Below are 45966 nucleotides of genomic sequence, written 5' to 3'. Positions count from 1 at the left end.
AACGCGCGGGATCCGGTCCCCGCGGCGCCCGCGGCATCGACCGGGCATCCGCCCCGATCAACGCCGTCTTTCTCGTCGCGGTGTCTGTGCGACGGCCCGGTCCTGCGACGCGCCGGCAGACGGTCTCGGACGCGGTGCTGGCACCGCCGGAACCCGCAAAGCGCTGTGGCCTTCCAGCCGTTTACCCGCCTCGTAGTGGACGGGTCCGCAGGTCACGTGGGGTCGGCCCAGAAGGGGGTCGGCGCGGGGGTCATTTCCTCCCCCCGCCGGGGTTAGCGTTGTTTCTCACGCCCCGCATCCGAGACACGCCCCGTACCGGTTCCGCCGCCCGGGGCGATGGCGGCTGAGAGCCACCGACGCGGGCACCGCCCCATCCGCGGGCCCGCCCGGTCAGCCACCGGACGGGCCCCGTAAAGGACGCCCCGGGATCACTCCCGAAGCGCCGCGGACAGGTGGCGGCTAATGAGCACAAAATAGGAACATTGTCAAGCCCTGCGGATGGGTGAACTGGTGGATCCCGTGCGGCACCAGGGCATCGTCGAAATCGGTGGCTGCACCTCATGCGAGCGAAGCGATCCCGGCGGGGAGGGGGCTGAGACCGCCCTCACCCGGATCGCCCCGTCTGCGCCCGATGGCGGAACGCTCGGCCGTGAGGCGCCTCGCAAGCCACATCGCCCGGACGGTGTCGTGGCGGCTTCGTCACCGGTCATGGCACCGTTCAAGACGAACCGTCTGAGATGCCTGCTCGGACGTGCTGGCAACATGCCGGCGACGTGCCGGGTGCCGCGTTGGCATGCCAAGCCTTCGGACCAGCCCCCTCACCCCACCCCGCGGACCGCTATAGTTCCATAATATATCTTATGCGAACGCAAAATGCCGGCTCCGGCAGGATCCGGCGGGGGGTGCTGGTGCGTCGGTGGTGCCGGTGCGTCGGTGGTGCCGGATCGGCCTTATGATCCTGGGTGGGTGGGGACATGCGGTGCCCGCGATCCTCGACCGGGCGAGGGCGGTTCAAGCCCCCTCCCCGCGCGCACGACGCGCACGCGCTGCAGCCCGATCCCGCATGCAGGTCCGCGTTCGCGCGCTCGAGATCGGGGCGGCAGGTCTGGCCTCACGGGCGTGCGGCTTCGGGCGTGCGGCTTCGGGCAGGTGGCCAACCCGCCCGGACCGCGTGGATCTCATCGTCGTCGCGCGGTTCGGCCCGCCGGGGCCGGCTGCGGCGCGGTCCACCCGCATCCCGAAGCTTCCGGACCGGATGTCGATCCAGAGTGACCGCTCCATTCCAGTATCCAGAAACTATTGATAGGGACTTATTAATTCTGAATTTTTGTCTGTTCTTAACGGGCCGCCCCCTAGATTCGCCCGCCGGCTGGTCTCGTCGTGCGGGTTCGGGCGGCGGGATCGCTCGCATCAGGAGCTTCGTCGATGCTCAGGTTCCTCATGGCTCCGGCCGCCTGTCTGATCCTGTGTGGCGCCGCCGCCGCGCAGGATATGCCCGGGCTCGCGACGCTGGCCCCACCCAATCTGGCACAGCCGGGCGACCGGGTCCCCGAGTCGAAGGTCGAGACCGGTCACGCCGAGGGCGACCCCTCCATGTCGCACGCGCTCACGATCGGCGAGAGGCCCGCCGGCGGCCCTGCCCTGCGCGGCGTGGAATCGGGCGCCAGCCAGGCCGTCGCCGATCTGAAGAGCGTGCCCTCGCCCGCCAGGCCCTGGTGTGCGCAGGAGCGCCGGGTCGGGACCGGAGCCGGCTTCTGCATGATCAACTGAGCCGGCCCGCGCGGCCATCGGTTCACGAGGCGGCGTAGAGCGAAACCTCATCGACGGTCGCGTCGGCGTCCGACGCGTAGGTGAGGGAAGCGGCGAGCAGCAGCAGCACGGCCGCCGCGACGATCGCGGTCACGAGCAGGCGCGTGAGCAGCTCCGCGTGGGCCCGGGCCGCATGGATCACCGCGCAGCCGAGCACGAAGGCACAGGCCTGTGCGGCCGGGTTTGCGAGCGCCACCGTCACCGCGTAGCGCCCGGCGCGCGCGCAAGCAGGTTTCGCACGAGCGGCCGCCGATCCTGCGACGGGACCCCGTGATCCACCGGGACCCGGGGCGGCCGACGCGTCGGCCTGCCAACGGAAATCTGCTCGGAACCGGTGGCGCTGCCATCGCGCACGGTTGCGAGTCCGCGTGTCGACCCGCGCCCTTGCGCCGAACCAGCGTCCCGTGCGGTGGGGCGTGCCCCGGGGTTCCGATTCCGGTCGCTCCCGCCCATGACACCCCTCCCCGGCCCGGAGCGCCGATCCGCCGCGCGGATCCGGCCTCACCCCGCAATCCCGCCGATCCGATCAGGTTTCCCGGCGGTCCACGACCCCGATATGAGGCAAGCGGGCCTGCGCAAGGCCGGCTCTCGCGGATTCGTGATCCGTCGGCGGTCGATCAGGCCGACACCCCATCCGTCGCCAGCGCGTAGGTGGCCTCGCCGACGCGCCGCAGGGGGCCGTCCGGGCCGGATCGCTTCCACAACCGGGTGTTGAGGGCCGCCACGGGGTCGCGGCCCGGCAGGGTGAAGCCCTGCGCCGAGAGGATGTCCAGGATCTCGGCCGCGTGCAAAGGTCGATCCGCCTGCGCCAGGGCCGCGCAGGCGGCCTCCACGACGGCCCGGCCGTAGCGCCGGGCCCCCGCGACATCCTCCGTGAAGGCGATGGCCGGTGGGATCGTCGTCCGGGTCTCGGAATATCCCGACGCGGGCAATCCGGCGGCTGCGCTTCCGCGGCCGGAGGGCCGGACGCCATCCGGCCTCGAATCCGATGGGCTCGCCTGGTTTGCGGGCGGGGGCGGGGGCGGGGGCGGGACTGTATCCTGTGCGCGGCCTCGATCGGGTGCCGGGCCGGACATGGCGCCAGCCTCCGATCCCGGGTCCGGATCGTGCCTGTCGGCCCCTGCCTTCACGGCCCCGAGGCGGCGGCCGAGTTCCTGATAGAGGACGAGATCCGCGATCTCCCGGTCGAGCGCCTCCCGCTGGCGGCGCAGAGCCGCGAGCCGCATCTCGATCTCAGCATCCGACAAGCCCATCGGCCATTCCTTCCCGCCAGAAGGAACATACCGTTTATTCCGAGTTTTGGGAACAGAATTCTGGATGGTACCGGCCTATCTCAGGGAACAGAAGGGCGTTCCCTGAGGCGCTCTCTTATTCCGTGCTTCGCAACCGCTTTCCCTTCGAGGCCGGCCGGGGCGGCACCAGCAGGGCGCTGGGGTCGGCCGGGTGCAGGGTCAGGCCGTTATCGTCGAGCACGATCGGCAGGCGCGGAAACACCTCGCACAGATGGGCGAGATCCGCCTTGAAGGCCTGCCGGAAGCTGCGGATCGAGGCGTTCTCGGCCCCGAACTGGGCGTGGAGGTTGGCCCAGGTCAGCCGCAGCGGCCGCTGGAGGGACCGCAGCCGGTAGCCGGTCCAGAACAGCAGGTCGAGCTTCCGGGCCGAGCCCGAGAAGGCCCGGGCGGCCCGGATGTCGACCGGCAGGGCGTGCCGGATCAGGGTCTCGTAGAATTCCGGATCGAAGCGCACGGTGCGTTCCGCGGTCTCGTCCCCCTCGCCGGCCCGGGGACGCCACAGCTCCAGGCTGCGGAAGGGCGGGACGTTGAGGGTGGTGGCGCTGTCGCGCCCGTCCCAGAGGCCGATCTGCATCGAGCAGGCGGCCAGCCGGTTCAGCTGTTCCTTGAACTGACGGATGGTGCCGCGCTCGCCGCCGGTCACCGCGAACCCCATCTCGCGCATGAAGCCCGACAGGGTCTCGGCGACCTTCACGGTGGCGCTGCGCTGGCGCACGGCCTCGGTGCAGAGGTGCAGCAGCATCAGCCGGGCCTTCGGCCCGTAGGGCAGGCCCTGCGGCTCGAAGGCGCCGGTCTCCGGATCCTTGATCCGCCCGGCGATCAGGCTCAGCGAGTTGCGCCCGTAGGTGCGGGAGAATTCGCGCACCGGCCCGGGGTCGCGATAGGGCAGGCCGCAGAGCGCCAGCACCGAGTGGATGTGCTGCAGGCTCGACGGCAGCGCCGGCTCGCTCTCGATCACGAGCCGCACGGCGTCGCGGCGGCGCTGGTCGCGGGAGAGGCTCGACCGGCGGCGCTCCTCCTCGCCGAGCAGGGCGGCCTGCGCGTCGCGTTCGCGCTGGCGATGCAGGACGTGCTCGACGATCTGCGCGAACAGGAAGCCGCCGCGCGCCGCCTCGACCTCGGCCCGCAGGTCCGGATCGTGGATCGCCGCGATCTTCTCCTCGATGGTCATCGCCCCTCGGCCCGAATCGCACGGGCGCACCCTCCCCTGTGGGCGGGATGGCGGCCCGATCCTGCCATGCCACGATTCGGCCGCCGGGGCCCGGCTCCGATCCGGCTTGTCCCGGTAATCCACGCTTCCCCGTGGGATTGCCCGTGGGATTGCCCGTGCGGGTCGAGCGTCGGATCACGCAGAGTCGCATACGGCCCGCGCCGGCCCGATCAGGCCACGCAGAGTTCGATACGCCCCGGCCCGGACATTCCGTCCCCGTTATCCACCGCGCCCGGCGGGATTTCGCGCCGAATCCGATACGCCGATGCGCCGAATCCGATACGGCGACCCGCAGATCCCGCGCAGACTCCGATACGTCCATGCGCAGAGTTCGATGCGCCTCCGCGCAGAGTCGGATACGCAAAGTGCCATCAAGGCCCTGACACCACACAGCAATTTCGACCCTCATATAACCTGCTGAACTGACTCTCTGAAAGACTCTCCCAGATAATCTTCCTACTGCACGCCGCACCGTTCGTTTGAGCGAACGACCCCTCAAGGGAAGGAATTTTCACAGGGATCAAAGGGAATATGCGCGGCTTGTCCACATTCCGGAGCGATCTGCCCCTCGGGGGGAAGCCTGGCGCGACGCGCTTGAGACTGACTTGACGTGACCGATCACGCCCGGTTTCTCGGGATCCCCGATGTGGGCGCCCAGAAAGGCCATGCCGATGTTCCGCTCACCCGTCCTCCCCTCATGACGGATCGCCGCAACGACGACCGCCCGGCCAAGGGCCGACCACCGGGCGGACGGCCGCCGGGTTCATGGCGACCTGGCGGGCGGCCCGGCTACCGCCCCCCGCCGACGGGCCCCCGGCGGGAGGCCGCCGACGGGGCGACCGTGCTCTATGGCTGGCATCCGGTGGTCCAGGCCCTGGGGAACGAGGCGCGCGGCCTGCACCGGCTGCTCGCCACCGAGAACGCCGCCGCGCGCCTGGAGGCGGAATTCGGGGGCGCCCTGCGGATCACCCCCGAGCTGGTCCGCCCGAGCGAGATCGGCCGGCTGCTCGGGCCCGATGCGGTCCACCAGGGCCTGTATCTCGAAGCGGAGCCCCTGCCCGCCCCCGGGCTCGACGATCTGCCGGCCGACGCCCTGCTGCTGGCGCTCGATCAGATCACCGACCCGCACAATGTCGGGGCGATCGTGCGCACCGCCGCGGCCTTCGGGGTCGCGGGGATCGTCACCACGGCCCGCCACGCGCCGGGCGCCACCGGGGTCCTGGCGAAATCCGCCTCCGGCGGGCTGGAGCACGTGCCGTTCGTGACCGTGCGCAACCTCGCCGAGGCGCTGATCGGCCTGGGGGAGCGCGGCTTCACCCGGGTCGGGCTCGATTCCGACGCGCCCGAGAGCCTCGACACCCTGACCATCGCCCGGCCCCTGGTGATCGTGCTGGGCGCCGAGGGCAAGGGCCTGCGCGAGCGGACCCGGAGCTGCTGCGACGTGCTGGCCCGGATCCCGTTCTCGGGGGCGATCCGCAGCCTCAACGTCTCGAACGCCGCCGCCATCACCCTCTACGCCCTGGGTCGGGTCAAGTCTTGAGCGGGCCGGATACACCCGGAAACGCGGTCTTGGCGCGGTGTGGTGTTGTTTCATCTAGGCGGTTACGGGAACCTGCCGTAGGATGCGCGGCGAGGGGGGCGTAGCCACGAGGCGGCGCCGGATGCTGGACGATGCGTTTACCTACGGGGGCTGGGCCATCAGCCTGGTCGCCGTCGGCGTGTGGCTGTGGCTCGCGCGGCGGGCCTTCCCGAGCTTCGACGCCTTCGTGAGGGGGTTCGAGGACGAATTGCAACTGGGCGCGAGTTCGGAGGAGCGCGCGCGCCATGCGCGCTGGCATCAGGTCCGGCAGGCCGCCGTGGCGCTGACCGCCGTGGCGGCTTTGTGCCTGTCGATCGGCTTCGCGATCCCGGACTGATGAATCGGGCGAGGCCCGAGCGTCGGGGCCCAAGCGTCGGGGCCCTGCCCCGACACCCCGCCGAAGGGCTAGCGCCCTTCGGAATCCCGTGAGGCGTCAGCGTAGACCTGTGCGGCGATCGCCCCTGCCGTGGTGAGCCAGATGCGGTCCCGGTGGGACGCGATGTGGGCGAGCGCCGCCCGCAGGGGCCGCAGCCTTTGGGGCTGCCCGACGATGTAGGGGTGGAGCGCGATCCCCATCACCAGGGGCGCCGCCGCGGATTGTTCCAGCATCTCGTCGAAGGCGTCGACGATCGCGTCGGCGAACTGGCGGCCGGTCTCCTTGCGGGCGACGATCGCCGGGATGTCGTTCAGCTCCTGGGGGTAGGGCACCGCGAGGATCTTACCCCCGCCGCGGGTCGCCATCCAGGTGGGCTGGTCGTCGTGGCACCAGTCGAGCAGGTAGCGGTAGCCGGCCTCGGCCAGGAGGTCGGGCGTGATCCGGGACTGCGAGATCCACGGGCCGAGCCAGCCCGCGGGCGCCCGCCCCTCCTCCCGGGTGAGGAGCGCGGTGGCCTCCGCGATCAGGGCGCGCTCCTCCGCCTCCGGCAGCGTGCCCTGCCGCTCGGCATTGGTGCGGCCGTGGCCGACGATCTCGTCGCCCCGCGCCCGGAAGGCCTCGATCAGGCCGGGGCAGTCCCGGTAGAGCCGGCTGTTCGCCAGGACGCTCGCCGGCAGGGCCAGGGCGTCGAAGGTGTCGCGCAGCCGCCACGCCCCAACCCGGTTGCCCCAATCCCGCCAGGCGTAGTTCAGCACGTCGGGCTGCGGCCCGCCCGGGGCCAGCTCGGCGCCGAGTCCCGCGCCGAAGTCGAAGGTCTCGAGGTTCAGCGCGACATAGACCGCGAGCCGCCGCCCGCCGGGCCAGTCGTAGACCGGGCGGTCGGGCAGGGCGCTGTAGCCGTAGCGGCCGTGTCGGGCATCATCCATCGCGGGGTCCGGGGTTCGTCAGGGTCCCCGCGAGATAGGGCGGCGCACCGGCGAACGTCACGGGATTCCAAAGGACGAGGCCTTTGGCGGGTGCAGGGCAGAGCCCTGCGGTACGGATCCCGGACCCCCTTTTCGTGGGTCCGGGATCCGTATGTCGGGGTTTCACCCCGACGCCCCACCAAAGGGCTCAGCCCTTTGGAATCCCCGATTTCAGCCGCGGCACATCGCGATCAGGCGGCGCAGGAAGCCCGCGCAGGCGTCGAGTTCGGCCCGGGTCACGTATTCGTCGGCCCGGTGGGCGCGGGCGATCGAGCCGGGGCCGATCACCAAGGCGGGCACGCCGCCGAGCCGCTCGAACAGCCCGCCCTCCGTGCCGTACGAGACCTTGGCGTGGCTGTTGCGGCCGGCGAGCCGCTTGGCCAGGGTCACGACCGGCGCCTCCGGGTCGGTGTCGAGGCCGGGATAGTCGATCAGCGGCTCGACCGCGACGCCGCAGGCCGGGTCCACGGCCCGCATCAGCGGCGCCAGCGTGTCGGTGGCGTAGGCGATCGCCGACGCCGCCAGCGCCCCGGCATCGTCCGCGCCGATCGCCCGGTACTCGAAGCTGACGCTGCAGCTGTCGGGCACGATGTTGAGCGCCGCGCCGCCCTGGATCACGCTCGACAGGCCGGTGGTGTGGGGCACGTCGTAGAGGTCGTCGCGGGCGCCGTCCCGGGCCAGCGCCTCCGCGGACAGCCGGACGTGCTCGATGAACCGGGCGGCGTATTCGACCGCGTTGACCCCCTGGGGGGCGAGCGCCGAATGGCTGGCCCGGCCCCGGAAGGTGAGGCGGGCGGCGGACTTGCCCTTGTGGCCGACCACCACCTCCATGCCCGTCGGCTCGCCCACGAAGCAGCCCAGCGGCCGGGGTACACGCTCCAGCATCCGGGCGATCAGCGGGCGCACGCCCAGGCAGCCGACCTCCTCGTCGTACGAGATCGCGAGGTGCAGCGGGGTGGCGAGATCCGCCGCGACCATCTCGGGCAGGAGCGCGAGGCAGACCGCCAGGAACCCCTTCATGTCGGAGGTGCCCCGCCCGTAGAGCCGGCCCCCCTCCTCCCGGAGGGTGAACGGGTCCGACGACCAGGGCTGGCCCTCCACCGGCACCACGTCGCTGTGGCCGGACAGCACGTAGCCGGGGCGGTCCGCGAACGGGCCGACGCTGATGAGCAGCGCCGCCTTCCGGCCGGTGGCGTCCGGCACCCGCTCCACCGCGGCGCCGTGGCGGCGGCCATAGGCCTCCACCCAGTCGATCAGCGGCAGGTTCGAGCGGTCGCTCACCGTGTCGAACCCGACGAGGGTCGCCAGCAACGCCGCGGGATCGGGCGCGTCGGCAGGGGGCGGGGCGGTGGAGGGATCGAATTCTGGCATGGGCCGCGCGACTCGTTCCGGGACAGACACCTGTGTACGGGGTTTTCGGGCCGCCGGGGATCCCGGAACCGAAGGCGCGTCCGCGGCGTAGCTTCCGGAAGGCCCCTCCCCCGCCGAGCCCGATCCATGCGCCGCCCGCCCCGCGCGATTGCCGCTTCCCTGGTCCTGTTCGTCCTGCTCCCGGCCACGGCCGAGGCCCGCCCGCACCGGCGCCCGCTGGGCCACGCGACCGACACGGACCGCACGATCGCCCGGATGGCCGCCCGCGACCGGCTCCGGGACTGGCAGAGGTGGCAAGATTCCTGGCAGCAGCCCCGGCCGCTCGCCCGGATCTTCGCCCCGGCCACGCGGGAGCGGGTGGCGGCCCCGCCCTTCACCGGCTGGGGCTACGGCGGCACGATTCCCGGGGCAGCGCCCGGCTTCTGACTTGCCTCGACCCGGCACCCTGCCATGATGGGTGAGCCGGGAGGTGCCGGAGACAACCCACAATGGTTCAAGCGTTCCGCCTCGACGATCCGACCCCGGCGGATCCGCGCCGCCGCTGGGCGTCCCTCGATCCCGACGCCCGGGACGCCTGCTACGACAACACCCGCGCGGTGGCCGACAGCGCGCAGCGGGTCGCCGCCCGGGACGCCGCCTCGGCGGCCTACCGGTCCGCGCATCCGGGGGCGCTCGACCGGCCCTACGGCCCGGGGGCCCGCAATGCGATCGATCTCTATCCGGCCCGGGACGGCGGGGCGCCCTGCCTCGTCTTCTCCACGGGGGCTACTGGCAGCGGAGCGCCCGGGAGCTGTTCGCCTGCTTCGCGCAAGGCCCGAACGCCGCCGGCTGGTCGGTGGCGATGGTCGGCTACACCCTCGCCCCGGAGGCGAGCCTCACCCGGATCGCGGCCGAGATCGGGGCGGCCCTCGACTGGCTGGCCGCGCAGGGGCCGGGGCACGGGATCCGCGGCCCCCTGGTCCTGTCGGGCTGGTCGGCGGGCGGGCTGCTCGCCGCGCTGCAACTCGGCCACCCGGCCGTGGCGGCGGGTCTCGCCATCTCGGGCGTCTACGACCTCGCGCCGATCCGCGAGACCTATCTCGACGCCAAGCTCGGTCTGACCGACGCGGAGATCGAGACCCTCTCGCCCCTGCGCCTGCCGGTCTGCCCCAAGCCCCTGTGCATCGCCTACGGCACGGCCGAGCTGCCCGCGCTGATCCACGACGCCCGCAACCTCCACGCCCTGCGGGCGGCGGCCCATGCCCCCGGCCCCCTGCTGCCCGTGGCCGGGGCGGACCATTTCTCCGTGCTCGACGCCCTGCGCCGGCCGGACGGGATCCTGGTGCGGGCGGCCCATGCCCTGCTCGGGGGCTGACGGCAGCCGTGATGGCGGCTCTGGCGGCCCCGGGACCGTCGAGTCAAATTTGCAACTGGTGATAGAGATTCTGGATCGTGGGGCGTCGATCCGGTCTTGCTGAGCGCCCGGGGCCGTGGTGAGACGGGCGTCGGAACAACAGGACGCCGAACAGGCTCGGCGGGCGCGATCTCCGGCCGCGGGGCAGGCCGGATCCGAAGAGGGATCGGATGCGGGCTCACGCGCGATCGGACGCCCCTGCCGCCGCGATGCCTCCGGCGGCTTCCCCCCCTCCCCCCGTCGCGGCCTCCTCCGGGCCGGGCGAAACCGGCGCCCGCGCCGGCCTGCGCCGCGGATGGCCGGTGCCGCGGCTGCGCGTGGTGCTGGCGCTGGGCTTCGGCACCCTCGGCCTCCTCGCCACCCTGGTGCTGGCCGCCCTGGTGAGCCGCGACGCGACCGCCCGGCTCGAGGCGGAGGTCGGCGGCCAGCTCGCCGAGATCGCCGGCCAGATGGCCCGCAGCCTCGATCTCGGCATGTTCGAGCGCTGGCGCGACATCCAGATCGCCGCCGCCTCCGACAGCCTGCGCGATCCGCGGTCCGGCACGGCGGCCAAGCGCGCCCTGATGGAGCGGCTGCAGGCGACCTACCCGGCCTACTCGATCATCGGCCTGATCGACGCGGACGGCCGCGTCGCGGTGACCAGCACCGGCGCCCTGGAGGGGGCGGACGTCTCCGGCCGCGACTATTTCCGCGCCGGCCGCGAGAAGCCCTTCGTGGGCGACGTGCATCCGGCCAAGCTCCTGCAGAGCCCGACCGCGCGGGAGCCCCTGCGCCTCCTCGACCTCGCGGCCCCGGTGCGGGGTGCGGATGGCCAGCCTGTCGGGGTGCTGGCCGCCCATCTCGACTGGACCTGGGCGCGCGACATGGCGCGCCTGCTCGAAGGCGCGTTCCGGGGCCATCGCGCCGGGGCCGAGATCCTGATCCTGGCGCGCGACGGCAGCGTGCTGCTCGGGCCCCCCGCCCTGCAGGGTTCCCCCCTCCCCGCGGATGTGCTGACCGGCGGGCGGCCCCTCGATCCGCAGGGCGCGAGCCGGGTCGGCCTGTGGCCCGATTCGACCGCGTCCTATCTCAGCGCCCGCGCCGCCACGGCCGGACACCGGGACTATCCCGGGCTCGGCTGGCAGGTGGTGGTGCGCCAGACCGCCGACCGGGCCCTGGCGCCCGCCGCCGCCCTGCGCCGCAGCATCCTGATGGCGGGCAGCGTGGTGGCCCTCGCGGCGGCCTTGCTCGCGTGGCTGCTCGCCGGCCTGATCGCCCGGCCCCTGCGGGAGCTGGCCCTGGCCGCGGGCGTCCTGGGGAGCGACCGGCCGCTGCCGCCCCTGCCCCGCTCCCTCGTGCGCGAGGGCGCGCTGATCGCCGATGCCCTGGGCCATGCGGCGGACGAGCTCGCCCGCCGCGGCGAGGCCCACCGGCTGCTAATCGACGAGCTCAATCACAGGGTGAAGAATACCCTGGCCACCGTGCAGTCGATGGCGGCGCAGAGCCTGAAGAACCTCGGCGGCGGCGCCGTGGCCGGGCGCGACGCCTTCGAGGCCCGCCTGCTCGCCCTGTCGCGCGCCCACGACATCCTGACCCGGGAGAGCTGGGCGAGCGCGGACCTGCGCGGGATGGCCGACCAGGCCGTGCGCCCCTTCCAGGGCGAGCCCGGCCCCGGCCGGGCCCCGCGCGTCACCCTGGACGGGCCGGACCTGCGGCTGCCGCCCGAGGGGGCTCTGGCGCTCACGATGATCCTGCACGAATTGTGCACCAACGCGGTCAAGCACGGCGCCCTGTCGGTCCCGGGCGGCCGCGTGGCGCTGGCCTGGACGCTGGAGAGCGCTTCGGAGGGCCGGACCCTGCGCGTGACCTGGCGCGAGCGCGGCGGTCCGCCGGTCGTGCCGCCGTCCCGGACGGGGTTCGGCACGCGCCTCCTGGAGCGGGGTTTCGCGGGGCGGGACACCGCGAGCCTGACCTACGCGGCCGAGGGTCTGGTCTACGCGGCGGCGAGCCCCCTGCCCGCGGGTTGCGCGGAGACCGGGCCGCTGCCGCGGCGCCTCCGGGCCGGGCGCGCTTAGGCGGGGCGCCTCCCGAGAGGGAGCGCGTTCGGACAGGGGGGTCTACTGACCTGCTTCCGAGCGTAGGGGCGAAGCAGAGGCTGCTCGGCCCTCCTGATGACACGGCACGAAGCGTCTGCCGTCCGGAAGTCTTCGCCGCCACGCGCGGTCGCACGACTCAATCCCATCGTGCGGCGTAATCCCGCTGCCGCGTGCGGATGTATTTCAACGTGCGCCCACGCACACAGTATTACTTGAGACAAGGATTAAATTTTTCATCGTTCGACTGTGTCCCGACGCACATCGGGCCTGGCTGATCATGCCTATGTTCACGACATCAGCGGCGACGCCCGGTCGTCCGCGGAGCCAGACCAGACCCGGAGACACGACGATGCGCGCACGCCCCCTCTCCCTCCTCCGCCCGGCCCTCGGCCTCGCCGCCCTGGCCGCCGCCCTCGCGGCACCCCTTGCGGCGCAGGCCGGCGAGGGCGGCGGCGGGAGCCGTCAGGTCGCCGGCGGCGGCCATATGAGCTCCTACGTCAGCGATCCCCACCATGACCCGCGCTCGCTCCATTCGCAGCGCCGGGGCACCGGCCAGATCCTCGGGGCGCCGATGCTCCACGAGCGGGCCGGGGCCGCGATGGTCCGCCCGGTCGAGCCCCACTGGGCCTCCGGCATCGCGCCGCGCCGTCAGGTCCTGCGCTGAGATCATCCGGCCGCCGGGCTCCGGCCCGGCCGGCCCTCCCCGCCTCCTTCCCCGCCGCCTTCCCCGCTTCCGCCCGTGTCAGGGATCCGTTCATGAACAACCTCGTCCAGGGGATCGCCGCCTTCCAGGGCACCGTCTTCCCCGGCCAGCGCGCGATGTACCAGCAGCTCGTGCGCGGCGGTCAGCACCCGAGCGCGCTGATCATCGCCTGCGCGGATTCCCGGGTCTCGCCGGAGCACATCACCCAGGCGGGGCCGGGCGACTTGTTCGTCTGCCGCAACGCCGGCAACATCGTGCCCCCGGCCTCCGACGTGATCGGCGGCGTGTCCTCGGCGATCGAGTACGCCGTGGTGGCGCTCAAGGTGCGCGACATCGTGGTCTGCGGCCATTCCGATTGCGGCGCGATGCACGGGCTGATGCACCGGGACGCGCTGGCGCGGATGCCCGCGGTCGCGGCCTGGCTGCGCCACGCGGAGGCCGCCGAGCGGATCGTCTGCGAGGCCTATCCGGAGGACATGGACGAGACAGCCCGCCACCACGCCCTCGCGTTGGAGAACGTGGTGGTGCAGCTCGCCAACCTGCGCACGCATCCGAGCGTCGCGGCCGCCCTCGCCAAGGGGACGCTGCGCCTGCATGGCTGGTTCTTCGAGATCGAGACCGGCGCCCTGCTGGCCTATGACGGCGCGGATGGCCGCTTCCGGCCGATCGCGGAGGCCGACATGCCGGTGGCCCAGGCTTCCGCCGCCGGCAGCCAGCGGCGGGCGGCCTGAGCGGAGGCCGGCAGAGGCTGGAAATAGATCGGCCCCCGCCCCGTGCGACGACGGGGCGGGGGCCGGTCAGGTTGTCTCAAGCCTTGGAATCAGGCCGCCGTCTCAGGCCGCCATCTCAGGCCGCCATGGGCGCGTAGCGCTTGTGGCCCTTCACGTCGTAGCGGTCGAGCATCATGACCTTGTCCCAGACCCGGACGAAGTCCCTGACGAACCGCGCCTCACCATCGCTGCCCGCATAGGCGTCCGCGATGTTGCGCAGCTGGGCGTTCGACCCGAACACGAGGTCGCTGCGCGTGGCCTGATACTTCGGCTGCCCACTCGCCCGGTCCTTGAGCGTGAAGGTCATGCCCTCCGCATCGGCCTTCTCCCAGACGAGGTCGGTGTCGGTCACCGCCTTGAAGAAGTCCGTGCTCAGCACGCCGACCCGGTCGGTGAGGATGCCGTGCCGTCCGCCGTCGTGGTTGGCGTTCAGCGCCCGCAGGCCGGCGGTCAGGACCGCCCATTCCGGGGCCGTCAGGGTCATCAGGTTGGCCTTGTCGAGGAAGAGTTCCTCCGGCGAGACGTTGCGGGCCACCGACCCGAACCCGTCGGCGACGTAGTTGCGGAACCCGTCCGCCACGGGCTTGAGCCACTCGAACATCTCGATGTCGGTGAGCTCCTGCGTGGTGTCGACCCGGCCCGGGGTGAACGGCACCGGGATTGCGGCGCCGGCCTCCGCGGCCGCCTTCTCGACGGCGACGCAGCCCCCGAGCACGATCAGGTCGGCGAGCGAGACCCGCTTGCCGTCGCTCCGTCCGTCGTTGAACGCGTCCATCACGCCGCGCAGGGCCTCGACCACCGGGGCGGCCCGGCGGTTGACCGCCCAGTCCTTCTGGGGCGCCAGCGCCAGCCGCCCGCCATTGGCGCCGCCGCGCTTGTCGCTGTCGCGGTAGGTCGCGGCCGCCGAGAAGGCCGTGAAGGCGAGGTCCGAGACCGACAGGCCCTTGTCCAGGATCGCCTGCTTCAGCGCGGCGATCTCGGGCTCGCCGACCGGCGCATAGGCGGCGTCGGGCAGCGGGTCCTGCCACAGGAGCCCGTCCTCGATCGTCACCTCCGGGCCGAGGTAGCGGTGCTTGGGGCCCATGTCGCGGTGGGTGAGCTTGTACCACGCCTTGGAGAAGGCCTGCGTGAAGGCGTCGAAATCGCCCAAGAACTTCTCGCAGACCTTGCGGTACTCCGGATCGACCTTGAGGGCGATGTCGGAGGTCATCATCATCAGCGGGTGCATCTGGCCTTCGACATGCGCGTCGGGGGTCTTCGGCGCATTCGGATCCTTGGGCGTCCATTGCAGGGCACCGGCCGGGCTCTTGGTCTGCTCCCAGTCGAACTTGAAGAGATTCTCCAGGTAGGCATTGTCCCACTGGGTCGGATCGGGGGTCCAGCTGCCCTCGATGCCGTTGGTCATCGTGTCCTTGCCGGAGCCCGCGCCCCGCGGGTTGTGCCAGCCCAGGCCCATCGCCTCCATGGGCGCCATCTCGGGCGGCGGGCCGATCTCCTTGGCGGGGGTCATGCCGTGGCTCTTGCCGAAGGCGTGGCCGCCCGCGATCAGCGCCACGGTCTCCTCGTTGTTCATGGCCATGCGGGTGAAGGTGACGCGGATGTCGTTCGCCGAACCCTGCGGGTCGCCGTTCGCGTAGGGGCCCTCCGGATTCACGTAGATCAGCGACTGGTGGGAGGCGGCGAGGGGGTTCTCCAAGTCGTAATCCGCGTCGCCATTCTTGCCGCGCCAGCGCTTGTCGCGGTTCACCATGTCGTCGAAGCTCGACACGCTGCCCATGTCGACCACCTCGGGGCCCCAGTAGGTGGCGTTGTCGGCCTCCCAGGCGTCGAGCCGGCCGCCGGCGAAGCCGTAGGTCGGCAGGCCCATGATCTCCAGGGCGCAATTGCCGGTGAGCACCATCAGGTCGGCCCACGACAGGGCGTTGCCGTATTTGTGCTTGATCGGCTGCAGGAGGCGGCGCGACTTGTCGGTGTTGCCGTTGTCCCACCAGCTGGAGATCGGCGCGAAGCGCTGCATGCCGGTGCCGGCGCCGCCCCGCCCGTCCGCGATCCGGTAGGTGCCGGCCGAGTGCCAGGCCATGCGGATCATCTGCGGCCCGTAATTGCCGTAGTCGGACGGCCACCACGCGACCGACGAGGTCAGGAACTGCTTGATGTCGTCCTTGAGCGCGTTGAGGTCGATCTTGGCGAACTCGGCGGCGTAGTCGAAATCCGGGCCCAGCGGATCGGCGGCCAGCCCGTTCTGGTGCAGCAGCTCGACCCGCAGGCGATGGGGATACCAGTTCTCCAGGGCAGGCCGCCCGCCGAAGGCGCCGCCGATCCGATCGCCGCCGAAGGGGCACTGGCCCTTCATCTCGAACGTCTCGGTGTTGGTCTTGTCGATCCGCATGTCGTCCATCGGGCCATCCCCTGTCTCGCGCGACCGACGCGGCCGGCCTCCGCCACAGCCCCGGAGGGCGCGGCGGGCGAGGCGCCCGACGACGGTCGGTGTCTGTCAACTTTCAGACCATTGGCGAAATCTGGCCGCGGCCCCGGAAATCAAGGGTCTCCCGTCACGCTGCGGGCTGCGCGGGTGTCGCCCGGCGTCACGTTCCGGCGACCAGGCCCATGGCCGGGCCGGCCGGCAGCGGCATTTTGCCCGGGTTCAAGGAAACCGCGGTCGCAGCCGGGCGAGGAGATCCTGCCCCGGGAACCGGGCCGGCGGCCTCGGCAGGGCGGGCTCGGGGGCATCCCCGGGGATCGGGCCCACGGCGAAGCGCGCACCGACTGACCAGAAGCCATCCCGGCGGGTTCCGACCATCCCGAGGCCGATCGGCTCGCCGGCGACCTCGGGGCGCAGCCGCCCGGAGGCCCAGACGCGCTGCCAGCACCCGCGCCGCGACAGGTCGGCGTCGCGCCAGCCGAGCCGGGCGTAGCCGGCCGCCGCGAAGACGCGTGTCCCGGAAAAATCCTCCGGGATCCAGACCCAGCTCGAGAACACGTGGATCGCGTCCCGGTCGAACCGGGCCGGATCGACCGTCCGGGTGAAGGCGCTGATCGCCGGCTCCCGGTGGCGGCCGACATGCCGGCGCAGCCGGCCCGACAGCGCCAGCGCCTCCGGGAAGGCCTCGGCGTCCAGGCGGGTCGGGCCTGCGCCGTGAACCAGCGCGTAGGCGCCGTCGACGAGGTGCATCCAGGGTTCGAGGTCGGGTTCCCAGGCCTGCTCCACCGGCGCGAACCGGCGCACCCGCCCCGCGATCAGGTGATCGCCGACGCGCCGGACGGGCTCCGGCCTCCAGGCCGGCCCGGCCTCGGTGACGTGCAGCAGCGTCGCGGGCCCGTGCGCCCGGACCGCCTCGGCGAGCCGCGCGAAGCCGGATTCCGGCTCGTCGCGGGCGAGCTTGCGCACCAGGATCTTCGAGCCGTCCGCGAGCTCGTCCAGGAACTTGCGCTTGAGATGGGCGAGCCGGCCGTATTCCCGCTCCAGCAGCGCCTCCGGGGCGATCGAGCCGGCCGGGTGCCCGGTATTGGCCCAGATGTTGTACGCGCGGCTGTGGCAGTAATAGGTGCCGCCCGTGCTCACCGACAGGCGCAGGTCGCCCGGCACCCCGAAATCCGCGAAGCCGCAGCGCAGGCCGCGGATCAGGTCCTCCAGCGGCGTGTAGGAGAAGCGCAGCAGGCCGGAGGGCTCGACGCCGCCGTAGCGCTGCACGAACCCGAACTCGCAATTGTCGCCGAGGCTCCGGAAGGCGTGGAGCCGCCGGGCGAGGATTTTGGCCGTCCCCTCCCCGCTCCCGGTCTCCGCCCCTGTCGTGTCGCGTTGCGCCATTGGGCCAGATCGCGGCGGCACGGGGTGTTTGTCCAGCCCCGCGGCTCGATCCGGAAGCCGGGCGCCACCTTTCCGGACGATCCGCGCGCCCGAGCCGGGAGCCCGGCGGGCGCGTGTCGCTCAGTGCAGGCCCCGCGTGAGGGCCGCGACCGCACCGACGATCACGAGCGCCTGAAACCCGATCGAGCCGATCACCCACTTGATGATCTCACCCTTGGTGGCCTCGATCCTGGCCTCCAGGCGCAGCTCCGCCTCGCGCAGGTCGGCCTTCGTGGAAAGTCGCAGCGCCTCGATGTCGGTCTTCGTGGAGAGCCGCAGCGCCTCGATGTCCGTCCGGACCATGGCGATGTCGGTCTTCGTCGCCAGATCGTTCTGGATCGCCTCCGAGACGGCATCGGCCAAGCCCTCCGCCTGCTCCGGCGACATCTTCGCCTTCTCGCGGAGCGTGCGGACGAAGCGGAGCGTATCGAAGGCGACGGCGGTCATGCGCCGAGACCCGGCCCGCGACCGGGCCTCTGCGCCATCGCCTGCGGCTCGGGGGCGGTCATCGGGGTCGGCCAGCGCGGCGGTTCGGATGCAATGCGCGAGAGCATAGCGAGGCGCGCATCCTGTGCAAGGGCATCGTCCTGAACGATCAGGTCCGGATCCCGGGAAAAAGAGGATGCGTACACACAGTCTCAGCCCAAAGTTTTAGCCTTGGTCACACGTCCGATCTTTTGGGCGATGCTGACAGGGACCGGATCCAGGCGGCGGCGATCGTCCGCGGCCCCGATCCGACGTCCCGGGAGCCATGCGCGGCTCAGGTGCCCAGCGGCACCTCCAGCCGGAAGCAGGCGCCCCGCGGCGTCTCCGGCGTCGTGAGCTGGCCGCCGAGCTGGCGGGTCAGGCTGCTGACGACCCGCATGCCGAGGCTCTTCGAGGCGCGTCCGATCTCGAAATCCGGCGGCAGCCCGACCCCGTCATCCGCCACCTCGACCACGAGGCTGCCGGGCCGGGGCTCCGCCCGGACCCGGATCTCGCCGCCCTCCGGATGCGTGTCCGGCGGGTAGGCGTATTTGAGCGCGTTGGTGACGAGTTCGTTGACCAGGAGCCCGATCGGGATCGCCCGGTCGGCCGAGATCCGGTACGGGGCGGCCGTGCAGGCGAGCTGCCGGTCCGGCCGGCCGCCGGCGAGGTTGGCCACGAGCTTCTCGAGGAACGGCGCGAGGTCGAGCTCGCCCGGGACCCCCGCCCCGTCCCCATCGCCGCCCCCGTCACCCTGCCGCCAGAGCTGGTCGTGGACCCCCGCGATCGCCTCGACGCGGCTGCGCGCATCCGTCAGGGCGGCCTGCACGGCGGGCTCGGCCTCGGCGGCGCGGGCCTGGAGGGCGAGCAGGCTCGCCACGATGGCGAGGCTGTTCTTGACCCGGTGGCTCATCTCGCGGGCGAGCAGATCCTGGCGGGCGAGCGCCGCGCGCAGCAGGCTCTCGGTGCGCTGGCGCTCGATGGCGCCGCCGAGCAGGTTGGCGAAGCCCTGCATGAAGGCGATGTCGGCCTCCGCAAACATGCCCTCGCGGGTGTCGTCCACCTCCAGCACCCCGAAGGCGCCCTCCCGATTCTCGATCAGCACGTTGATCGCCCGGCGGATGCCGTGGTCGGCCATGAGCTGGGGCGTGCGGAAGCGGGTCTCGTCCGCGAGGTGGTTCGAGATCACCGGCCGGCCCGTCTTCAGCGCGAAGCCCGCCGGCGAGGCGAGGTCGGCGCCGACGCGGGCCTTGCCGATCACGTCGGGTCCCCAGCCGACGCCCGCCCGCACCAGCAGCGTGTCGGCGCCGGGCCGGTATTCCAGGGCCTTGCAGAACTCCGCGCCCATGCCCGCGGCGCACAATTCCGCGGCCCGCTGCAGCAGGTGGTCGACATCGGTGCCGCGCAGGGCCTCGACGCCGAACTCCGACAGGATGATCTGCTGCCGCAGACGGTAATCCAGGTCGGGGTGCGCAGAATCGGGGTGTGCGGGCCCGGGAGGCGCGCTGGGGCTGGGTTCCACGGCGATCAGATCGGGTTTTGCGGTCATGGATCCCGGCAGAGTAGCAGGAAGGATGTCCGCGCGCGACGCATGCGTGCCGGCGGCGCCGCACCCGTCGTCGCACCCCCGCCCCCGGCCGGAGCCCTCGGGGGCCGGCTCGCGTTCGTCCGTCGAACCCGATGCGAGGAGCGCACAGCATGGCCGACGACGTGAACGGACTCTCCGACAAGGCGCTCTCGATCTTTGCCTTCGCGGCCTACCATCGGCTCGTCAGCGGCGAGCGGGTCACCTCGGTGATCCGCAAGGACGGCGCCGGCCACGAGGCCGACCCGCAAGGCGTGACGGAGCTGGAGGAGCGCGGCCTCGTCACCGCGGGCGAGACCGACATCGAGCTCGGCGAGACGGCGCAGCAGGCGGTCGAGACCATGGTGGCGGCCCTGCGGAAAGCGGTCGGGCGCTGAGGTCCTGCCCGTTAGGCGGACAGCGCCGGGGGCCGCCGGGTTCGGGGACGGGCCGCGGGCGCTGGCTCCACGGCGATGGCCGCATCCTTGATGCGCCAGAGGTAGTGGGCCAGGATCGAGCGATACGGCGTGAAGCCCGCCGCCACGGCGCGCGTGTCGGTCCGGCCGGTCAGCCGGCGCAGGCATCCCACCGCCGCGACGTCGCCCTCCGGCCAGATGTCGGGGTCGTGGAAATGGAAGATGCCGACCATGTCGGCGGTCCAGGGGCCGACGCCGCGGATACCGCACAGGATCGCGGTGCGTTCGGGATGCGGCAGGCCGCCGAGTTCCGGGCCGAGCAGGCCCGCCGCCTCGGCCGCGACGATCGCCTGGAGGGCCCGGACCTTGTTGCCCGAGAGGCCGCAGGCCCGCAGGCGATCCGGGTCACCGGCCGCGAACAGCCCGCGCGGATCGCAGCCGGCCGCGACCGCAGCGGCCTCGATCCGCGCCCAGATCGCCCCGGCGGCCCGGATGGAGAGCTGCTGGTTGACCACCTCGACGAACAGGCGCTCGGCCACGCACGCATGGGCCGCCGGCTCGATCCGGAGCGGGCCGGTCCGCGCCAGGGCATCCCGCAGGGCCGGGTACGCGCCGGCCGCCGCCAGGAGATGGTCATGGATGGCGGGATCGCGGGATTCCAAAGGGCTACGCCCTTGGGTGGGGTGCCGGGGCGAAGCCCTGGCGCGTCGGGCAAGGCCCAGCGATCGGGCATCGCCCGACTCTCGGGCGATGCCCGACAGCAGGGCGCTGCCCTGCACCCGCAAAAGGTCGCTGACCTTTTGAAACCAGGATGTTCGAGATGATCGCCATCGCGAGGAGCTATAATCTTGAGCCCGTTCGATAAGCGGCTCGCGCCCAAGGGGCAATCGGTCGGGCGGGCGTCATGACGGTCTTCTTCACCGCGGACACGCATTTCGGCGATCCGCACATCCTCCGGCACCAGCGGCCCCGGTTCGGCACGATCGAGGCCCACGACGAGGCCCTGATCGCCCGGTGGAACGCCGTCGTCGGCCCCGGGGACAGCGTCTGGCACCTCGGCGACTTCGCCGCCCATGCGAGCCGGGCGCATTGCGCGGCCGTCTTCGCTCGGCTCAACGGGACGAAGCGCCTCGTCCGCGGCAACCACGATTCGAACCGCGTGCTGGACCTGCCCTGGGCCGAGCCGCCCGTGGACAGCGTCCGCCTGTCGATTCCGGACGCCGAGGGCCGGGAACACCGGCTGTTCCTGTCCCACTACGCCCACCGGGCCTGGCCGGGCCTGTGGCGGGAGACGCGCCACCTCTACGGCCACAGCCATGGCTGGCTCGCCGACACGACCCGGTCCTGCGATGTCGGCGTCGATGCCTGCGATGGTCGTCCGGTCACCCTCGACGCGATCCTGGTGCGCCAGGCGGCGGCCACGCTGGTGCCGGAGGAACTCGCCGCCCACGGTCAGCGCTGATTCCCATGCCGATTCCCTTGCCGATTCCCTCAGGAGACCGCACCGCCATGATCGACACGCCCGCGCCACCGCCCGGCTGGGCCGAAGCCGCCGTTCAGGCCGGGACCGAACTCGGTCTCGGGAGCGCCTTCGCGGCGATGGATCCGGCGGATCGGGACCGGGTCTGCCGCCGCACCGGCCAGATCCTCGCCGACCAGGGTCAGGCCCTGCCGCCCGGCTGGGAGCACGCGATGACGCAGCTGCTCGGGGGCGCCGGCTCGCGGCCTCCGGCCGACGACGCGCTCGCGCGCGACACGGCCGACACCGTCCTGGCCGAGACGGGCGAAGTGTTCGCCCCCGAGGACGACGCCTGAGAGCCTGCTGGACGCGGGATCCCGGGTTTCCCAAGGGCTTGGCCCATTGGTGGGTCGTCAGGGCAAAGCCCTGACCGTCCCGGGGGCGGCCCGACACCGGGCTCTGCCCGGACCCGCGCAAGGGCTCGACCTTTCGAAACCGTGACGTGAGCCCTCCGCGCTTCCGTCGGACAGGCCCTGAAAAGCCGGTGCACAGCCGGGTCTCCGGAAAACTCCCTTGGGCCGGACGGTTGCCGTCGCCCGGGCCGGGGCCAATGTAGGGGGCATGCCCCAATCCGACCCTCAGCGCGTCGACACGAGATCTGCCGCCCGGCCCGGCCCGGGCGGGACGCCGGTTGCCCTGCGGGTGGTCCCGCTCGCGAACCGTCCGATCCTCGATGCGCAGACGCGCACGCGGCTCGGCCACCAGCTGCAGGCGCTGTATGATCCGGTGATCGACGAGGCTCTGGATCCGCGGCTGGCGGAGCTGCTGCAGCAGCTCGACGCGGACCGGGCGGGAAGCGCTTCGCGCTGAGGATCCTCCGGGATCCGAAGGGGGCTCCCGTCGGCGGATCGGGGGGATGTCGCACCGACGGGAGCCGAGCCGAGCCGACGGATCGACCCAACCCGCTTCATGTCGCCCAGGTCTGCACCCGGGCGCTTTCACCTAAGTCAAATTCGCTGCTGAATACAGCCGAATAAGCGATGAATTTGCCTGTTGGCCGTTGAAAACCCTGTCGGGCGGGATCGGTCGTTCAGGCCGTGGTGCCGGTGACCGAGAGAATCACGCCGTCGTTGCCGATCTCGGCCCCGCTGTAGCCGAGCATCCGGGCGAGCTGCTCCCGGGCGCGCCAGACCCGGCTCTTCACGGTGCCGATCCGGCAGTTCATCACGGCGGCGGCTTCCTCGTAGCTCAGGTTCTCGATCGCCACGAGGACGAGCGCCTCCCGCATCATCGGCGCGAGCCGCTCGAGGGCGGCGCGCACGTCCTGGAGGTCGAGATGGCCGCCCTGCTCGGGGATGCTGGTCAGCCGCTCGGCATGGTTGCCGTCGGAATCCGCCACCTCCCGGCCGTGCTTGCGGTGCTGGCTGTAGAAGACGTTGCGCAGGATCGTGAACAGCCACGCCTCCAGGTTGGTGCCGGGGGTGAAGCTGCCCCGGCCGCGCCAACCGCGCAGCAGCGTGTCCTGTACGAGATCGTCGGCCGCCGCCGGGTCGCGGGTCAGCGAGACGGCGAAGCGGTGGAGCGCCGGCACCACCTCGAGCAGCCCGGCACGGAACGTCGCCTCCCGCTCGCCCGCGGCCTGGGCGAGGGCGGCCTCGAGCCGGGCCAGGAGTTCGGCGAAGCGGTCCGAGGCGGCCCCCGGCGCCGGGCCGATCCGGTCGTAGGCGTGGCCGAGCAACGTCCCCAGATGCGCGCGCACGGCCTCCGGCAGGCCGTGCCGGGCGTCCTCGGCGGACGCGTCGGCGACATCCTCACGCGGATCCGCGACAGGATCGAGGAGGGATGAGCCTTCGGGGTCGGGCATTCAGGTCCGGTCGTCGGCGAGCGGGCCGGTCGGACCCGTGGACCGGTTGTGGCGCGCTGAGGCCGCCCATGCCGCAACATGGGTTAGCGGTTTTCCCGAACGCCAATCGGCCGCGGGGGTCCGGGGATCAGTCCCGCCGCACCGCCGCGACCCCCAGCGCCAGGACCGCGCAGGCCGCCAGGGCGGCGAGGCCGACACTCAGCGTCCCCGCGGAGGGCACGCCCTTGGCGGCGCGCATTCCCCCGTCGGCGGCGGTGCCCTGCGGCACGGGCCCGCGCAGGGCGCCGTGCGTGCGCGGGCCCGGATCGGCCCGGTCGAGGGCGCGACGGAAGCCGAAGCCCATCAGGTGCTCGGTCGGGTACGGGGCCAGCGCGTAGCCGACCTGGGCGAGGCGGGCCGGCCAGCCGACCGCGACCTCGTCGCGGGGGTGGCGCACGAGGCGGATGAAGGTCTCGGCCACCGCCTCGGGGGCGTAGAACAGGTGGCCGGGATTGAGCCGCTTGCCCGTGACGTTGGCGCCATGCTCCAGGCCCGGCGTGTCGACGATGGCCGGAAACACCCCGCAGACATGGATGTGCCGGTGCCGGGCGAGTTCCTGGCGCAGGCTCGCCGAGAAGCCGCGCAGGCCGAACTTGCTCGCGGTATAGGCGGCCGCGAAGGGCGTCGGCGCCCAGCCGCCCATGGAGACCGTGTTGATCAGCGTGCCCCGGCCCCGGTCGAGGAAATGCGGCAGCACCGCATAGGCCCCGTGGATGGCGCCCAGCAGGTTCACCGCGATGGTCTGCCGGTGCAGGTCGAGGGGGGCGTCGAGCAGGGGGCCGAACACGCCGGTGCCGGCGTTGTTGATCCAGACATCGATGCCGCCGAAGCGGCGCAGGGCTTCCCGGGCCAGGGCCGCCACGGCCTCCGGGTCGGTGACGTCGGTGGGGACCGCGATGGCCTCGGCGCCGGCCGCGCGCAGGTCCCGGGCGAAGCGATCGAGCACGTCGGCCCGGCGGGCGGCCAGCACCACCCGGGCGCCCCGGGCCGCGAAGGCCTCGGCCGCGGCCCGGCCGATGCCGCTCGAAGCCCCGGTGATGACGACGGTGCGGCCGTTCAGGCGCGCCATGCCGGTTCTCCGTATGGTGTTGCAACTGGAAGGCGAACCGTTGCGTGCGATGCGGCGTTCCCCTTCGCGGCTGCGGCCATTCGAACAGGCCCTCGGGCGTGTCGGAGCCCGCGCCGCATGTCGCTCAGAACCTGCCCGGGATCCGCCGATGCCAGCCCACGAACCCGCCCGCCCCGAGGCCGCCGGTCCGCCGGGACAGGCGTCAACGGTCTGGACGCTGGCGCTGGCCACCGCGCTGATCGGCCTCGTGGCTCTCCCGCGCCGGACGGGGCTGCCCCGGGGCCGGGTTTCGGATCCCGCCTCCGACCAGGACGGGGCGCGCCGGCCGTCGCCCTCGCACGCGGGCGGCGCGGCGCAGGCCGTCGCCCGGACCCAGGCCGATCGCGGGCGCAAGGCCGCGACGCCCACCGAGATCCCCGCCAAGGGCTGGAAGGACATCGCGCTGCGCACCTACCGCGACATCGGCGAGAACCGCCTGTCGCTGATCGCGGCCGGCGTCACCTTCTTCACCCTGCTGGCGATCTTCCCCGCGGTGGCGGCCCTGGTCTCGTGCTACGGGCTCGTGGCCGACGCCTCGACCATCAACGAGCAGCTCGCCAGCCTGCAGGGCATCCTGCCCCAGGGGGCGCTGGAGATCATCGGCGATCAGGTCAAGCGCCTGAACGAGCAGGGCAACACCACCCTCGGGTTCAGCCTGCTCTTCGGCATCGTCCTGTCGATCTGGAGCGCCAATGGCGGCGTGAAGCATGTCTTCGACGCGCTCAACCTCGTCTACAACGAGCGGGAGAAGCGCAATCTTCTCGTCCTCAACCTCGTCTCCCTCGGCTTCACCGCGGGGGCGCTGCTGTTCCTCATCCTGGCGCTGGCCGCGGTCGTGGTGCTGCCGGTGGTGCTCTCCTATGTCGGGCTCGGCACCGACGCGTGGTGGCTGACCTTGCTGCGCTGGCCGGTGCTGCTCGTGGCGGTGCTGTTCGGCCTTGCGATGCTCTACCGCTACGGGCCCAGCCGGGACGCGCCGCGCTGGCGCTGGGTCACGCCGGGGGGGGCGCTGGCGGCGGTGCTGTGGATCGCCGCGTCGCTGCTGTTCTCCTGGTACGTCGCCCATTTCGGCAGCTACAACAAGACCTACGGCTCCCTCGGCGCGGCCATCGGCTTCATGACCTGGATCTGGCTCTCGACCATGATCGTGCTGGTGGGCGCCCAGCTGAACGCCGAGATGGAGCACCAGACCGCCGAGGACACCACCGTCGGCGAACCGCAGCCGCTGGGGACCCGCCGGGCGCGCATGGCCGATACGGTGGGCGCCGCCGCGGAATAGCGCACCCTCCGTCCCGGCTGCAGGTGATGCACGAGCTCAGCGGCGGCGGATGCAAGCAATGGCGGGTTCGGTTCCGGCCCGAGACAGGATTGGATGCCTGTCGAGGGCGGCGTGAACGTCCTCACCGGGCAAATTAACACAGGTTGGCGCGCGTTTCTCCGGTCCGGGCACAAGCGGACCAAGAACATCCGGATTTCGTTGTCCGGAAGACGCCTACTGCGTGCTGATCGAAATATCCGTGCTTGGCAACTTGATCGATACCTTCGACGGCGCCGTCGCCTCGGCTGTCCCGAACGCGTGCCTCCGCCGACGGTCATGGGCCGGCCCCCGCGCCGCGGCGGCGCCCGGCCGCGAAGCCCCGGAGGATCACGGGGCCGGCGGCCTGAAACCGGTCCGCCCCACAGACTCCGCTGCTTTCTGACCGGAGACGGACGTGGAGAATCCGTTCGTTCGGAAGATGGAGCGGCATACCCGCCTCGCGCCCGAGGACCGCGCGGCCCTCGACGGCCTCGCCCGCCAGCACGTCCGCTACGTCGCCGGCCGCCAGGATATCGAGGGGCCGCACACCGAGCCCTACCACACGCACCTCATCCTCGATGGCTGGGCCTGCCGCTACAAGCAGTTCCCGGACGGCCGGCGGGCGATCGTCGCCCTGCTGCTGCCCGGCGACCTGTGCGACCCGTTCGCGTTCCGCCGGGTGCGCATGGACCACGCCATCGGGGCGCTGACGCCCGTCACGGTCGCGCGGATCACCCCCGATCAGATCGGCGAGGCGGTCCGCGGCCGGCCCGCCATCGAGGAGGGCCTGTGGCGGGAGACGCTCGCCACCACGGCGATCCATCGCGAATGGATCGCCAGCGTCGGGCGCCGCTCGGCGATCGAGCGGCTGGCGCATCTGTTCTGCGAGCTGCACCTGCGGCTCACCTGGGCGGGCCTGGCGGACGGGACCACGCTGCCGATGCCGGTGACGCAGCCCGACCTCGCCGACGCCCTCGGCCAGACGAGCGTGCACATCAACCGCACCCTCAAGGAATTGCGCACCAGCGGCCTCGTCGTCCTCCGCAACCGGCGCCTGACGATCCGCGACCTCGACGGCCTCCGGGAGCAGGGCCTGTTCGATCCGGCCTACCTGCAGCCGGCGTGAACGAACCGGGCGATACGCCGCGGCACCGGTCGTCCTGAGAGTCCCCTGGCGAACCTTGCCTTGGGGCCGATGCGGACGATCTGAGCGGAATCGCCCGATCCGTGGCAGGCCGACCGGCAGACGATGCACATTCACCTCGACCCACTCGGCGGCGTGGCCGGCGACATGTTCGCCGCCGCGCTGCTGGACGCCTTCCCCGAGCATCAGGCGGGCGTGGGCGCCAGCATCCGGGCGGTCGATGCCCGCATCGCCTGCGCGCTGCACCCGCACAACGACGGCATCCTGCGCGGCGCGCGTTTTTCCGTTTCCGGACCCGAGATCGAGCCCGGACACCGGCCAGGTCACCGGCATAATCACCGGCATGATCACCGGCATGATCACCATCCCCACCATCATGACCACGACCATGACCCTGCGCACGACCATACGCATGCTCACGGGGCCGGCCACGGCCACCGGCCCTGGTCGGAGATCCGCGCCGCGCTCACGGAAGCGGAGCTTGCGCCCGCGGTCCGGGCGCAGGCGCTCGGCATCTTCGGGCATCTGGCCGACGCGGAGGCCCGGGTCCATGGCATCGCGGTCGACGCGGTGGCGTTCCACGAGGTCGGGGCCTTCGACTCGATCGCCGACATCGTGGCGGCCGCCCACCTGATCGTCGCCCTGGAGGTGCGGAGCTGGAGCGTCTCGGCCCTGCCGCTCGGTTCCGGCCGGGTGCGGACCCAGCACGGACCCCTCCCCGTCCCGGCCCCCGCCACGACCCTGCTGCTCGACGGCTTCTCCACGCTGGATGACGGTGTCTCCGGCGAGCGCGTCACCCCCACCGGGGCGGCGATCCTGCGCCATCTCTGCGGCGACGATCCCGGGCGGGGCCGGCCCCGGGGCATCCTCGGGCGCACCGGCATCGGCTTCGGCACCAAGGTGCTGCCGGGCCTGAGCAACTGCCTGCGCGCGCTGGTGCTGGAGGAGGGTGCCGCCGCCGGACCGGGCCGGCGGGACCTCGCGGTGATCGCCTTCGAGGTCGACGACCAGTCCGGCGAGGATCTCGCCATGGGCCTCGACCGGCTGCGCGCCGAGCCCGGCATCCTCGACGTCGTGCAGGCGCCGGTCCTCGGCAAGAAGGGCCGGATGATGGCCCATATCCAGGCCCTGGTGCGGCCGGAGAGCCTGGAGGCCGCCATCGCGGCCTGCTTCCGGGAGACCACCACGATCGGCCTGCGGTACCACCGGGTGGAGGGCGCGGTGCTGGATCGGGAGGCCCGCACGGTCGAGCAGGCGGGCCGGCCGGTCCGGGTGAAGATCGTCGACCGCCCGGGCGGCCGCACCGCCAAGGCCGAGGCCAACGACGCCCTGGATCACGCGGGCCACGCCGCACGGGCCGCCCTGCGCCGCGAGGCCGAGCGGCGCGCGCTGGATCTGCCGGAGGAGGAGTCGTGACGCGCCAGAATCTCGAAACCGTCCTCAATGGGCTCGGCCCCGTGGCGGTGGCGGTGAGCGGCGGGGTCGACAGCCTGACGCTGGCCACCCTCGCCCACCGGCTGGCGCCGGGGGTGGCCCTCATGGTCCATGCGGTCTCGCCGGCGGTGCCCGGGGAGGCGACCGCGCGGGTCCGCGCCGAGGCCGCCCGCGAGGGCTGGTCCTTACGGGTGATCGAGGCCGGCGAATTCGCCGACCCGGCCTACCGGGCGAATCCGGTCAACCGCTGCTTCTTCTGCAAGACCAACCTGTACGGCGCGGTCCGGCGGGTGACCGACCGCCAGATCCTGTCGGGCGCCAATCGCGACGATCTGGGCGAGTACCGCCCGGGCCTCGACGCGGCCCGGGCGCACGGCGTGCGCCACCCTTACGTAGAGGCCGGGTTCGACAAGGCCGCCGTCCGGCGGCTGGCCCGCGACCTCGGCCTCGGTGCCGTCGCGGAACTGCCGTCGGCGCCCTGCCTGTCGAGCCGGGTCGAGACCGGCATCGCGATCGAGCCGGAGACCCTGACCTTCATCCACGCGGTCGAGCGGCTGGTGAGCGGGGCGCTCGATGCGGGCAGCGGCGCCAGAGCGCCCTCCGCCGAAGCGGATACCGGTTCGGCGCCAGGGCGCGCGTCAAAACAAAGGCTCAGGGCCGTACCCGATGGCAGCGCGATCGGGCACGGCCCTGAGCGGGCGGTCCGCTGCCGGGTGCGCGCCGAGGGCGTGGTGGTGGAACTCGATCCCGGAAGCCTCGCGGCCCTCGACGCCGCGGATCGCGAGACCCTCGGGGCGGGCATCCGGGCGCTCGCGCCGCCGCGTCTCGCAGGGCTCGTCCGCTTCGCCCCCTACCGGGTCGGCAGCGCCTTCCTGGTCGATCAAGGGGAGGCCCGGGCGTGAGCATCGCGGAAGAATTCACCCTCGATTTCGCCCGGTCCGAGCGGATCGGCCTGGAGGAGGCGATCTTCTGCGCCGGCAAGAGCCCGGAGCAGATCGACGCGATCCTGGAGGCCGCGCGTGCCCGTGGCGCTCCGCTCCTCCTCACCCGCCTCGATCCGGAGAAGCGCGACCGGCTCAACGCGGCGGCGCAACTCGACTATTGCCCGGTCTCGCGCACGGCGGTGTTCGGCGACGCCCCGCGGATCACCGGCCCGGCCCGGGTCGCCGTGGTGGCGGCCGGCACCTCGGACGTGCCCGTCGCCCGCGAGGCCCTGCGGGTGCTCGGCTATGCCGGCCGGGCGGCTTCGCTCTTCGCCGATGTCGGCGTCGCCGGCCTGTGGCGGCTGACATCGCGGATCGAGGAGATCCGGGCGCATCCGGTGGTGATCGTCGCCGCCGGCATGGATGCGGCTTTGCCGAGCGTCGTCGGCGGCCTCGTGGCCGGGGCGGTGATCGCGGTGCCGACCTCCGTGGGCTACGGCGTCGCGGCGGGGGGCCGGGCGGCGCTCGAGGCCGTGCTGGCGAGCTGCGCCCCCGGCATCACGGTGGTCAACATCGACAACGGCTACGGCGCCGCCTGCGCCGCCCTGCGCCTGCTCCACGCGGCAGGACGCCTCGCCGAGGAGCGCGAACGATGACCCGGTACGAACCGTTACTTTCCCTCACCCGACCATTCTCGAACGGAGACAGCCGATGGAACGCCGCAGCTTCCTACAGGGCGCCGTGCTCGGCGCAGGCCTTTCGGGCGCAAGCCTCGCGGGCGCCGGCAGCGCAGGTGCGGCCGTGAGCGCCACGGGCCTTCCCAACACCCGCCCGCAGGATCCGGCGGATCTGCCCTTCGTCACCGATCCCGGCGAGCGCCGGGGCGAGATGCTCTATCGGTCGTTCGGGAAAACCTCCGAAAAAATCTCGGCGATCGGCATGGGCGGGTTCCATCTCGGCAAGAGCGCCGTGACCGACGACGAGGCGACGCGGCTGTTCCATGCCGGGATCGACCGCGGCATCACCTTCATGGACAATTGCTGGGACTACAACGACGGGCGCTCCGAGCTGCGCATGGGCGCGGCCCTGGCCCAGGACGGCTACCGCGACAAGGTCTTCCTGATGTCCAAGATGGACGGGCGGACCAAGGCGGAGGCGATCAAGCAGATCGACCAGTCGCTCCTGCGCCTGCGCACCGACCGGATCGACCTCGTCCAGCATCACGAGATCCTGCGCTACGACGATCCCGACCGGGTCTTCGCCGAGGGCGGCGCCATGGAGGGGTTTCTCGAAGCGAAGAAGCAGGGCAAGCTGCGCTATATCGGCTTCACCGGCCACAAGGACCCGCGCATCCACCTGCAGATGCTGGAGGTGGCGGCCGAGCGCGGCTTCCACTTCGATTCCGTGCAGATGCCCATCAACGTGATGGACGCGCAGTTCCGCTCGTTCAGCCACCTTGTGCTGCCGTATCTCGTGCAGAACGGCATCGCGCCGCTCGCCATGAAGACCTTCGGCGACGGGGTGATCCTGAAGGCGGATGCGCCGATCAAGCCGATCGAGTATCTGCACTTCTCGCTGAACCTGCCGGTCTCGGTGGTGATCACCGGCATCCAGAACCAGCGCGACCTCGATCAGGCCTTCGAGGCGGTGAAGACCTTCAAGCCGATGGACAAGGCGACGGTGGCCGAGCTGCTGTCGCGCGCCAAGCCCTACGCGCTGGAGGGCAAGTACGAGCTGTTCAAGACGAGCGCGACCTTCGACGGCACCGCCAAGAACGCGGCGTGGCTGGGCGACGACGTGGCAAGCGTGAAGAAGCTCGCGCCGACGATGGAGTAGGACGGTCCTGGAACGATGCGCCTGCCCGCCTCTGCGCGCGGCCGGCGCGTTCGGCCTCCCGGCGCCGCGGAGTCCGCGAGGCCCGGGGAGATTTGTCCCGAACGTTGCGGCACGCCAGAGGCGCACCCGGCAAAGCCCGGCGTCCGATGGCTGCCGGTCGCCTCCCCCGGCCTTGCGCGATGGCCCGGCTCGCAAAGGGCTTGGCGCGGGTCCTCGCGATCCCGTCCCGGGCGCCGCTCTCGTTAGGACAGGCTAAAGATTTTCCGCCGATCCGGGCCTATGGTCCCCGCCCGCAGCATCCTGCGACGGAGGAAGAGACCGGCATGCCCCTCACCAGCGACATTCGCGGCGTCGTGCCGATCGTCCCGACGCCGTTCCATCCGGATGGCCGGATCGACGAGGCCTCCCTCGACCGGATGACGGATTTCTTCGGCGCAGCCGGCGTCGACGGCCTGACGATCCTGGGTCAGCTCGGCGAGGCCGGCAAGCTCGACCATGCGGAGGGGATCGCGGTGGCCAAGCGCGTCCTCGGGCGCACGCAGCTGCCGGTGATCGTCGGCGTCACGGCGCCGGGCTTCGCCGCCATGCGGTCCCTCGCCCGCGAGGTGATGGAACTCGGCGCCGCCGGCGTGATGATCGCCCCGCCCAACACCCTGCGCACCGACGATCAGGTGGCTGGCTATTTTCGGAATGCCGCCGAGGCCGTGGGCCCGGATGTGCCCTTCGTGCTCCAGGATTATCCCCTCACCTTCTCGGTGCAGATGACCCCCGGCGTGATCCGCCGGATCGTGTCCGAGAACCCCTCCTGCGTGATGCTCAAGCACGAGGACTGGCCGGGCCTGGAGAAGATCTCGACGCTGCGCGGCTTCGAGGCGGACGGCTCGATGCGCCACATCAGCATCTTGGTCGGCAATGGCGGCCTGTTCCTCGATTTCGAGACCGAGCGCGGCGCCGACGGGGCCAATACCGGCTACGCCTTCCCGGAGATGCTGGTCGACGTGGTCCGCCTCGGCCGGGCCGGCGAGCGGGACGCCGCCCACGACCTGTTCGACGCCCACCTGCCCTATCTCCGCTACGAGCAGCAGCAGGGTCCGCTGGGTCTGGCGGTGCGCAAATACGTGTTCCAGCGCCGCGGGATCTTCGCCTCCGACGCGCAGCGCAAGCCCTCGCAGGCGCTCACCGCGCAGGCCAAGGCCGAGGTCGAGTACCTGCTGGCCCGCCTCGCCCGCACCGACAGCCGGGCGCGGCTGGATCCCGTGCGCTAAGCAGACTTGCGGTGGCAGGCCAACGCTTCGTCTGCTTAGGTCCTTGGTAGGTCGCAGGTTTTCGTCGCAAAACCGGTGGCCACTTTCGCGAAACCTGCTTAGGGGAGCCGTGTCGCGTGCCCGAAACGGGTTTCCAAAGGGCGTCAGCCCTTTGGCGGGTGATCAGGGCAGAGCCCTGATGGAACGTCCGCTCACGCCCCCGCCTTGCCCTCGGGCTGCGGCGTGACCCGGTCGCCGTCGCGCAGGGAGGCCGGCGGCCCCACCACCACGCGCTCGTCTCCGGTCAGGCCCGAGCGCAATTCCAGCGCCGTCCGGGTCTGGCGGAAGATCGTCACCGGGCGCAGCCGCGCCACGGTTCTCCCGTCCGCCCCCGTCTCGACCGTGGCCACGCGGGTCCCGTGCTGGTCGAAGATCAGGGCGTCGCTCGGCACGCTCACGGCCGGCGCGACCCGCGGGATCTCCAGCGTGAGGGTGATGTAGAGGCCCGGTCGGAGCGCGCCGTCGGGATTGGGGATGTCGACCTGCGTGACCAGGGTGCGCGCGGAGGACAGCAGCGTCGTCGACGAGCGCGAGACTTTTCCGGGGAAGATCTTTCCGGGGATCTGCGCCACCTCGATCCGCGCGTCGAGCCCGTCGCGGACGCCGTCGGCCGCGTAGAGCGGCACGTTCACCGCCATGCGCAGCACGTCGTCCCGGTTCAGCGTCAGCAGCGGCGCCCCCGTGTTGGTGTCCGCCGTGACCGCGTCGCCGACATCGTTGTTGCGCGCCGTTACCACCCCGTCGAAGGGCGCGCGGATCTCCTCGAAGCTGGTCAGGACCTTGAGCCGGCTGACCTGCGCCTCCTGGGCGGCGATGTTGGCCTCGGCGACCTTCACGGCGGCCTTGGCGGCGTCGACATTGGCGGTCTGCGTCAGCACCCCGGCCTGCGACGTATCGGCGTTCTGCCGGGTCTCGACCCCGGTGCCGGCCAGCGTCGAGGTCCGCCGGTTGTTCGCGTCCGCGAGATGGCGGTTGGCTTCGGCCTGATCGACCATCGCGCGGGCCTGGATCAGCGCCGCCTGGAGCTGGACCACCTGAGCCTGGGCCTGGACGAGCTGCTGGTCGAGGTCGGGGGCGCTGATCCGGAACAGCAGGTCGCCCTGCTTCACCTGCGAGCCGATATCGACGCTGCGCTCGACGATGTAGCCGGTCGCCCGCGGGTAGAGATTGGCCGTGTCGAAGGCCTGGGTCGTGCCGGTCTGGGTGAGGCTCAGGGGCCCGGAGGCCTGCATGGCCCTGGCCACCCGCACGGCGGGCGGCTTCGCCGCGGGGGCGTGCGGCGGGCTGGCGGCCCGGGACGCGTCCGGCCAGAGGCGGTATCCGAGGAGACCCGCGCCGGCCAGCACCAGTACGGCGAGCCAGACGCGCCCGCTTCGTGCGGGCCGGCCGGCGTGGTCTGCGGCTGAGTTGTCCCGGTCCGCCATCCTGCCCTCGGGCGCGCTGCGCCGCATCGCGGGCCCGCTGCCCGCCCGGGACGCGCCCGGTCCTGTATCCAATACATAATCCGCGGACCGGGTCCGGGCGAGATGCCGCACTGCACGATCCGGGCCGGATCCTCCCGTCCCGCGCCCGGTTACCCAGCCAGAGAGCGGGATTCGAGCGACAATGACCGAGATTTCCAGGCGCGCCATCATCGCGGCGGCCGGGGGCGCGATGATGGCGTCCCCCGCGATGGCGCAATCCGCCGGCCCGTCTGCCCCCGTGCCCGAGCGCGGCGACAAGGGCGCCGACATCCTCGGGCCGCGCAACCCGCCGCGGGCCGGCGAGGAGCCCTTCACCCTGGCCCCGCCCGCCACCGACCATGGCACGATGCCCAACCTGAAATGGTCGTTCGCCGACAGCCACATGCGGCTGGAAAAGGGCGGCTGGGCGCGCCAGACCACGATCCGCGAGCTGCCGGTCTCGAAGGCCATGGCCGGGGTCAACATGCGGCTCAAGGCCGGCGTGGTGCGCGAGATGCACTGGCACAAGGAATCCGAGTGGGCCTACATGATCAAGGGCAAGGCCCGGATCACCGCGGTCGATCAGGACGGGCGCACCTTCGCGGACGATGTCGGCGAAGGCGATCTCTGGTACTTTCCGGGCGGCATCCCGCACTCGATCCAGGGGCTGTCCGCCGACGGGGTCGATGGCTGCGAGTTCCTGCTGGTGTTCGACGACGGCGCCTTCTCGGAGGATTCCACCTTCCTGCTGACCGACTGGCTGGCGCACACGCCGACCGATATCCTGGCCAAGAATTTCGGCTTGCCCGAGAGCGCCTTCGCCAAGGTTCCCCAGAAGGAGCTTTACATCTTCCCCGGCCCGAATCCGGGACCGCTCGCGGCCGACAAGATGGGCGGCGCCGGTGAGATTCCAAAAACATTCAGCCACCGGATGCTGGCGCAGGAGCCGATCCGCACCAAGGGCGGCAGCGTGCGCATCACCGATTCCACGGTGTTCCCGGCCTCGGTGACCATCGCGGCGGCCCTGGTCGAGGTCGAGCCCGGGGGGCTGCGCGAGCTGCACTGGCATCCCAACGGCGACGAGTGGCAGTACTACCTCTCGGGCAAGGGCCGGATGACGGTGTTCGGCTCCGAGTCGAAGGCGCGCACCTTCGACTATCAGGCCGGTGACGTCGGCTACGTGCCCTTCGCCATGGGCCACTACATCGAGAACACCGGCGACACGGTGTTGACCTTCCTGGAGATGTTCAAGAGCCCGCGCTACGCCGACATCTCGCTGACCCAGTGGCTGGCGCTGACCCCGCACCCCCTGGTGGAGGCCCATACCGGGCTCGATCCGAAGCAGGTCGAGGCCCTGCCGCAGACCAAATCACCGGTTGTGCCCGGTTGACGCGGCCCGGAACTTGGCGCGTCTTCGAGACGTCGACCGTGTAGACGTCTCGCTCCAGTCACGGAGAGCCCCATGCGCGCCGCATCCCGCGCGCTCCTCGCCCTGGCGCTCGCCCTCCCGGCGGGCGCCGCCCGGGCGCAGGTGCAGCAGAACAATCCGGACGCGGCCAACGCCTCGTTCGCCCTGCAGAGCCAGATCCGCACCCTCAACCAGCAGCGGGTCACGGATTACAACACGCTGAACCAGTCGATCCAGCGCAACGTCCAGTTCGAGTCCTTCGGGCCGGTCCTGCCCTATCGGGGCCTCTACGGCGGGCACGCACTCGGGCGCCATGTCGGTCACCAAGCTGGTCACCCCGGCGGCGCCCGCGGCTTCGTCCGGCGCGGCGGCGGCATCAACACGAGCGTGTGCACCGGCTGCTGAGCGGCCGGGATAGCTGCGTGAAGCGGGGAAAGCCCGAAAAAAACCTTTCCCCGCCAGCAGGTTTCGCCCAGAACCTGGGTTCATGGTGGCGGACGCATGAATATCCTGCTGATCGGTTCGGGCGGCCGCGAGCACGCCCTCGCCTGGCGACTGGCCCAGAGCCCCCTCTGCACCCGGCTGTTCACGGCGCCCGGCAATCCCGGCACCGCCCGGCACGGCACCAACCGGCCCGACCTGACGGTCACGGACCACGCCGCGGTGGCGGCCTTCTGCGCGGCGGAATCGATCGGCCTCGTGGTGGTCGGCCCCGAGGCGCCCCTGGTCGCCGGTCTGGTCGACGACCTGAAGGCGGCCGGAATCCGCGCCTTCGGCCCGACCCGCGACGCCGCCCGGCTCGAGGGCTCGAAGGGCTTCACCAAGGACCTCTGCGCCGCCTGCAACATTCCCACCGCCGCCTTCGCGCGCTTCACCGCATTGGAGCCGGCGCTGGCCTATGTCCGGCAGCAGGGCGCCCCGATCGTCGTGAAGGCCGACGGGCTCGCCGCCGGCAAGGGCGTCACGGTCGCCGAGACCGTGGATCAGGCCGAGGACGCGCTCACCGCCCTTTTCGCCGAGCCCGGCGCCGAGGTGGTGGTCGAGGAATGCCTGTTCGGCGAGGAGGCGAGTTTTTTCGCCCTGTGCGACGGGACGCGCGCCATTTCGCTCGGCACCGCGCAGGACCACAAGCGCGTGTTCGACGGCGACCGCGGCCCCAACACCGGCGGCATGGGCGCCTATTCCCCGGCCCGGGTCGTCACCCCGGAGATCGAGGCCCGGGTCATGGCGGAGATCATCGCCCCCACCTTGGCCGGGATGCGGGCGCGCGGCTGCCCGTTCACCGGCATCCTGTATGCCGGCCTGATGCTCACCGCCGACGGCCCGAAGCTCATCGAGTACAACACCCGCTTCGGCGATCCCGAGGCGCAGGTGCTGATGCCGCGGCTCTCGTCCGACCTCGTCCCGGCCCTGCTCTCGGCCTGCGACGGTGACCTCTCCGGCGTGACCCTCGAATTCGACGCTCATCGCGCCGCCCTCACCGTGGTGATGGCGGCGGCCGGCTATCCCGGGGCCGTAGTGCGCGGCTCGGTGATCCGGGGCGTCGAGGCGGCCGAGGGCGACGGTGTGTTCGTGTTCCAGGCCGGCACCCGGTCCGAGGGCGGGCAGCTGCTCGCCGATGGCGGCCGGGTCCTGGCAATCACGGCGCTGGGCGACAGCGTCACGGATGCCAAGGATCGCGCCTACGCCGCGGTGGCGCGGCTCGACTGGCCCGAAGGGTTCTGTCGGCGTGACATCGGCTATCGGGCCGTGGCGCGCGAAGCCGGGCAGGGCTGAAAAGTCCCGGTTTCAAAAGGTCGTTGACCTTTTGCGGGTCCAGGGCGGAGCCCTGATGTTTCAGGGGCTCCGCCCCCGAACCCCGCCAAAGGGCTGAGCCCTTTGGGATCCCGTTACTCGCCGATCGCAGCCCCGGCCGGCCTCCGGTTGTCGTTGGCGCCGTAGAGCAGGCCCGGGCGCATGCGCTCCGTGCGCGAGGCGTCGTTGCCCGAGGAGGCCGCCTCCGGGGCGTCGGGCGCGGCGGCGCGCACCGCGATCAGCTCCTCCGCGCCCCAGGGCTTCTGCGCGACGATCGTGTGGCCCATGTCGCGCAGGATCGCCTTCGTGTCAGCCGAGAGCGCGAAGGGCTCGGCATAGACGGTGTCGGGCAGCCATTGGTGGTGGATGCGCGGGGCGTCCACCGCCTCCTGCGGTTCCATGCCGAAGTCGAGCATGTTGATCAGCGTCTGCGCGTTGATCGTGATGATCCGCGAGCCCCCCGGCGAGCCCGCCACCAGCGCGACCTTGCCGTCGCGCAGCACGATCGTGGGCGCCATCGAGGAGAGCGGACGCTTGCCCGGCTGGATCGCGTTCTTGGTGCCCTGCACGAGGCCGAACAGGTTCGGCACGCCGGTCTTGACCGTGAAGTCGTCCATCTCGTCGTTGAGGAAGAACCCCGTGTCGCCCGCGATCACCCCGGCGCCGAAATAGCCGTTGATCGTGTAGGTCAGCGAGGCGGCGTTGCCGGCCCGGTCCATCACCGAGATGTGGGTGGTCTCGGCCCGCTCGTGGGTCTCCAGGCCCGGATCCGGGCGGATCTCGGCCGATGGGGTCGCCCGGTCCGGCCGGATCGAGGTCCGGAGCTTGTCGAGGTAGGTGGGCGACAGGAGCTGGGCGACCGGGTTCGCCACGAAGGCCGGATCGCCGAGCAGCAGGTTGCGGTCGGCATAGGCACGCCGCATCGCCTCGACCATCAGGTGCACGCTCCGGGCGGAATTGAACCCGGCCGCCCGCAGGTCGTAGCCGTCGAGGATGCCGAGGATCTCGCAGAGCGTGACGCCGCCGGAGGAGGGTGGGGGCGCCGACAGGATCGTCGCGCCCCGGTAGCGGCAGGTCAGCGGCTCCGACTCGGTCACCGTGTAGGCCGCGAAATCGGCCGCCGTGAGCAGGCCGCCCCCCGCCCGGGAGGCCGCCTCCACCGCCTCCGGGATCGCGCCCTTGTAGAACGCGTCCGCGCCGCGCGCGGCGATGGCCTGAAGCGTGCGGGCGAGGTCCGCCTGGACCAGCCGGTCGCCGGGCCGCCAGGGGCTGCCGTCCGGGCGCAGGAAGATGCGGGCGACGTTGGCTTGGCCGGCGAACAGCTTGGTGCCGGATTCGAGGATGTCGGTGTCGCCCCGGGTCAGCACGAACCCGTCCCGGGCGAGCGCGATCGCCGGCGCCATCACCTGCGCGAGCGGCAGCGTCCCGTACTGGGCCAGCGCCGTGTTCAGCCCGAGCACGGTCCCCGGCACGCCGGCCGCCTTCCAGCCGCGCAGGCTCGCGCCCTTCACGACGTTCCCGGCAGCGTCGAGGTACATGTCCCGGGTGGCCGCCGCCGGGGCGGTCTCGCGGAAGTTGATGAAGCGGCTCCGGCCGTCGGCCGCGTGCAGCACCAGGAAGCCGCCGCCGCCGAGATTGCCGCAGCACGGGTTCACCACCGCCTCGGCATAGGCCACCGCCACCGCGGCATCGACGGCATTGCCGCCGGCCTTCAGGATATCGGCGCCCACCTGCGAGGCGAGGCGCTGGGACGAGACCACCATCCCGTTCTCGCCCTCCACGGCCGGCCCCGAGGCGGCCCGGGCCGGGGGCGCGCCGAGCGCGAGCAGGGCGGCCAGGAGCAGTGCGCGTGCCGGTGCGATCATCCCTGCCCTCTCCGGTGTGGTCCAGCGCCGCCATATAGGGGACCACACGCCGGAGGCGCAGCTCCCGACCGGAGCCGGATCCTGTGTTCAGGATCCGGGGTGGGATGGGAGGTCCGTTCGCCCCGCCTCAGCCGTTGCGGAAGGTGTAGCTGTAGCCGTTGAGCGCCGGGGCGCCGCCGAGATGGGCGTAGAGCACCTTCGAGCCCTTCGGGAAGAAGCCCGTCTTCACGAGGTCGATCATGCCCTGCATCGACTTCCCCTCGTAGACCGGGTCGGTGATCATCCCCTCGAGCCGGGCCGAGAGCCGGATCGCCTCCACGGTCTCCTGGGAGGGCACGCCATAGACCGGGTAGGCGTAATCCTCGTTGAGCACCACGTCGTCGGCCACGATGTCGCCCGCGCCGACCAGCGCTGCGGTGTTCTGGGCGATGTCGAGGACCTGGGCCTTGGTCTGGGCCGGGGTGCAGGAGGCATCGATGCCGATGACGTTGCGGGCGCGCCCGTCGGCGGAGAAGCCCACCAGCATGCCGGCATGGGTCGAGCCCGTGACGGTGCAGACCACGATGTAGTCGAAGTGCAGGCCCATCTCGGCCTCCTGCTTCCGAACCTCCTCGGCGAAGCCGACATAGCCGAGCCCGCCATACTTGTGCACCGAGGCGCCGGCCGGGATCGCGTAGGGCTTGCCGCCCTCGGCGTCGACCTCGGCCAGCGCCCGCTTCCACGAATCGCGGATGCCGATATCGAAGCCGTCATCCACGAGCTGCGTCTGCGCGCCCATGATCCGCGACAGGAGGATGTTGCCGACCCGGTCGTAGACCGCGTCCTCGTGGGGGACCCAGGCCTCCTGGATCAGCCGGCACTTCATCCCGATCTTCGCGGCGACCGCGGCGACCATGCGGGTGTGGTTCGACTGCACGCCGCCGATCGACACCAGCGTGTCGGCCCCGCTCGCGATGGCATCCGGCACGATATATTCGAGCTTGCGCAGCTTGTTGCCGCCATAGGCGAGACCCGAATTGCAATCCTCGCGCTTGGCGTAGAGCTCGACCTCGCCGCCGAGATGGGCGGTCAGGCGCTTCAGCGGCTCGATCGGCGTCGGGCCGAAGGTCAGGGGATAGCGCTCGAATTTGTCCAGCATCGGGTCTCTCCGGGTCTCGGGTCGCGGCCGGGGGCAGGGGCGGTCTCCGTCCGGCCCGGACGCGTCGAAGCGAGGCCCCGAGGGATCCGGGCTGCGGGCCGGCCCGGTCTTCGAGGCACAGGGGAAATCTACCCGATCCCCGATGAAAGGTGCTCTCGAACTTTCCGCGCGGCAGGCCGACGCGTTGCAGATCCAGGCCTTTCCGCTAAAAATAATCCCGGATTGTGAGCGCGTTCTGAAAGAACCCACCATGTCCGAAGGGCTCGACCGGATCGATTACAGGATCCTGCGGTTGCTGCAGGGCGATGGGCGCATGGCCAATGCCGAGATCGCCGAGCGCGCCGGTACCAGCGCGGCCACCTGCCACCGCCGAATTCAACGGCTGTTCGCGGAGGGGTTCGTGCGGGCGGTACGGGCACTGATCGACCCGGCCCGCGTCGGACGCGGCACCCTGGTCTTCGTCGGCGTCGTGCTCGACCGTTCGACGCCGGAAAGCTTTTCGGAGTTCGAGGCCGCCGTGCGGGCGATCCCCGTGCTCCTCGATTGTCATCTCGTGGCCGGCGACTTCGACTACATGCTGAAGATCCGGGTCTCCGACATGGCCGACTTCAACCGCCTCCACAGCGCCACGCTGATCGGCCTGCCCGGGGTCCGCCAGACCCGGACCTTTTTCGTCATGAAGGAGGTGATCGACAACGCGCCGCTGGATCTGTGAAGCCGCCTTATCCCTCCCCGCGCCGCTCCTTCCGCAAAGTCTCCCACCGGTCGAGCCGCTCGCCGATGCGGCTCTCGTAGCCCCGTTCGCTCGGCTGATAGAGGTGCTGCTGCCCCAGGGCGTCGGGCCAGTAATCCTGGCCCGAGAAGGCGTCGGGCTCGTCGTGGTCGTAGCGGTAGCCCTCGCCGTAGCCGATCCGCTTCATCAGCTTGGTCGGCGCGTTGAGGATGGTCCGCGGCGGCGGCAGGGAGCCGGCCTCCTTGGCGAGGCGCGTCGCGGCCTTGTAGGCGGTATAGACGGCGTTCGATTTCGGTGCGCAGGCGAGGTAGATCGCCGCCTGGGCCAGCGCCAGCTCGCCCTCCGGGCTGCCGAGGAAGTCGAACGCGTCCTTGGCGGCGTTGGCCACCACCAGGGCCTGCGGGTCGGCGAGCCCGATATCCTCCACCGCCATCCGCACCAGCCGGCGGGCGATGAACAGCCGGTCCTCGCCGGCATCGAGCATCCGGCAGAGATAGTAGAGCGCCGCGTCCGGATCCGAGCCGCGCACGGTCTTATGCAGCGCCGAGATCAGGTTGTAGTGCCCCTCCTGCGCCTTGTCGTAGATCGGCGCCCGCCGCTGCACGATGGTCTGCAACGCGTCCGCGTCGAGGATCTCGCCGGGGCCGGCCGAGCGCCAGACCTCCTCGGCCAGGGTCAGGGCCGCCCGGCCGTCGCCGTCGGCCATCCGCACCAGCACGCCGCGTGCCTCCTCGGTGAGCGGCAGCGCCTGACCGGTCAGCGCCTCGGCCCGGACCAGCAGCCGGGCGATCGCCCCCGGGTCGAGGGCCCGGAACAGCAGCACCCGGGCCCGGGACAGGAGCGCGGCGTTCAGCTCGAAGGAGGGGTTCTCGGTGGTGGCGCCCACCAGCGTGACGGTCCCATCCTCCATCACCGGCAGGAAAGCGTCGAGCTGCGCCCGGTTGAACCGGTGGATCTCGTCCACGAACAGCAGGGTCGCCTGCCCGGCGGCCCGGCGCTTGCGCGCCGCCTCGAACACCTTGCGCAGGTCGGGCACGCCCGAAAAGATCGCCGAGATCTGTTCGAAATGCAGGTCGGTGCCCTGGGCGAGCAGCCGCGCCACCGTGGTCTTGCCGGTGCCGGGCGGTCCCCAGAAGATCAGAGAGCCGAGGGTCCGTCCGCGCAGGAGGCGGGTGAGCGCCCCGCCCTCCCCGGTCAGGTGCTCCTGGCCGACGACCTCGGCCAGGCTCTGCGGGCGCAGCCGGTCCGCCAGGGGCCGGGCGGCCTCGGCACCGGATGAGCGGCCGGCATCCGGCATCGCGGGCGGCTCCGCGGAGGCGAACAGATCGGACATCCGCGCATCAACACCGGCGCCGGGGCCGGGTGCAAGCGGATCCCGGCCGCGCGTGCCGAAAAGGAGGGCGCATTCCTCGGACCGCCTTCATCCTGGCTCCTGCCCTTCCACGCGGTCTGCCCGCGCCGCTGGCCCGGTTGCGCCCTGGAGCGGGACGGATCTTCTTCTCGTGGTCCCTGACAAAATATCATGACATAGAATCTGGATATGCCGTAAAAATTTGAGATGTTAGCCAGTAAAAATCTAATTATCTTTCAACATTTCAATCGTAAACTTGTCGAATCATGCAGTTTTGAGCCAAGTCACGCTCTACCGAAGTGAATGCTCGTTCGGCGAAAGCGAGCACGTCGAGGCAACGACTGGGAGCCATTCCCTGTTGCAACACGATCGGGAACATCTCTAGGTATGGTCGCGATGATGTGCGTGACTGACGGGATGGGTCAAATGGCACTGCTTTTCGCAAGAGGCGGATCGAGTTTCAAGATCGATTTGTGTTTGTCGTTATTTGATGAATCTCCGGATAGTATTACCGTCATCGACGACACGGGGAAATATGTAGATTGTAATGATGCTGCCGTCAGGTTGCTGGGCGCCGCCAGCAAGGAGGATATCCTGCATGCGCAGCCCAGCGCGCTCTCCCCGCCGGTGCAACCCGATGGAAAAACCTCTGCCGAGAAGCAGAAAGAGCTGGTCGACCTGGTATCCCGGGACGGATTTGCCCGTTTCGAATGGGTCCATCGTCGATTCGATGGTGCGACCGTTCCTGTCACGGTCACGCTCTTCACAACGACGATCCGGGGTCGAGCCTACGTCATCGGCGTGCTGAGCGAATTTTCCGGTCTGCAGGCGCGGGAACAGCGCGCCGCCGCCCTGGAAGGCCTGACCCGGACCTTCGACGGCCAGGTCTCGGATGTGCTGGAGGCCGTCGGACGAACGAGCACCGAACTGGAGACGACGGCGTCCGCCCTGTCCTCGGCGGCGGAGCACGCCTCCGCGCGGGCGACAGCGGTCGCCGCCGCGGCCGAGCAGACCTCGGCCCATGTCCGGACGGTGGCGACCGCCACCGAGGACCTGTCCTCCTCCATCGCCGAGATCGGCTGCCGCGTGGCCGAAGCCGCAAGCCTGTCCGCCAAGGCGTCGGAGGAGGCCGCGCACACCAATGAACGGATGCAGCGCCTCTCGACCGCCGCCGGGCGCATCGACGCGGTGGTCCGGCTGATCGACGCGATCGCGTCCCAGACCAACCTGCTGGCCCTCAACGCGACCATCGAGGCGGCCCGGGCCGGCGCAGCCGGCAAGGGCTTCGCGGTCGTGGCGGGCGAGGTGAAGACCCTGGCCGATCAGACCGCCAGGGCGACCCAGGACATCGGCCGGCAGATCGCGTCCGTCCAGCAGGAGACACGCACGAGTGTCGCAGCCGTCGAGACGGTCGCCGTCATCATCGGGCAGATCAACCTGATCGCCGCCGGTATCGCCACGTCCGTCGAGGCGCAGAGCGCGGCCACGCGGGACATCGCCCGAAGTGTCCTCCAGGCCGTCCAGGGGAGCCAGCAGGTCAGCGGGTCCATCGCCGTCATCTCTGCGGGCGCCACCACGACCGGACAGGCCGCACGGCAGGTGCTGGCCTCCGCCGGCCATCTGTCCGAGGGGGCGGACCGCCTGAGACATGAGGTCAAGGACTTCGCGGCGGCCGTCCAGATGGCGTGACGCCGGAGATGCCCCTGGCCGGATGGGCCCAGGAGGGGGGCACCGGGCAGACTTAGCCCCCGAACACCGAGGTCAGGACCTCGCCGTTGCGGTTGATCGCCACCTCCCAGGAATTGAGGCTGTTGCGGGTGACCCGGTCGAGGTCCTTGGTGGTCGCGATCGGCACGCCGTTGACCGCCACGATCACGTCGCCCTTCTGCAGCCCGACCCGGGCCGCGACGGAGTTCTCCTCCACCGCCTGCACGACCACGCCGTCCGTCTGGAAATCGACCTGCATCTCCTCGGCGACCGCCGGCGAGGTATTGACGAGGGTCGCCCCCAGGAACGGCGAGCGGGTCTTCACCTTGAGCGTGTCCCGCGGGCGCGTCTCCGGCGCGGGTGACAGCTTGACGGTTACGGTCTGCCGATTCGTGCCGCGCAGGATGCCGAACCGGGTCTGCCCCTGGACGCCCTTGAGGGCGAAGCGGTAGCCGAAGGCCTCCGGGTCGGCGACCTCCTGGCCGTCGACCGTGAGGATCAGGTCGCCGCGCTTGAGGCCAGCCTCATCGGCCGGGCTCTTGGCCTGCAGGCTCGCGACCAGCACACCGGTCGGATGGTCGAGGCCCATGCTGTCGGCGATGTCCGGGGTGACGCTCTGGATCCGTGCCCCGAGCCAGGGCCGGCGCACGACGCTCGCCCCCTCGCGGGCCGCGTCGACCACCGCCTTGACCATGCCCACGGGGATCGCGAAGCCGATGCCGTGGCTGCCGCCCGACTGCGAGTAGATCGCGGTGTTGATGCCGACCAACTGCCCCTTCAGGTCGACCAGGGCGCCGCCGGAATTGCCCGGGTTGATCGCCGCGTCGGTCTGGATGAAGTACTGGTAATCGGCCGAGCCCACCTGCGTGCGCGCCAGGGCCGAGACGATGCCCTGCGTCACCGTCTGGCCGACGCCGAACGGGTTGCCGATCGCCATCACGAAGTCGCCGACCTCCAGGGCGTCGGCATCGCCGAACGGCATCGGCACGAGGCCCTTCGACGGCTCCTTGATCTTGAGCACCGCGAGATCGGTACGGGTGTCGCGCATCACGATCGTGGCCTCGAACTCGCGCCGGTCGGCCAGCGCGATCCGCACCTCGTTCATGTTGTCGATGACGTGGTTGTTGGTGATGACGAGCCCGTCGGCATCGACCAGCACGCCGGAACCCAGGGAGCGCTGCGCCCGGTCGCCCCGGGGCCCGCGGCCACCCTCCGGCTCACCGAAGAAGCGGCGCATGAATTCCTCCATGGCGCTGGTGCGGGCGCTGGAGCGCTTGTCCACGTGGGAGGCGTAGACGTTGACCACCGAGGGCGCGGCCCGCTTCACCACGGGGGCGAAGGAGAGCTGCACGTCGGCCTTGCTGAGGGGCACGACCTTGTTGGGCGTCCCCTCCTTCGCGCTCTCCGTGCGCGCCATCTGAGCCGCGGCCGGGCCGGCGGCCAGCAGGGCCGCGACGAAGGCGGGCAGGGCAAGGCGAGTCAGCATACAGAGGCCTCCGACGTCAGGGCGGCGCTGTCCTGGATAAGGCGGACGCGCACGCAGCGGCCCTACGCTATCGAGGCCGATTGCGGCAGGTCCACGACACCTTCGCCGCACGCCGCGCGAACGAAGAATCGGGGCGCGGCCAAGAGGATCCTGTCGACAGGTCCAGAGGCCGAACAGCAGAAAGCCCCCGTTCAGGTGAACGGGGGCTTTCTGCTTGTGTGTCGTGAGATTTGGTTGCGGGGACAGGATTTGAACCTGTGACCTTCAGGTTATGAGCCTGACGAGCTACCGGGCTGCTCCACCCCGCGCCAAGTGTGTGCGGCTGGTCCGGTGCGCCGACGCGGTGTGCGCGCGGGCGATGGCTCCGGGGCCGGATCGGTGTCGTGTCGAGGGAAGCGCGCCGTCTCTGGGCGAGCGACGCATGGATTGCGATGGGCAGGTCTGGCGGCGACCGACTCTCCCGTGCCTTGAGACACAGTACCATGGGCGCTGGCGTGTTTAACGGCCGAGTTCGAGATGGGATCGGGTTCTGGGCACGCCGCTCGAGCCACCAGACCGGCGCATCGCAATTCGTTTGGCACCGGGCGGCGCAGGGTGCTGCGACGGCCAGTGCTGTGTTCGGCAAGCAGGCAGCGGATACGCTGCGGGTCTTCTTATGCTGTGTGTCTCTGGCTTCGCCAGCCTTGCGGCTGCCGAACCAGTCCGGACACGGATCACGAGAGCGATCAAGCCAATCGGGCGATTAGTACCGGTCGGCTCAACGCGTCGCCGCGCTTGCACCCCCGGCCTATCGACGTGG

The 45966-nt window shown here is 71.4% G+C and carries 40 protein-coding genes, 1 tRNA gene, 2 rRNA genes and 1 pseudogene; 24 read left to right on the top strand and 20 right to left on the bottom strand.

All coding sequences use genetic code 11. The features are described 5' to 3' along the window. Positions 1-1425 precede the first annotated feature (1425 nt). The gene (locus MKK88_RS03775; RefSeq protein WP_243997263.1) at positions 1426-1770 is read left to right on the top strand and encodes a hypothetical protein; all 345 of its coding nucleotides are present in this window, start codon (positions 1426-1428) and stop codon (positions 1768-1770) included. 22 nt (positions 1771-1792) lie between these two features. On the opposite strand, the gene MKK88_RS03770 is transcribed toward MKK88_RS03775, so the two are convergent. From MKK88_RS03770 to MKK88_RS03760, 3 genes are all read right to left on the bottom strand, one after another. Next, positions 1793-2005 carry a hypothetical protein gene (locus MKK88_RS03770; RefSeq protein WP_243997262.1) on the bottom strand — a complete coding sequence of 71 codons (213 nt, stop codon included), beginning with the start codon at positions 2003-2005 and terminating at the stop codon, positions 1793-1795. A gap of 421 nt (positions 2006-2426) precedes the next feature. Beyond that, a complete protein-coding gene (locus MKK88_RS03765; protein WP_243997261.1) occupies positions 2427-3062 on the bottom strand; it encodes an HTH domain-containing protein in 636 nt (211 codons plus the stop codon). Positions 3063-3177: 115 nt separating this feature from the next. Then, the gene (locus MKK88_RS03760) at positions 3178-4272 is read right to left on the bottom strand and encodes a replication protein RepA (RefSeq protein WP_243997259.1); all 1095 of its coding nucleotides are present in this window, start codon (positions 4270-4272) and stop codon (positions 3178-3180) included. Between the two features lie 736 nt (positions 4273-5008). Here MKK88_RS03760 and MKK88_RS03755 point away from each other — a divergent pair. Together MKK88_RS03755 and MKK88_RS03750 are read left to right on the top strand one after the other, a co-directional pair. Beyond that, positions 5009-5851: a TrmH family RNA methyltransferase gene (locus MKK88_RS03755; protein ID WP_243997265.1), complete on the top strand. Its 843-nt coding sequence runs from the start codon at positions 5009-5011 to the stop codon at positions 5849-5851. A 121-nt stretch (positions 5852-5972) separates the two neighbouring features. Next, positions 5973-6227 carry a hypothetical protein gene (locus tag MKK88_RS03750; protein ID WP_243997257.1) on the top strand — a complete coding sequence of 85 codons (255 nt, stop codon included), beginning with the start codon at positions 5973-5975 and terminating at the stop codon, positions 6225-6227. A gap of 68 nt (positions 6228-6295) precedes the next feature. Here MKK88_RS03750 and MKK88_RS03745 read toward each other — a convergent pair whose 3' ends face one another. Together MKK88_RS03745 and argE are read right to left on the bottom strand one after the other, a co-directional pair. Further along, entirely contained in the window at positions 6296-7192 is an 897-nt protein-coding gene (locus MKK88_RS03745; RefSeq protein WP_243997256.1) for a polysaccharide deacetylase family protein, read from the bottom strand. Positions 7193-7402: 210 nt separating this feature from the next. Then, positions 7403-8602, bottom strand: coding sequence for an acetylornithine deacetylase (gene argE / locus MKK88_RS03740; protein WP_243997255.1), 1200 nt, complete (start codon positions 8600-8602; stop codon positions 7403-7405). Positions 8603-8728: 126 nt separating this feature from the next. Here argE and MKK88_RS03735 point away from each other — a divergent pair, with 126 nt between their 5' ends. The 5 genes and pseudogenes from MKK88_RS03735 to MKK88_RS03715 all read left to right on the top strand — a co-directional run bounded on the left by MKK88_RS03735 (position 8729) and on the right by MKK88_RS03715 (position 13504). Beyond that, positions 8729-9028: a hypothetical protein gene (locus MKK88_RS03735; protein WP_243997254.1), complete on the top strand. Its 300-nt coding sequence runs from the start codon at positions 8729-8731 to the stop codon at positions 9026-9028. A 62-nt stretch (positions 9029-9090) separates the two neighbouring features. After that, a pseudogene (locus MKK88_RS03730) lies at positions 9091-9956 on the top strand (alpha/beta hydrolase). A 341-nt stretch (positions 9957-10297) separates the two neighbouring features. Continuing rightward, positions 10298-12049, top strand: a complete 1752-nt coding sequence (locus tag MKK88_RS03725) for a sensor histidine kinase (protein ID WP_409566611.1) — start codon at positions 10298-10300, stop codon at positions 12047-12049. A gap of 370 nt (positions 12050-12419) precedes the next feature. Further along, positions 12420-12734, top strand: a complete 315-nt coding sequence (locus MKK88_RS03720; protein ID WP_243997252.1) for a hypothetical protein — start codon at positions 12420-12422, stop codon at positions 12732-12734. A 92-nt stretch (positions 12735-12826) separates the two neighbouring features. Then, on the top strand, positions 12827-13504 hold the full coding sequence (locus MKK88_RS03715; protein WP_243997251.1) for a carbonic anhydrase: 678 nt from the start codon (positions 12827-12829) through the stop codon (positions 13502-13504). A gap of 115 nt (positions 13505-13619) precedes the next feature. Here MKK88_RS03715 and katG read toward each other — a convergent pair whose 3' ends face one another. The 4 genes from katG to MKK88_RS03695 all read right to left on the bottom strand — a co-directional run bounded on the left by katG (position 13620) and on the right by MKK88_RS03695 (position 19404). Next, positions 13620-15941 (bottom strand): catalase/peroxidase HPI, encoded by a 2322-nt coding sequence (katG, locus tag MKK88_RS03710; protein WP_243997250.1) that lies wholly within the window; start codon positions 15939-15941, stop codon positions 13620-13622. Positions 15942-16187: 246 nt separating this feature from the next. After that, a complete protein-coding gene (locus MKK88_RS03705; protein WP_243997249.1) occupies positions 16188-17351 on the bottom strand; it encodes a hypothetical protein in 1164 nt (387 codons plus the stop codon). 120 nt (positions 17352-17471) lie between these two features. Then, entirely contained in the window at positions 17472-17837 is a 366-nt protein-coding gene (locus tag MKK88_RS03700) for a CCDC90 family protein (RefSeq protein WP_243997248.1), read from the bottom strand. A gap of 313 nt (positions 17838-18150) precedes the next feature. Then, positions 18151-19404: a sensor histidine kinase gene (locus MKK88_RS03695; protein WP_243997247.1), complete on the bottom strand. Its 1254-nt coding sequence runs from the start codon at positions 19402-19404 to the stop codon at positions 18151-18153. A 149-nt stretch (positions 19405-19553) separates the two neighbouring features. Here MKK88_RS03695 and MKK88_RS03690 point away from each other — a divergent pair, with 149 nt between their 5' ends. Beyond that, a complete protein-coding gene (locus MKK88_RS03690) occupies positions 19554-19817 on the top strand; it encodes a hypothetical protein (protein WP_243997246.1) in 264 nt (87 codons plus the stop codon). Positions 19818-19828: 11 nt separating this feature from the next. Here MKK88_RS03690 and MKK88_RS03685 read toward each other — a convergent pair whose 3' ends face one another. Next, on the bottom strand, positions 19829-20497 hold the full coding sequence (locus MKK88_RS03685) for a DNA-3-methyladenine glycosylase 2 family protein (protein ID WP_243997245.1): 669 nt from the start codon (positions 20495-20497) through the stop codon (positions 19829-19831). A 242-nt stretch (positions 20498-20739) separates the two neighbouring features. Here MKK88_RS03685 and MKK88_RS03680 point away from each other — a divergent pair, with 242 nt between their 5' ends. From MKK88_RS03680 to MKK88_RS03670, 3 genes are all read left to right on the top strand, one after another. Next, positions 20740-21297 (top strand): metallophosphoesterase, encoded by a 558-nt coding sequence (locus MKK88_RS03680; protein ID WP_243997244.1) that lies wholly within the window; start codon positions 20740-20742, stop codon positions 21295-21297. 47 nt (positions 21298-21344) lie between these two features. Next, a complete protein-coding gene (locus MKK88_RS03675; RefSeq protein WP_243997243.1) occupies positions 21345-21650 on the top strand; it encodes a hypothetical protein in 306 nt (101 codons plus the stop codon). A gap of 217 nt (positions 21651-21867) precedes the next feature. Further along, on the top strand, positions 21868-22164 hold the full coding sequence (locus MKK88_RS03670; protein ID WP_243997242.1) for a hypothetical protein: 297 nt from the start codon (positions 21868-21870) through the stop codon (positions 22162-22164). A gap of 220 nt (positions 22165-22384) precedes the next feature. Here the strand turns inward: MKK88_RS03670 and MKK88_RS03665 are convergent, their stop codons facing one another. Then, complete coding sequence (locus MKK88_RS03665; protein ID WP_243997241.1) at positions 22385-23158, bottom strand: sigma-70 family RNA polymerase sigma factor; 774 nt, start codon at positions 23156-23158, stop codon at positions 22385-22387. Between the two features lie 127 nt (positions 23159-23285). Then, positions 23286-24266, bottom strand: a complete 981-nt coding sequence (locus MKK88_RS03660) for an SDR family oxidoreductase (RefSeq protein ID WP_243997240.1) — start codon at positions 24264-24266, stop codon at positions 23286-23288. Positions 24267-24414: 148 nt separating this feature from the next. On the opposite strand from MKK88_RS03660, the gene MKK88_RS03655 reads away from it, so the two are divergent. The 7 genes from MKK88_RS03655 to MKK88_RS03625 all read left to right on the top strand — a co-directional run bounded on the left by MKK88_RS03655 (position 24415) and on the right by MKK88_RS03625 (position 32204). Further along, positions 24415-25584: a YihY/virulence factor BrkB family protein gene (locus MKK88_RS03655; protein WP_243997239.1), complete on the top strand. Its 1170-nt coding sequence runs from the start codon at positions 24415-24417 to the stop codon at positions 25582-25584. Between the two features lie 433 nt (positions 25585-26017). Next, positions 26018-26728, top strand: coding sequence for a Crp/Fnr family transcriptional regulator (locus MKK88_RS03650; RefSeq protein ID WP_243997238.1), 711 nt, complete (start codon positions 26018-26020; stop codon positions 26726-26728). Between the two features lie 123 nt (positions 26729-26851). Continuing rightward, positions 26852-28162 carry a LarC family nickel insertion protein gene (locus MKK88_RS03645; RefSeq protein WP_243997237.1) on the top strand — a complete coding sequence of 437 codons (1311 nt, stop codon included), beginning with the start codon at positions 26852-26854 and terminating at the stop codon, positions 28160-28162. Beyond that, positions 28159-29082, top strand: coding sequence for an adenine nucleotide alpha hydrolase (locus MKK88_RS03640; protein ID WP_243997236.1), 924 nt, complete (start codon positions 28159-28161; stop codon positions 29080-29082). Before MKK88_RS03645 ends, MKK88_RS03640 begins: the two co-directional genes overlap by 4 nt. Next, a complete protein-coding gene (gene larB, locus MKK88_RS03635) occupies positions 29079-29759 on the top strand; it encodes a nickel pincer cofactor biosynthesis protein LarB (protein ID WP_243997235.1) in 681 nt (226 codons plus the stop codon). Before MKK88_RS03640 ends, larB begins: the two co-directional genes overlap by 4 nt. Before the next feature lie 55 nt (positions 29760-29814). Next, on the top strand, positions 29815-30939 hold the full coding sequence (locus tag MKK88_RS03630; protein WP_243997234.1) for an aldo/keto reductase: 1125 nt from the start codon (positions 29815-29817) through the stop codon (positions 30937-30939). Between the two features lie 323 nt (positions 30940-31262). After that, positions 31263-32204 carry a dihydrodipicolinate synthase family protein gene (locus tag MKK88_RS03625; protein WP_243997233.1) on the top strand — a complete coding sequence of 314 codons (942 nt, stop codon included), beginning with the start codon at positions 31263-31265 and terminating at the stop codon, positions 32202-32204. Positions 32205-32395: 191 nt separating this feature from the next. On the opposite strand, the gene MKK88_RS03620 is transcribed toward MKK88_RS03625, so the two are convergent. Continuing rightward, a complete protein-coding gene (locus tag MKK88_RS03620; protein ID WP_243997232.1) occupies positions 32396-33667 on the bottom strand; it encodes an efflux RND transporter periplasmic adaptor subunit in 1272 nt (423 codons plus the stop codon). A gap of 181 nt (positions 33668-33848) precedes the next feature. On the opposite strand from MKK88_RS03620, the gene MKK88_RS03615 reads away from it, so the two are divergent. From MKK88_RS03615 to purD, 3 genes are all read left to right on the top strand, one after another. After that, the gene (locus MKK88_RS03615; RefSeq protein WP_279602060.1) at positions 33849-35075 is read left to right on the top strand and encodes an oxalate decarboxylase family bicupin; all 1227 of its coding nucleotides are present in this window, start codon (positions 33849-33851) and stop codon (positions 35073-35075) included. 72 nt (positions 35076-35147) lie between these two features. Continuing rightward, complete coding sequence (locus MKK88_RS03610) at positions 35148-35498, top strand: hypothetical protein (RefSeq protein ID WP_243997231.1); 351 nt, start codon at positions 35148-35150, stop codon at positions 35496-35498. Positions 35499-35594: 96 nt separating this feature from the next. Continuing rightward, complete coding sequence (purD, locus tag MKK88_RS03605) at positions 35595-36869, top strand: phosphoribosylamine--glycine ligase (protein ID WP_243997230.1); 1275 nt, start codon at positions 35595-35597, stop codon at positions 36867-36869. Positions 36870-36982: 113 nt separating this feature from the next. Here the strand turns inward: purD and ggt are convergent, their stop codons facing one another. After that, entirely contained in the window at positions 36983-38752 is a 1770-nt protein-coding gene (gene ggt, locus MKK88_RS03600) for a gamma-glutamyltransferase (protein ID WP_243997229.1), read from the bottom strand. A 127-nt stretch (positions 38753-38879) separates the two neighbouring features. Further along, positions 38880-39890 carry a 1-aminocyclopropane-1-carboxylate deaminase gene (locus MKK88_RS03595; protein WP_243997228.1) on the bottom strand — a complete coding sequence of 337 codons (1011 nt, stop codon included), beginning with the start codon at positions 39888-39890 and terminating at the stop codon, positions 38880-38882. Positions 39891-40140: 250 nt separating this feature from the next. Here MKK88_RS03595 and MKK88_RS03590 point away from each other — a divergent pair, with 250 nt between their 5' ends. Continuing rightward, complete coding sequence (locus tag MKK88_RS03590; protein WP_243997227.1) at positions 40141-40605, top strand: Lrp/AsnC family transcriptional regulator; 465 nt, start codon at positions 40141-40143, stop codon at positions 40603-40605. A gap of 7 nt (positions 40606-40612) precedes the next feature. On the opposite strand, the gene MKK88_RS03585 is transcribed toward MKK88_RS03590, so the two are convergent. Further along, positions 40613-41956, bottom strand: a complete 1344-nt coding sequence (locus MKK88_RS03585; RefSeq protein WP_243997226.1) for a replication-associated recombination protein A — start codon at positions 41954-41956, stop codon at positions 40613-40615. A gap of 405 nt (positions 41957-42361) precedes the next feature. Here MKK88_RS03585 and MKK88_RS03580 point away from each other — a divergent pair, with 405 nt between their 5' ends. Beyond that, positions 42362-43663, top strand: a complete 1302-nt coding sequence (locus MKK88_RS03580) for a methyl-accepting chemotaxis protein (protein ID WP_243997225.1) — start codon at positions 42362-42364, stop codon at positions 43661-43663. A 52-nt stretch (positions 43664-43715) separates the two neighbouring features. On the opposite strand, the gene MKK88_RS03575 is transcribed toward MKK88_RS03580, so the two are convergent. The 4 genes from MKK88_RS03575 to MKK88_RS03560 form a co-directional block, all read right to left on the bottom strand. After that, complete coding sequence (locus MKK88_RS03575; RefSeq protein ID WP_243997224.1) at positions 43716-45167, bottom strand: Do family serine endopeptidase; 1452 nt, start codon at positions 45165-45167, stop codon at positions 43716-43718. Between the two features lie 231 nt (positions 45168-45398). Next, positions 45399-45475 (bottom strand) — tRNA-Met (locus MKK88_RS03570). A gap of 131 nt (positions 45476-45606) precedes the next feature. Further along, a 5S ribosomal RNA gene (gene rrf, locus MKK88_RS03565) occupies positions 45607-45722 on the bottom strand. Between the two features lie 166 nt (positions 45723-45888). Continuing rightward, a 23S ribosomal RNA gene (locus MKK88_RS03560) occupies positions 45889-45966 on the bottom strand; the annotation flags it as partial.

It is taken from the genome of Methylobacterium sp. E-005 (assembly GCF_022829725.1).
GTDB lineage: Bacteria > Pseudomonadota > Alphaproteobacteria > Rhizobiales > Beijerinckiaceae > Methylobacterium.
Note: the sequence above shows the minus strand (reverse complement) of the source record. Positions and strands in the feature narration are given on the sequence as shown.

Coding starts and splice junctions, on each gene's coding strand:
- MKK88_RS03775 (WP_243997263.1), top strand. CDS start 1,426: ATGCTCAGGTTCCTCATGGCTCCGGCCGCCTGTCTGATCCTGTGTGGC.
- MKK88_RS03765 (WP_243997261.1), bottom strand. CDS start 3,062: ATGGGCTTGTCGGATGCTGAGATCGAGATGCGGCTCGCGGCTCTGCGC.
- MKK88_RS03760 (WP_243997259.1), bottom strand. CDS start 4,272: ATGACCATCGAGGAGAAGATCGCGGCGATCCACGATCCGGACCTGCGG.
- MKK88_RS03755 (WP_243997265.1), top strand. CDS start 5,009: ATGACGGATCGCCGCAACGACGACCGCCCGGCCAAGGGCCGACCACCG.
- MKK88_RS03750 (WP_243997257.1), top strand. CDS start 5,973: ATGCTGGACGATGCGTTTACCTACGGGGGCTGGGCCATCAGCCTGGTC.
- MKK88_RS03745 (WP_243997256.1), bottom strand. CDS start 7,192: ATGGATGATGCCCGACACGGCCGCTACGGCTACAGCGCCCTGCCCGAC.
- argE (WP_243997255.1), bottom strand. CDS start 8,602: ATGCCAGAATTCGATCCCTCCACCGCCCCGCCCCCTGCCGACGCGCCC.
- MKK88_RS03735 (WP_243997254.1), top strand. CDS start 8,729: ATGCGCCGCCCGCCCCGCGCGATTGCCGCTTCCCTGGTCCTGTTCGTC.
- MKK88_RS03720 (WP_243997252.1), top strand. CDS start 12,420: ATGCGCGCACGCCCCCTCTCCCTCCTCCGCCCGGCCCTCGGCCTCGCC.
- MKK88_RS03715 (WP_243997251.1), top strand. CDS start 12,827: ATGAACAACCTCGTCCAGGGGATCGCCGCCTTCCAGGGCACCGTCTTC.
- katG (WP_243997250.1), bottom strand. CDS start 15,941: ATGGACGACATGCGGATCGACAAGACCAACACCGAGACGTTCGAGATG.
- MKK88_RS03705 (WP_243997249.1), bottom strand. CDS start 17,351: ATGGCGCAACGCGACACGACAGGGGCGGAGACCGGGAGCGGGGAGGGG.
- MKK88_RS03700 (WP_243997248.1), bottom strand. CDS start 17,837: ATGACCGCCGTCGCCTTCGATACGCTCCGCTTCGTCCGCACGCTCCGC.
- MKK88_RS03695 (WP_243997247.1), bottom strand. CDS start 19,404: ATGACCGCAAAACCCGATCTGATCGCCGTGGAACCCAGCCCCAGCGCG.
- MKK88_RS03690 (WP_243997246.1), top strand. CDS start 19,554: ATGGCCGACGACGTGAACGGACTCTCCGACAAGGCGCTCTCGATCTTT.
- MKK88_RS03680 (WP_243997244.1), top strand. CDS start 20,740: ATGACGGTCTTCTTCACCGCGGACACGCATTTCGGCGATCCGCACATC.
- MKK88_RS03675 (WP_243997243.1), top strand. CDS start 21,345: ATGATCGACACGCCCGCGCCACCGCCCGGCTGGGCCGAAGCCGCCGTT.
- MKK88_RS03665 (WP_243997241.1), bottom strand. CDS start 23,158: ATGCCCGACCCCGAAGGCTCATCCCTCCTCGATCCTGTCGCGGATCCG.
- MKK88_RS03660 (WP_243997240.1), bottom strand. CDS start 24,266: ATGGCGCGCCTGAACGGCCGCACCGTCGTCATCACCGGGGCTTCGAGC.
- MKK88_RS03655 (WP_243997239.1), top strand. CDS start 24,415: ATGCCAGCCCACGAACCCGCCCGCCCCGAGGCCGCCGGTCCGCCGGGA.
- MKK88_RS03645 (WP_243997237.1), top strand. CDS start 26,852: ATGCACATTCACCTCGACCCACTCGGCGGCGTGGCCGGCGACATGTTC.
- MKK88_RS03630 (WP_243997234.1), top strand. CDS start 29,815: ATGGAACGCCGCAGCTTCCTACAGGGCGCCGTGCTCGGCGCAGGCCTT.
- MKK88_RS03625 (WP_243997233.1), top strand. CDS start 31,263: ATGCCCCTCACCAGCGACATTCGCGGCGTCGTGCCGATCGTCCCGACG.
- MKK88_RS03620 (WP_243997232.1), bottom strand. CDS start 33,667: ATGGCGGACCGGGACAACTCAGCCGCAGACCACGCCGGCCGGCCCGCA.
- MKK88_RS03615 (WP_279602060.1), top strand. CDS start 33,849: ATGACCGAGATTTCCAGGCGCGCCATCATCGCGGCGGCCGGGGGCGCG.
- MKK88_RS03610 (WP_243997231.1), top strand. CDS start 35,148: ATGCGCGCCGCATCCCGCGCGCTCCTCGCCCTGGCGCTCGCCCTCCCG.
- purD (WP_243997230.1), top strand. CDS start 35,595: ATGAATATCCTGCTGATCGGTTCGGGCGGCCGCGAGCACGCCCTCGCC.
- ggt (WP_243997229.1), bottom strand. CDS start 38,752: ATGATCGCACCGGCACGCGCACTGCTCCTGGCCGCCCTGCTCGCGCTC.
- MKK88_RS03595 (WP_243997228.1), bottom strand. CDS start 39,890: ATGCTGGACAAATTCGAGCGCTATCCCCTGACCTTCGGCCCGACGCCG.
- MKK88_RS03590 (WP_243997227.1), top strand. CDS start 40,141: ATGTCCGAAGGGCTCGACCGGATCGATTACAGGATCCTGCGGTTGCTG.
- MKK88_RS03585 (WP_243997226.1), bottom strand. CDS start 41,956: ATGTCCGATCTGTTCGCCTCCGCGGAGCCGCCCGCGATGCCGGATGCC.
- MKK88_RS03580 (WP_243997225.1), top strand. CDS start 42,362: ATGGTCGCGATGATGTGCGTGACTGACGGGATGGGTCAAATGGCACTG.
- MKK88_RS03575 (WP_243997224.1), bottom strand. CDS start 45,167: ATGCTGACTCGCCTTGCCCTGCCCGCCTTCGTCGCGGCCCTGCTGGCC.